At 64.6% G+C, this 54,926-nt stretch carries 52 protein-coding genes and 1 riboswitch (1 of these 53 running past the window's edge); of the genes, 26 read left to right on the top strand and 26 right to left on the bottom strand.

The features are described from left to right. The 4 genes in view from AB5Y94_RS09590 to hemC are tightly spaced (at most 46 nt apart) and all read right to left on the bottom strand, a layout consistent with a single transcriptional unit that may run on beyond the window. Nucleotides 1-896 carry the 5' portion of a heme biosynthesis HemY N-terminal domain-containing protein gene (locus tag AB5Y94_RS09590; RefSeq protein ID WP_208200281.1) on the bottom strand. The gene continues 268 nt to the left of window position 1, outside the view, so 896 of the gene's 1,164 nt are visible here — the first part of the coding sequence; it begins with the start codon at nucleotides 894-896; the stop codon falls past the left edge of the window. Between the two features lie 10 nt (nucleotides 897-906). After that, complete coding sequence (locus AB5Y94_RS09585) at nucleotides 907-1,983, bottom strand: uroporphyrinogen-III C-methyltransferase (protein WP_065018406.1); 1,077 nt, start codon at nucleotides 1,981-1,983, stop codon at nucleotides 907-909. Beyond that, the gene (locus tag AB5Y94_RS09580) at nucleotides 1,980-2,714 is read right to left on the bottom strand and encodes a uroporphyrinogen-III synthase (protein ID WP_368205447.1); all 735 of its coding nucleotides are present in this window, start codon (nucleotides 2,712-2,714) and stop codon (nucleotides 1,980-1,982) included. Before AB5Y94_RS09580 ends, AB5Y94_RS09585 begins: the two co-directional genes overlap by 4 nt. A gap of 46 nt (nucleotides 2,715-2,760) precedes the next feature. Further along, nucleotides 2,761-3,690, bottom strand: coding sequence for a hydroxymethylbilane synthase (gene hemC, locus AB5Y94_RS09575; RefSeq protein WP_155292470.1), 930 nt, complete (start codon nucleotides 3,688-3,690; stop codon nucleotides 2,761-2,763). A gap of 322 nt (nucleotides 3,691-4,012) precedes the next feature. On the opposite strand from hemC, the gene AB5Y94_RS09570 reads away from it, so the two are divergent. Further along, the gene (locus AB5Y94_RS09570) at nucleotides 4,013-6,547 is read left to right on the top strand and encodes a class I adenylate cyclase (RefSeq protein WP_010635310.1); all 2,535 of its coding nucleotides are present in this window, start codon (nucleotides 4,013-4,015) and stop codon (nucleotides 6,545-6,547) included. 123 nt (nucleotides 6,548-6,670) lie between these two features. Here the strand turns inward: AB5Y94_RS09570 and AB5Y94_RS09565 are convergent, their stop codons facing one another. Both AB5Y94_RS09565 and cyaY read right to left on the bottom strand, forming a co-directional pair. Beyond that, a complete protein-coding gene (locus AB5Y94_RS09565; protein ID WP_124250105.1) occupies nucleotides 6,671-7,324 on the bottom strand; it encodes an alpha/beta hydrolase in 654 nt (217 codons plus the stop codon). Next, the gene (gene cyaY / locus AB5Y94_RS09560) at nucleotides 7,321-7,635 is read right to left on the bottom strand and encodes an iron donor protein CyaY (RefSeq protein ID WP_005308252.1); all 315 of its coding nucleotides are present in this window, start codon (nucleotides 7,633-7,635) and stop codon (nucleotides 7,321-7,323) included. Before cyaY ends, AB5Y94_RS09565 begins: the two co-directional genes overlap by 4 nt. A 73-nt stretch (nucleotides 7,636-7,708) precedes the next feature. Between cyaY and AB5Y94_RS09555 the strand changes: the two genes are divergently transcribed. From AB5Y94_RS09555 to AB5Y94_RS09530, 6 genes are all read left to right on the top strand, one after another. Further along, on the top strand, nucleotides 7,709-7,885 hold the full coding sequence (locus AB5Y94_RS09555; protein ID WP_115599465.1) for a lipoprotein: 177 nt from the start codon (nucleotides 7,709-7,711) through the stop codon (nucleotides 7,883-7,885). Between the two features lie 20 nt (nucleotides 7,886-7,905). Further along, a complete protein-coding gene (gene lysA / locus AB5Y94_RS09550) occupies nucleotides 7,906-9,156 on the top strand; it encodes a diaminopimelate decarboxylase (protein ID WP_201989551.1) in 1,251 nt (416 codons plus the stop codon). 65 nt (nucleotides 9,157-9,221) lie between these two features. Continuing rightward, entirely contained in the window at nucleotides 9,222-10,052 is an 831-nt protein-coding gene (dapF, locus tag AB5Y94_RS09545; RefSeq protein WP_005308255.1) for a diaminopimelate epimerase, read from the top strand. 79 nt (nucleotides 10,053-10,131) lie between these two features. After that, nucleotides 10,132-10,812 (top strand): DUF484 family protein, encoded by a 681-nt coding sequence (locus AB5Y94_RS09540; RefSeq protein WP_017779784.1) that lies wholly within the window; start codon nucleotides 10,132-10,134, stop codon nucleotides 10,810-10,812. Further along, nucleotides 10,805-11,782: a tyrosine recombinase XerC gene (xerC, locus tag AB5Y94_RS09535; RefSeq protein WP_017786029.1), complete on the top strand. Its 978-nt coding sequence runs from the start codon at nucleotides 10,805-10,807 to the stop codon at nucleotides 11,780-11,782. Before AB5Y94_RS09540 ends, xerC begins: the two co-directional genes overlap by 8 nt. A gap of 38 nt (nucleotides 11,783-11,820) precedes the next feature. Further along, complete coding sequence (locus AB5Y94_RS09530; RefSeq protein ID WP_368205408.1) at nucleotides 11,821-12,531, top strand: HAD-IA family hydrolase; 711 nt, start codon at nucleotides 11,821-11,823, stop codon at nucleotides 12,529-12,531. 98 nt (nucleotides 12,532-12,629) lie between these two features. Here the strand turns inward: AB5Y94_RS09530 and AB5Y94_RS09525 are convergent, their stop codons facing one another. Then, entirely contained in the window at nucleotides 12,630-13,031 is a 402-nt protein-coding gene (locus AB5Y94_RS09525) for an STY0301 family protein (protein ID WP_017783687.1), read from the bottom strand. A 41-nt stretch (nucleotides 13,032-13,072) separates the two neighbouring features. Next, nucleotides 13,073-14,599: a mechanosensitive ion channel family protein gene (locus AB5Y94_RS09520; RefSeq protein ID WP_043171504.1), complete on the bottom strand. Its 1,527-nt coding sequence runs from the start codon at nucleotides 14,597-14,599 to the stop codon at nucleotides 13,073-13,075. A gap of 115 nt (nucleotides 14,600-14,714) precedes the next feature. Between AB5Y94_RS09520 and AB5Y94_RS09515 the strand changes: the two genes are divergently transcribed. Further along, a complete protein-coding gene (locus AB5Y94_RS09515; protein WP_017783688.1) occupies nucleotides 14,715-15,128 on the top strand; it encodes a hypothetical protein in 414 nt (137 codons plus the stop codon). A gap of 9 nt (nucleotides 15,129-15,137) precedes the next feature. Here AB5Y94_RS09515 and AB5Y94_RS09510 read toward each other — a convergent pair whose 3' ends face one another. From AB5Y94_RS09510 to AB5Y94_RS09500, 3 genes are all read right to left on the bottom strand, one after another. Then, nucleotides 15,138-15,908, bottom strand: a complete 771-nt coding sequence (locus tag AB5Y94_RS09510) for a gamma-glutamyl-gamma-aminobutyrate hydrolase family protein (protein ID WP_043171506.1) — start codon at nucleotides 15,906-15,908, stop codon at nucleotides 15,138-15,140. A 361-nt stretch (nucleotides 15,909-16,269) separates the two neighbouring features. Next, nucleotides 16,270-17,079: a sugar-phosphatase gene (gene yidA, locus AB5Y94_RS09505; RefSeq protein ID WP_005308272.1), complete on the bottom strand. Its 810-nt coding sequence runs from the start codon at nucleotides 17,077-17,079 to the stop codon at nucleotides 16,270-16,272. Between the two features lie 114 nt (nucleotides 17,080-17,193). Then, complete coding sequence (locus tag AB5Y94_RS09500; protein ID WP_368205407.1) at nucleotides 17,194-18,864, bottom strand: DUF342 domain-containing protein; 1,671 nt, start codon at nucleotides 18,862-18,864, stop codon at nucleotides 17,194-17,196. A 249-nt stretch (nucleotides 18,865-19,113) separates the two neighbouring features. On the opposite strand from AB5Y94_RS09500, the gene AB5Y94_RS09495 reads away from it, so the two are divergent. The 3 genes from AB5Y94_RS09495 (at nucleotide 19,114) to AB5Y94_RS09485 (ending at nucleotide 22,282) form a co-directional block, all read left to right on the top strand. Further along, complete coding sequence (locus AB5Y94_RS09495) at nucleotides 19,114-20,088, top strand: HlyD family secretion protein (protein ID WP_368205406.1); 975 nt, start codon at nucleotides 19,114-19,116, stop codon at nucleotides 20,086-20,088. Further along, nucleotides 20,081-21,010: an ABC transporter ATP-binding protein gene (locus AB5Y94_RS09490; RefSeq protein ID WP_017787399.1), complete on the top strand. Its 930-nt coding sequence runs from the start codon at nucleotides 20,081-20,083 to the stop codon at nucleotides 21,008-21,010. The genes AB5Y94_RS09495 and AB5Y94_RS09490 overlap by 8 nt, the downstream gene beginning before the upstream one ends. A gap of 177 nt (nucleotides 21,011-21,187) precedes the next feature. Beyond that, nucleotides 21,188-22,282, top strand: coding sequence for an ABC transporter permease (locus AB5Y94_RS09485; RefSeq protein WP_010635297.1), 1,095 nt, complete (start codon nucleotides 21,188-21,190; stop codon nucleotides 22,280-22,282). Nucleotides 22,283-22,394: 112 nt separating this feature from the next. Here the strand turns inward: AB5Y94_RS09485 and AB5Y94_RS09480 are convergent, their stop codons facing one another. Together AB5Y94_RS09480 and AB5Y94_RS09475 are read right to left on the bottom strand one after the other, a co-directional pair. Then, nucleotides 22,395-23,540 carry a competence/damage-inducible protein A gene (locus AB5Y94_RS09480; RefSeq protein ID WP_368205405.1) on the bottom strand — a complete coding sequence of 382 codons (1,146 nt, stop codon included), beginning with the start codon at nucleotides 23,538-23,540 and terminating at the stop codon, nucleotides 22,395-22,397. Nucleotides 23,541-23,592: 52 nt separating this feature from the next. Continuing rightward, nucleotides 23,593-24,831, bottom strand: a complete 1,239-nt coding sequence (locus AB5Y94_RS09475; RefSeq protein ID WP_005308285.1) for an HD-GYP domain-containing protein — start codon at nucleotides 24,829-24,831, stop codon at nucleotides 23,593-23,595. 144 nt (nucleotides 24,832-24,975) lie between these two features. Here AB5Y94_RS09475 and metA point away from each other — a divergent pair, with 144 nt between their 5' ends. Continuing rightward, a complete protein-coding gene (gene metA, locus AB5Y94_RS09470) occupies nucleotides 24,976-25,923 on the top strand; it encodes a homoserine O-succinyltransferase (protein ID WP_005308287.1) in 948 nt (315 codons plus the stop codon). Here the strand turns inward: metA and AB5Y94_RS09465 are convergent, their stop codons facing one another. Continuing rightward, the gene (locus AB5Y94_RS09465; RefSeq protein WP_216988759.1) at nucleotides 25,924-26,442 is read right to left on the bottom strand and encodes a cyclin-dependent kinase inhibitor 3 family protein; all 519 of its coding nucleotides are present in this window, start codon (nucleotides 26,440-26,442) and stop codon (nucleotides 25,924-25,926) included. A 149-nt stretch (nucleotides 26,443-26,591) separates the two neighbouring features. Here AB5Y94_RS09465 and AB5Y94_RS09460 point away from each other — a divergent pair, with 149 nt between their 5' ends. Beyond that, nucleotides 26,592-27,062 (top strand): Lrp/AsnC family transcriptional regulator, encoded by a 471-nt coding sequence (locus tag AB5Y94_RS09460; RefSeq protein WP_005308292.1) that lies wholly within the window; start codon nucleotides 26,592-26,594, stop codon nucleotides 27,060-27,062. Nucleotides 27,063-27,119: 57 nt separating this feature from the next. On the opposite strand, the gene AB5Y94_RS09455 is transcribed toward AB5Y94_RS09460, so the two are convergent. Continuing rightward, entirely contained in the window at nucleotides 27,120-29,084 is a 1,965-nt protein-coding gene (locus tag AB5Y94_RS09455) for an LTA synthase family protein (RefSeq protein WP_206219343.1), read from the bottom strand. Nucleotides 29,085-29,343: 259 nt separating this feature from the next. On the opposite strand from AB5Y94_RS09455, the gene AB5Y94_RS09450 reads away from it, so the two are divergent. The 3 genes from AB5Y94_RS09450 (at nucleotide 29,344) to AB5Y94_RS09440 (ending at nucleotide 33,556) form a co-directional block, all read left to right on the top strand. Further along, a complete protein-coding gene (locus AB5Y94_RS09450) occupies nucleotides 29,344-29,601 on the top strand; it encodes a DUF2442 domain-containing protein (protein ID WP_010635292.1) in 258 nt (85 codons plus the stop codon). A gap of 245 nt (nucleotides 29,602-29,846) precedes the next feature. After that, the gene (locus tag AB5Y94_RS09445) at nucleotides 29,847-31,814 is read left to right on the top strand and encodes a TonB-dependent copper receptor (protein ID WP_368205404.1); all 1,968 of its coding nucleotides are present in this window, start codon (nucleotides 29,847-29,849) and stop codon (nucleotides 31,812-31,814) included. A gap of 125 nt (nucleotides 31,815-31,939) precedes the next feature. Beyond that, the gene (locus AB5Y94_RS09440; RefSeq protein WP_368205403.1) at nucleotides 31,940-33,556 is read left to right on the top strand and encodes an alpha-amylase family glycosyl hydrolase; all 1,617 of its coding nucleotides are present in this window, start codon (nucleotides 31,940-31,942) and stop codon (nucleotides 33,554-33,556) included. 55 nt (nucleotides 33,557-33,611) lie between these two features. Here the strand turns inward: AB5Y94_RS09440 and AB5Y94_RS09435 are convergent, their stop codons facing one another. Together AB5Y94_RS09435 and AB5Y94_RS09430 are read right to left on the bottom strand one after the other, a co-directional pair. Further along, nucleotides 33,612-34,145 (bottom strand): MgtC/SapB family protein, encoded by a 534-nt coding sequence (locus AB5Y94_RS09435; RefSeq protein ID WP_005308304.1) that lies wholly within the window; start codon nucleotides 34,143-34,145, stop codon nucleotides 33,612-33,614. 24 nt (nucleotides 34,146-34,169) lie between these two features. Beyond that, nucleotides 34,170-35,612, bottom strand: coding sequence for a RimK family alpha-L-glutamate ligase (locus tag AB5Y94_RS09430; protein ID WP_005308306.1), 1,443 nt, complete (start codon nucleotides 35,610-35,612; stop codon nucleotides 34,170-34,172). A gap of 186 nt (nucleotides 35,613-35,798) precedes the next feature. Between AB5Y94_RS09430 and AB5Y94_RS09425 the strand changes: the two genes are divergently transcribed. Genes AB5Y94_RS09425 through AB5Y94_RS09415 form a run of 3 tightly spaced genes read left to right on the top strand, consistent with a single transcriptional unit; the run spans nucleotide 35,799 to nucleotide 37,317 of the window. Next, a complete protein-coding gene (locus tag AB5Y94_RS09425; RefSeq protein WP_017764600.1) occupies nucleotides 35,799-36,278 on the top strand; it encodes a GNAT family N-acetyltransferase in 480 nt (159 codons plus the stop codon). Continuing rightward, nucleotides 36,275-36,520 carry a DUF3624 domain-containing protein gene (locus AB5Y94_RS09420; protein ID WP_368205402.1) on the top strand — a complete coding sequence of 82 codons (246 nt, stop codon included), beginning with the start codon at nucleotides 36,275-36,277 and terminating at the stop codon, nucleotides 36,518-36,520. Before AB5Y94_RS09425 ends, AB5Y94_RS09420 begins: the two co-directional genes overlap by 4 nt. A 50-nt stretch (nucleotides 36,521-36,570) precedes the next feature. Beyond that, nucleotides 36,571-37,317: an SDR family oxidoreductase gene (locus AB5Y94_RS09415; protein ID WP_368205401.1), complete on the top strand. Its 747-nt coding sequence runs from the start codon at nucleotides 36,571-36,573 to the stop codon at nucleotides 37,315-37,317. Nucleotides 37,318-37,377: 60 nt separating this feature from the next. Here AB5Y94_RS09415 and AB5Y94_RS09410 read toward each other — a convergent pair whose 3' ends face one another. Further along, nucleotides 37,378-38,850, bottom strand: a complete 1,473-nt coding sequence (locus tag AB5Y94_RS09410) for a C69 family dipeptidase (protein WP_368205400.1) — start codon at nucleotides 38,848-38,850, stop codon at nucleotides 37,378-37,380. Nucleotides 38,851-39,315: 465 nt separating this feature from the next. On the opposite strand from AB5Y94_RS09410, the gene AB5Y94_RS09405 reads away from it, so the two are divergent. Both AB5Y94_RS09405 and AB5Y94_RS09400 read left to right on the top strand, forming a co-directional pair. After that, nucleotides 39,316-39,768, top strand: a complete 453-nt coding sequence (locus tag AB5Y94_RS09405) for a hypothetical protein (protein ID WP_005308316.1) — start codon at nucleotides 39,316-39,318, stop codon at nucleotides 39,766-39,768. A gap of 167 nt (nucleotides 39,769-39,935) precedes the next feature. Further along, nucleotides 39,936-41,111, top strand: a complete 1,176-nt coding sequence (locus tag AB5Y94_RS09400; protein ID WP_368205399.1) for an iron-containing alcohol dehydrogenase — start codon at nucleotides 39,936-39,938, stop codon at nucleotides 41,109-41,111. Between the two features lie 125 nt (nucleotides 41,112-41,236). Here AB5Y94_RS09400 and AB5Y94_RS09395 read toward each other — a convergent pair whose 3' ends face one another. From AB5Y94_RS09395 to AB5Y94_RS09385, 3 genes are all read right to left on the bottom strand, one after another. Then, nucleotides 41,237-41,866 (bottom strand): glutathione S-transferase family protein, encoded by a 630-nt coding sequence (locus AB5Y94_RS09395; RefSeq protein WP_368205398.1) that lies wholly within the window; start codon nucleotides 41,864-41,866, stop codon nucleotides 41,237-41,239. Between the two features lie 109 nt (nucleotides 41,867-41,975). Then, a complete protein-coding gene (locus AB5Y94_RS09390) occupies nucleotides 41,976-43,244 on the bottom strand; it encodes an O-acetylhomoserine aminocarboxypropyltransferase/cysteine synthase family protein (protein ID WP_368205397.1) in 1,269 nt (422 codons plus the stop codon). Nucleotides 43,245-43,374: 130 nt separating this feature from the next. After that, nucleotides 43,375-43,551: a hypothetical protein gene (locus AB5Y94_RS09385; protein ID WP_017764594.1), complete on the bottom strand. Its 177-nt coding sequence runs from the start codon at nucleotides 43,549-43,551 to the stop codon at nucleotides 43,375-43,377. A 100-nt stretch (nucleotides 43,552-43,651) separates the two neighbouring features. On the opposite strand from AB5Y94_RS09385, the gene sgrR reads away from it, so the two are divergent. Genes sgrR through AB5Y94_RS09370 form a run of 3 tightly spaced genes read left to right on the top strand, consistent with a single transcriptional unit; the run spans nucleotide 43,652 to nucleotide 46,561 of the window. Continuing rightward, on the top strand, nucleotides 43,652-45,385 hold the full coding sequence (gene sgrR / locus AB5Y94_RS09380; RefSeq protein ID WP_368205396.1) for an HTH-type transcriptional regulator SgrR: 1,734 nt from the start codon (nucleotides 43,652-43,654) through the stop codon (nucleotides 45,383-45,385). Between the two features lie 35 nt (nucleotides 45,386-45,420). Beyond that, entirely contained in the window at nucleotides 45,421-45,816 is a 396-nt protein-coding gene (locus AB5Y94_RS09375) for an acyl-CoA thioesterase (RefSeq protein WP_368205395.1), read from the top strand. A 31-nt stretch (nucleotides 45,817-45,847) separates the two neighbouring features. After that, nucleotides 45,848-46,561: a hypothetical protein gene (locus tag AB5Y94_RS09370; protein WP_368205394.1), complete on the top strand. Its 714-nt coding sequence runs from the start codon at nucleotides 45,848-45,850 to the stop codon at nucleotides 46,559-46,561. 65 nt (nucleotides 46,562-46,626) lie between these two features. Here AB5Y94_RS09370 and AB5Y94_RS09365 read toward each other — a convergent pair whose 3' ends face one another. Then, entirely contained in the window at nucleotides 46,627-47,370 is a 744-nt protein-coding gene (locus tag AB5Y94_RS09365; protein WP_368205393.1) for a lipase secretion chaperone, read from the bottom strand. Beyond that, nucleotides 47,367-48,278 carry a triacylglycerol lipase gene (locus AB5Y94_RS09360; RefSeq protein WP_005308335.1) on the bottom strand — a complete coding sequence of 304 codons (912 nt, stop codon included), beginning with the start codon at nucleotides 48,276-48,278 and terminating at the stop codon, nucleotides 47,367-47,369. Before AB5Y94_RS09360 ends, AB5Y94_RS09365 begins: the two co-directional genes overlap by 4 nt. Nucleotides 48,279-48,569: 291 nt before the next feature. Between AB5Y94_RS09360 and AB5Y94_RS09355 the strand changes: the two genes are divergently transcribed. Together AB5Y94_RS09355 and AB5Y94_RS09350 are read left to right on the top strand one after the other, a co-directional pair. After that, complete coding sequence (locus AB5Y94_RS09355; RefSeq protein ID WP_368205446.1) at nucleotides 48,570-48,995, top strand: hypothetical protein; 426 nt, start codon at nucleotides 48,570-48,572, stop codon at nucleotides 48,993-48,995. A 21-nt stretch (nucleotides 48,996-49,016) separates the two neighbouring features. Then, a complete protein-coding gene (locus AB5Y94_RS09350) occupies nucleotides 49,017-49,631 on the top strand; it encodes a superoxide dismutase (RefSeq protein WP_368205392.1) in 615 nt (204 codons plus the stop codon). On the opposite strand, the gene AB5Y94_RS09345 is transcribed toward AB5Y94_RS09350, so the two are convergent. The 3 genes from AB5Y94_RS09345 to AB5Y94_RS09335 form a co-directional block, all read right to left on the bottom strand. After that, the gene (locus AB5Y94_RS09345) at nucleotides 49,534-50,622 is read right to left on the bottom strand and encodes a vancomycin high temperature exclusion protein (RefSeq protein ID WP_368205391.1); all 1,089 of its coding nucleotides are present in this window, start codon (nucleotides 50,620-50,622) and stop codon (nucleotides 49,534-49,536) included. The genes AB5Y94_RS09350 and AB5Y94_RS09345 overlap by 98 nt on opposite strands. Nucleotides 50,623-50,788: 166 nt before the next feature. Next, complete coding sequence (locus tag AB5Y94_RS09340; RefSeq protein ID WP_368205390.1) at nucleotides 50,789-53,536, bottom strand: collagenase; 2,748 nt, start codon at nucleotides 53,534-53,536, stop codon at nucleotides 50,789-50,791. 492 nt (nucleotides 53,537-54,028) lie between these two features. Continuing rightward, nucleotides 54,029-54,352, bottom strand: coding sequence for a hypothetical protein (locus tag AB5Y94_RS09335; RefSeq protein WP_005308345.1), 324 nt, complete (start codon nucleotides 54,350-54,352; stop codon nucleotides 54,029-54,031). Between the two features lie 93 nt (nucleotides 54,353-54,445). Continuing rightward, a riboswitch (cyclic di-GMP riboswitch) is annotated at nucleotides 54,446-54,531 on the bottom strand. Between the last annotated feature and the right edge of the window lie 395 nt (nucleotides 54,532-54,926).

The following is a 54,926-nucleotide window of genomic DNA, read 5'->3' as shown; positions in this document are numbered from 1 at the left end:
CGGGCCAGCAGCTGGGGCGAGACCTGCTTGCGAAGTGCATCCAGCCACAGCTCGGCCGCTTCATTGTCGGCCCCCAGCTGGCGCAGGCGATCGCCATAGGCGGCCAGCAGCTCGGGATCCTGGCGCAGCTTCCGCGGCAGCGCCTGCCACACCGGGCGCAGGGTATCGAGGGCGCCGCTGGCGGCGCTGAGGCGGCCACGCCAGGCCTGTTGCAGCAGATCCTCTTCCTGTTTGGGGGTGAGCTTGCCCACCTTGTGCAGCGCCGGAATGAGGTCGATGAGGGCGGTCCAGTCCTCGCGGGCCAGGTGCACCTGGCGCAGCTGATCCAGCACCATGGGATGGCGCGGGTTGAGGGAGTAGACGGATTCCAGCATGGCCAGCGCGGTGTCGTACTGGCCCTGCTCGATCTGCAACTGGGTCTGGGTCAGGGTCAGCGCCAGCTCGGCCTTGGGATTCTCCTCCTGCGCCTTTTGCAGGTATTGATCCCGGCGCACGTCATCGCCGCGGGCCTGGGCCGCCTTGGCGGCGCTCAGGTAGTTGAGCAGCGGGGTGTCGCTGTTGCTGGCGCCCTTGAGCATCAGCTTCTCGGCCTGGCTGTAGTGCCCCTCGGCCATGGCCAGGGTGGCGGCCACGGTCTGCTGGTTGGCCTTGCGGCGCCGGCGCGAGCCATACCAGCCCAGAGTCTTGCGGCGCAGGCCGAATACCCGGCCCAGCACCCACTCGACAATGAGCAGCAGACCGTAGAACAGCACCGCCAGGATCACCGCGCTGGTGACCGAGGACTCCACCGTGTAGTTGCCCAGCGAGATCAGCACATAGCCCTTGTTGCCGGAGGCCTGCGGGCCGAAGATGAGGCCGGCCACCATCACGGCCACCAGTACAATCAGACGAATCATGGTGCCCTCCTCAGTTGCTGGCCAGAATGCGCTGCAGGCGCTCGGTCAGCACCTCTTCCAGCATGGCCTGGGTCTTGAAGCGATCCGGGTAGTTGAACTGGATCTGCTCCCCCTTGAGCTTGTCCAGCTCGGACTGCATGTAGTGGGTGGCGCTGTTGTCGGTGTCGAAATACTGGGTCAGCCAGCGCTGGGCCTTGTCCAGGCTGTCGTCATAGAGGGCCTGCTGCTCGCGGTAGACGGCGAGCTGGGCCTGCAGCAGCTTGGTCTTGAGGTTCTCGCGCAGGAAGATCTCCTGCTGCGGGGAGAGCAGGGCCTCCACCGCGCCGTCGCGACGACGGATGGTGATGAAGTTTTCGGTGAACTTGACCCAGTTCTTCTTGAGATTGCTCTCCCACTCGTCTGGGTTGGTGCTGACGGCCTGATCCGGCTCTGCCTTGGCTTCCGGCATGCTGACGGTAGAGAGCGGCAGCAGCTCGATCTGATCGGAGAGGGCGGCCAGCTTCAGGGTCAGCCCCTCGCGGTCGATGCGCGGCATCCCCTTGAGCTGGGCGATGTCTTCGGCCAGCGCCTTGCGAATGGGCATCAGGCTGGGATCGTTGAGCGCCTTGATGCGCTCGTCGGCATTGCCGAGCAGAGTAATGGCGGAGACGAGGTCGTGTTCCAGCCAGAGCTTGCGACCGGCCATCCGTACCAGGTATTCGGATTCGGCCAGCATCCAGTCGTTGGGGCGCTTGTCATTGAGATCCAGCACCCGGGTCTGCAGACCCTTGAGCTCGTCCTGCAGCAGTTGCTGCTGCTTGCCGAGGGCGGCCAGCTGTTCGCCATCCTTGCTGTTGCTCTGATCCAGTTTGGCCATGGCGTCAGCCAGCTGCTGCTTGAGGGCGCCAAGTTCGGCCTGCTGGGCCACCGCGTTCTGGTGGCCGTGCAGATAGAGTCCGCCGGTCAGGCCGAGTGCCAGCAGAATGGCGATGCCGCCGAGCACTGCACCCGAGCCGCCCTTCTTGTTGTTGCTGACCTGCTGGCCGGGTTGCTTGTTGTCGGCCACGGAGGCCGCGGCACTCGGCTGGACTTCTTGCTGTTCAGTCATTCCATCTTCCTCAGTTCCAGAGCGGCCGTCAGGGCCTGGTTGGATGCACCCTGGGCAATCGTGATATGGGTAAAGCCCGCCGCCGCGGCCAGCTCGGCCACCCGCGGGCTGGGGACCACCAGCAGGCGGTCGTGCAGCCAGGGCTGCTGTTGGTCTGGGACCAGTTCCAGCAGCCGTTGCAGCAGTTCGCCACTGGTGACGAGCAGGCTGTCGAGCCCGGCCGCCTGCCAGTGGCGGGTCAATGCGTCCCCGTCCAGGGCGGGGTAGTGGCGCTCATAGGCCGCACAATAGTGCACCAGTGCGCCGCGTGAGGCCAGCGTCCGGGCGATGAGATCCCGGCCGCCATTGCCGCGCAGGATCAGCACCCGCTTGCCGTTCACCTGTTGCAGACCGGGCAGGGCCAGCAGCCCCTCGCTGCGCGGATCCTCCGGGCGGGCTGCCGTGATGCCGACGGCCGAAAAGGCGTCCGCGCTGGCCTGGCCGACTGCAAAGTAGTCAATATTTGGCCAGGTCTGACCAGTTTGCAACAGAAAATGATGAGTGAAATTAACTGCATGCATGCTGACGGCGATGACGATGTCGGCCTGGGGTAGCAGTTCGGGCAGGCGCTGCAGCTCGCCGCCCGCCACGGTTTCCAGCAGCGGGCAGCAGAGCGGTGCGTGGCCGTGCTGGCGCAGCAGCGCCACCAGCTCGGCGGCCTGGGCGGCCGGGCGCACCACCAGCGGGACCATCAGGGCTGGCTCCGGCATGGCCGCCATGCTTCGAACCGGCCCGCACTCATGCCCGGTAGACCTCGGCCAGGATGGCATCGGCACCATCGGCCAGCAGGCGCTGGGCCAGGGTGTGACCGAGGGTTTCACCGTCGGCCAGCGGGCCGCGGATCTCGTCGCGGATGACGCGGCTGCCATCCGGGCTGCCCACCAGGCCGCGCAGCCACACTTCCTCTCCCTCTACCAGGGCATAGGCCCCGATGGGGACCTGACAGCCCCCCTGCAGGGCGCGGTTCATGGCGCGCTCGGTCAGCACCCGGATGCGGGTCTCGGGGTGCTCGAGCGGTGCCAGCAGGGCGTGCAGCTCGTGATCGTCGAGGCGGCATTCGATGCCGACCGCGCCCTGGCCGTTGGCGGGCAGGCTCTGTTCCGGCTCGATGAAGGCGGTGATGCGGTGCGCCATCTCCAGCCGTTTCAGGCCGGCGGCGGCGAGGATGATGGCGTCGTATTCACCGGCGTCCAGCTTGGCGAGACGGGTGTTGACGTTGCCGCGCAGGTCGCGAATGACCAGATCCGGGCGTGCTGCTCGCAGCTGGCACTGACGACGCAGGCTGGAGGTGCCGACCACGGCGCCTTGCGGCAGCTCGTCAATGGCGGTGAAGCGGTTGGAGACGAAGGCATCGCGCGGATCTTCGCGCTCGCAGATGGTGTGCAGGCCGAGCCCCTCGGGGAACTCCACCGGCACGTCTTTCATGGAGTGCACGGCGATGTCGGCCCGTCCCTCCAGCATGGCCGTTTCCAGCTCCTTGACGAACAACCCCTTGCCGCCGACCTTGGCGAGCGGGGTATCCAGGATCTTGTCACCCTGAGTGCTCATGGGGACCAGCTCGACCTGCAACTCGGGGTACAGGGCTTCCAGCCGGTCTTTAACGAAGTTGGCCTGCCACATGGCCAGGGGGCTCTTGCGAGTGGCAATTTTCAGGGTTCGGGCTGCCATATCAATCAGTTGTTTCATCTTTAGAAGGAAAACGATCTTACCACCCTTTGCAGGGGCTTTCATGGCACAGCCGGCAAAAGCGGGGCCAAGCTCAAAAACAGCGGCTGAAAATGATTTTCATTAAACTAAAATGCAAGGTTAATTGATTGAAATTTAAAAAAATTATTGCTTTCCAATGATACTGTTTAGTGACTTGTCATAAATAATCCGGCGATTGTGTGCGGGCTTGTTTACCACCGCTGTTTGCATTGTTAACATGATCACACTTTTTTGACGTCTCCCCGTTTTGGTGCGTCATTTATCACCTCGTATAGGCAGGGCATTGCTGGTAAAACTCGACACGCTGGTGGCGCGCTACGACGACATCAATCGTCTCAAGACGCAGCGGGCGTTAGGTCTCATGAGTCGCTACGGGCAGCAGGTCTTCCAGCTGTTACCCGTCATGCTGCACTTCAATCACCCCCTGCTGCCCGGTTATGTGGCGGGGGATGTGCCGCACGGCATCTGGAGTTTTACCGCCAACGACGCCCAGCAGGCCTTCATCGAGGATCTCTGCCAGAACGCCAACTGCCAGAACGGCCTCACCACCCATGACAAGTCGATCCAGGGGCTCTACTCCATGGGCAGCACCTCGTCCATCGGTCAGTGCTGCCATTCGGATCTCGACATCTGGGTCTGCCATGTGGCCGGTCTGTCGCAGGAGCGGCTCGCACTGCTGGATCTCAAGTGTCAGCAGCTCTCCAAGTGGGCCGAGCAGCGGGGGGTCGATCTCAACTTCTTCCTGATCCCCGAGGACAAGTTCCGCCAGCGCAACGACGCCCAGATGCAGGGGGAGAGCTGCGGCAGCGCCCAGCACCTGCTGCTGCTCGACGAGTTCTACCGCAGCGCCATGCACATCGCCGGCAAGCGGTTGCTCTGGTATCTGGTGCCGGCCGAGTATGACGATCACTACGACGACTACGTCAACGGCCTGTTTGCCCACGGCAAGCTGAGCCAGGATGACTGGCTCGATCTGGGGGGCTTCAACCGCATTCCGGCCGAGGAGTACTTCGGCTCCGCCCTCTGGCAGCTCTACAAGGGGATCGACTCCCCCTACAAGGCAGTGCTCAAGTCGGTGCTGATGGAGGCCTACTCCCACGAGTACCCCAACACCCGCCTGCTGTCGGTGACCAGCCGCGACTGGTTCCAGCACAACGAGGGGATGCACTACCGGCTCGACAACTACTGCCTGATGCTGGACAAGGTAACCAACTACCTCAAATCCATCGGCGACATGCAGCGGCTCGATCTGGTGCGCCGCTGTTTCTATCTCAAGGTGTGCGACGGCCTGAGCCATCCGAAGGAGGATCACTCCCCGGCCTGGCGCCGCGAGCTGATGACCCAGCTGGTGGACTACTGGGGCTGGAGCCGGGAGCGGCTGCAGCATCTGGATCACCGCCAGGAGTGGAAGGTGGAGGACGTCAAGGTGGCCTACGCCGAGCTGCTGGAGGCCCTGATGCAGAGCTACCGCAACCTCATCCAGTTTGCCCGGCGCAACAACATCAGCGAGTCCATCAACCCGGAAGACATCGGCATACTGTCGCGCAAGCTCTATGCCGCGTTCGAGAGCCTGCCGGGCAAGGTGCAGCGCATCAACCTCAAGATAGCGCCGGACTTGAGCGAGCCGGATCTCAGCTTCGTGCAGGTGCCGCACGGCCGCCTGAACCGCGCCGGCTGGTATCTCTACAAGCATTCGCTGGAGCCGGTGGACATCATCGGCCGGGCGCCGCTCGAATATAACGGCTACATCAGCAAGCTGGTCTCCTGGGCCTATTTCAACGGTCTGCTGACGCCCCAGTCCCGGGTGCACCTGTTCAACCAGGGCTCGGATCTGCACATCGACAACCTGCACCAGTTCTGTCGCGATCTCTCCGGCACCTTCCCGGTCAAGTATCCCCGTGCCACCAACCTGGCCCTGAGCCGGCCGTGCGAAATTCGCCAGCTCTCCATCTTCCTCAACCTGGAGACGGACCCGACCAGCCACTGGGTGGGTCAGGTGATCGAATTCGACGCCAACGCCGCCGACGTCTTCTCGTTCGGCCGCAACCTGGAGTGTCTGGTGGGGTCGGTGGATCTGGTCTATCGCAACTCCTGGAGCGAGATCCGTACCCTCCACTTCCAGGGGGACGAAGCCGTGGTAGACGCCCTCACCACCATACTCGGCAAGATGCACCAGGATGCCGCCGCTCCCGAGATGATAGAGGTGTTCTGCTACAGCCAGCACTTCCGCTCCCTGGTGCGCAGCCGCTTCCAGCAGTTGGTGGCCGAGTGCATCGAGCTACGTCTGGCCCGCGACAAGCAGCAGCTGGTCAAGACGCTGGCGCTCGGCAAGGAGAAGTACGGCATCTTCTTCGAGCGGCGCGGGGTGTCGGTCAAGAAACTGGAGAATGCGGTCGACTTCTACCGCCACATCTCCCACAACAAGCTGGATCACCTGCCGCTGCGGCTCGACAAGACCCACAGCCAGCACCTGCCCGGCATCGTCGACGCCTACGCCAGCGAGGGGCTGGTGCAGTTCTTCTTCGATACCCGGGACGCGGGCACCAACATCTATATCCTGGACGAGGCGAACCGGGTGGAGATCTACCAGCACTTCGCCGGCAACAAGGATGAGCTGGTGCAGGGGGTGAACCGTTTCTACACCTCCAGCCACGAGCGCTTCAGCGACGCGGGCCAGTTCAGCAACTTCAACCTGCCCCAGTACTACGAGATAGTGCAGATCAATGGCGAGCTGGAGGTGATCCCCTACCGCAGCCAGGGTCAGTTGCGTGACGGTGGCCAAGGGCGCGAGCTCGGTTCCGCCGCAGGCGCGGGGTAGGGCTGGGGCCGGTCCGGCGTGCGCGCAAGCGCCCTGGTCTAGGCCCCCTGCTGCACAGGATCATCGCCCATATCGAATGAAAACGGCCTGCATCTGCAGGCCGTTTGGCTATCCGCGGTTGACTCAGCCCGCGAGGCGGGCCAGCAGCCACTGGCGGATGTCGTCGAGCTGCGGGCGGCAGATCTCGTGGCGCATGGGGTACTCGTGCCACTCGGGGGAGAGCCCGGCCGCTTCCAGCCGGTTCTTGGCGTCCCAGCCCATGGAGAGGCTCACCACGTCGTCATAGATGCCGTGCATGTAGCAGATGGGCAGGTCGCGGGCTGCCTCGCTCATCTCGCCAAGCAGGGCGTCGGGCGCCGCCAGGTAGGTGGACATGCAGAGCAGGCCCGCCAGGCGCTGCGGCAGGCGCAGGGCGGTGAAGGAGGCAATCACGCCCCCCTGGGAGAAGCCGGCCAGCACAATGCGCTCGGGGGCAAAGCCCTCGGTCACCAGTTGCTCGATCAGCGCGGCGATGCGGGCCGCAGACTCCCTGACGTGGGACTCCACGGCGCGATCCGCCGGATCCTCGAAGCTTCTGATGTCGTACCAGCCGCGCATCTTGTAGCCCATGTTGATGGTGATGGGCCGCTCGGGCGCATCGGGCAGCAGGTGACGCACTGGCAGGTCGGCGGGCAGGGCCAGCGCATCCACCAAGGGGGCCAGGCCAGCGCCGGAATCCCCCAGCCCGTGCAGCCAGATCACCGCATGACGGGCATCGGCAGGGTGCAGATCGATCATGGGAACTGGACGGGCTCGCCCGCCTGGGAGCTACAGGCCTGGCTCAGCAGGGTCTTGAGCTCGTGGCCGAAGCGGTTGTCGATCCAGCTCTCCCCTTGCAGCTCGAAGTGGAAGCCGTTCTCGCGGGTAGCGACCCAGATCTGGTGCAGGGGCTCCTGCTTGTTGATGATGACCTTGGTCTTGTTCTCGAAGCTCAGGGTCAAGACCCCGCCAGCGCGTTCGCAGTCGATATCCGGATACCCCTCGTCGATGGTGTCTTCCACATACTGGAAAAAGGCGTCGGTCAGGGCGTGATACTCATGATCCTTCATCGGTTTATCCTGTTGCTTTTAACAATGTGAGTGCGATTATAGAGGGCCAAAAATTTTTTCGCAGCGAACCATTATGATTACCCAGCTTACCAAGTGTCTGCTTGCCACTCTTCTGTCTCTTGGTTTGGCCGCGTGTGGCCTGACGGGACCGCTCTACATGCCACCCCCCGAGCAGCCCCAGACCCAGAGTACACCGCAAGCACAGACGCCTGCGACCGCCGAGGCTGCCCCAGAGGCCGCGCCGCACTAATTTAGGAAGGAACCGCCCCCTTGGATCACTTTAACTACGACGCCGACGGCCAGCTTCAGGCCGAACACACCTCGCTGCAACAACTTGCCGAGCAGTATGGCACCCCGCTGTACGTCTACTCCCGCGCCACCCTGGAACGTCACTGGCACGCCTTCGACAAGGCGGCGGGCGATATCCCCCATCTGATCTGCTACGCGGTCAAGGCCAACTCCAACCTGGCGCTGCTCAACCTGCTGGCCCGCCTGGGCTCGGGTTTTGACATCGTCTCCGGCGGCGAGCTGTCGCGGGTGCTGGCGGCGGGCGGCGATCCGGCCAAGGTGGTCTTCTCCGGCGTCGCCAAGAGCGAGGCCGAGATGCGCCTCGCGTTGGATAAAGAGATCCTCTGCTTCAACCTGGAGTCGGAAGCCGAACTGGAGCGTCTGAACCGGGTGGCGGGCAGCATGGGCAAGAAGGCCCGGGTGTCGGTGCGGGTCAACCCCGACATCGACGCCGGTACTCATCCCTATATCTCCACCGGCCTCAAGCAGAACAAGTTCGGCATTCCCATCGAGCTGGCGCCCGCCATCTATCGCAAGGCGGCGGCCATGGCCAACATCGAGATCGTCGGGGTGGATTGCCATATCGGCTCGCAGCTCACCGAACTCAACCCCTTCATGGAGGCGGCCGACAAGCTGCTGCGGCTGATCGACGGCCTGGCGGCGGAAGGCATCCACATTCACCACCTGGACGTGGGCGGGGGGCTGGGGGTCAACTATGGCGCCGAACAGCCACCCCATCCCAGCGAATATGCCGAGGCGCTCAAGCAGAAGCTGGCGGGCCGGGATCTGACCCTGCTGTTCGAGCCGGGCCGTGCCATCGTCGCCAACGCCGGCGTGCTGCTGACCCGGGTCGAGTACCTCAAACCGGGCGAGAGCCGCAACTTCGCCCTGATCGATGCCGGCATGAACGATCTGCTGCGCCCCTCGCTCTACGGCGCCTGGATGAACATCATCGAGGTGGACAGCCGCGCGAGCCACAAGCAGGCGGTTTACGACGTGGTCGGCCCGGTCTGCGAGACCGGTGACTTCCTCGGCAAGGAGCGCACTCTGGCGATCGCCGAGGGCTCCTTGCTGGCGGTGCGTTCCGCCGGTGCCTACGGCTTTACCATGTCCTCCAACTACAACACCCGTCCGCGCGCCGCCGAAGTGCTGGTGGACGGGGCGCAGTCGTTCCTCATCAGAGAGCGCGAGCAGTTGGCGGATCTCTGGCGCGGTGAGCATTTGCTGCCCTGATGGTTGATGGATTTCTCTAAGCGTTCCTCCGGGTGAGAGCGTGAACAAGGGTACAGGAACGCACGATGTTGATAGATTTTTCCAAGATGCACGGCCTCGGGAACGACTTCATGGTGGTGGATGGCGTCACCCAGAAGGTGTTTTTCAGCAATGACGTCATCAAGAAGCTGGCGGATCGCCACTTCGGCATCGGCTTCGACCAGCTGCTGCTGGTGGAGCCGCCCTATGATCCCGAGCTCGACTTTCACTACCGCATCTTCAATGCCGATGGCAGCGAGGTGGAGCAGTGCGGCAACGGTGCCCGCTGTTTCGCCCGCTTCGTCCGCCTCAAGGGGCTGATCAACCGGGATCGCATCGCGGTGAGCACGGCGCGCGGCCGCATCGTGCTGCAGCTGGAGGGGGAGAACCAGGTCACGGTCAACATGGGAGTGCCCCAGTTCGAGCCGGGCAAGATCCCGTTCCGGGCCCAGAAGGCGGAAAAAACCTACCTGCTGCGGGCCCAGGAGCATACTGTGATGTGCGGGGCCGTCTCCATGGGCAATCCCCACTGCGTTATCGAGGTGCCCTCGGTGGCCGATGCGCCGGTGGAGACCCTGGGTCCCATCATGGAGCGCCATGAACGCTTTCCCGAGCGGGTCAACGTCGGCTTCATGGAGACGGTCAACGCCAGCGAGATCAAGCTGCGGGTGTTCGAACGCGGGGTGGGCGAGACGCTCGCCTGCGGCACCGGCGCCTGTGCCGCCGTGGTGATCGGCATCAGCCAGGGCAAGCTCAAGGAGCGGGTCACCGTCACCCTGCCGGGTGGCAAGCTGACCATCGCCTGGAAGGGGCCGGGTCAGCCGGTCTACATGACCGGGCCGGCCGAGCACGTGTTTGACGGCCAGATAGAGTTATAGGTACGGGCGGGGAGCCCCCGCACTGCCAAGCACTAATGTCGGGGCCCTTGGCCCCTTTTTCGGATGGACCAACCAAGTTATGAGCGAACTCAAACGGCAGGAACCACTGGTGGATGAAGCCACAGTGCTGGAGTACCTGGCCCGTTATCCCGAGTTTTTCCAGCGCCACGCGGCCATGCTGGACCGGATCCGCATTCCCCATGAACAAAAGGGCGCCATCTCCCTGGTGGAGCGCCAGCTTGACCGCCAGCGCGAACGCATCGAGCAGCTGGAGCAGGAGATCACCGAGCTGATGGGGATTGCCAGCGAGAACGAGCGGATCTTCCGGGTCTATGCCGATCTCTACGGCGAGTTGTACGGCTGTCAGAGCCTGTTCGAGGTGAGCGCCGTGATGGGCAAGGCGTTCGTGCAGCGGCTGCGACTGACCGGCCTGCGGCTCTGGCTCAGCCCGAAAAAATTCCAGCTGAGCGGCCCCGAGCAGAAGTTCATGGCGGAGGGCAAACAGCTCGAACAGCTGCTGGGTCAGCGCCTGCCTGGGCAGGATTATTACTTCGGCCGGCTCAACCAGAGCGAGAAGCAGGCATTGTTCGGTCACGACGTGCTGGTCAACTCGGTGGCCCTGATGCGGCTTGGCGATCTCGGCGTGCTGGCCTTCGCCAGCTCGGATCCGAGTCACTTCACTCCCCACAACGACACCCTGCTGCTTGGTCAGCTCGGCCGCCTGCTGCAGCTGCGCCTGCCCGAGCTGGCCCGTGGCTAAGGCGCCGGCCAGCCCCTCCACCAAGGCGGCGCCTGCCGCCGAGCCCCTTCCGGCCGCGCTGGCGGGGGAGCTCGCGGCCTTCATCGAATACCTGCGGGTCGAGCGCCAGCTCAGCCCCCACACCCGCAGCAACTACCAGGCCCATCTGGAAGCCATGACCGCCGAGCTGGTGAAGCTCGGGGTCGATGACTGGGCCCGGCTCGAGGCGAGCCAGGTGCGCAGCCTGGTGACCCGGATGCACAAGGCCGGGCTGGCGCCCCGCTCGCTCGCCACCAAGGTCTCCGCCCTGCGCAGCTTCTGCGACTGGCAGGTGCGCCAGGGGCGGCTGGTCGCCAATCCGGCCCGCGGCATCGTCACCCCTAAGCAGGGGCGGCCGCTGCCAAAGAACCTGGACGTGGACGAGATGTACCAGCTGCTCAACATCACCGACGAGCAGGATCCGCTGGCGGTACGGGATCGCGCCATCATGGAGCTGATGTACTCCTCCGGCCTGCGCCTCGCCGAGCTGGTGGGGCTCAATCTGGCGGACGTGAAGCTCGACGAGCGCCAGCTCAGGGTGACCGGCAAGGGCTCGCGGGAGCGGGTGCTGCCGGTGGGGCGGATGGCGGTGGAGTGGCTGCAAAAATGGCTCAAGCTGCGCCCGCTGCTGGCCGGCGACGAGCAGGAGGCTCTGTTCGTCTCCAAACGCCGGCAGCGCCTGTCGGCCCGCTCGGTGCAGGAGCGGCTCGACGGCTGGGGCAACAAACAGGCGCTCAACGCCCATGTCCATCCCCACAAGCTGCGCCACAGCTTCGCCACCCACATGCTGGAGTCCTCCGGCGATCTGCGGGCGGTGCAGGAGCTGCTGGGGCACGCCGATCTCTCTACCACCCAGATCTACACCCACCTCGACTTCCAGCACCTGGCCAAGGTGTATGACAGCGCCCACCCACGGGCGAAGCGGGATCCCGCTACCCCGGACGACGAATGACGGGGGCCGGGTAGCCGGCCCCGACAAGAGGAGAGACCATGCAGTTCTATCGCCGCTGGCAGCCGGTGGCCGCCATCTCGTTTGACCTCGACGACACCCTCTATGACAACGGCCCGGCCATCGAGCGAGCCGAGCAGTGGATGCTGACCCATCTGCGCAGCGAATACCTGGCCACCGCCATGCTGGACAGGCCGCGCTGGCTGGAGCTCAAGCGCAACCTGCTGCTGGAACAACCGGCGCTGCGCGACGACGTCAGCCTGGCGCGCCGGCATGGCATCCAGGCCGCGCTGATGGCGGGGGGCATGACACAAGCGTTGGCAGAGCGTGAGGCGGCGTCGGTGTTTGCCGGCTTTCTGGCCGAGCGCTCGAAGATAGAGGTGAGCGACCAGACCCATGCCCTGCTGGCCCGGCTGGCGGCACGCTACCCGCTGGCAGTGATCACCAACGGCAACCTGGATCTGGCCCAGGCTGGCCTCGCGGATTACTTCACCCTGGTCTGCAAGGCTGGTCTTGGCAGCAGGATGAAGCCGGCGCCGGACATGTTCGTGCAGGTGCAAAAGGCTCTGGGGCTCGCCCCCGACCGCATTTTGCACGTGGGGGACCACCCGCAGACCGACGTGCTGGGGGCCCGGCTGCACGGCTTCAAGGCCGCCTGGCTCAATGAGCATCAGCAACCCAGAGAGCAGCTGCAACTGTTGCCGGACGTGGAGCTGGCCGCGCTGGGCGAGCTGGCCGACCTGCTGCTCTAGTCAGACCTCAACAGCCGCCAGTTCACAGCCGACATGCATTCCTTGTCGGCCGCTCATTCACTGTTGGTCGAAACCGTCACACGGTCATGCCGGAGCGGTCACTCACTGCGGCAAATCAGACCACGGAGATCGTAAGGGGCGGGCTGGTTGACCCGGCAGTAGCCTAACCCGGCGGGCAGCGCCTGTTGCAGGGTGATGGCCGTTTCCTGGTAGTGGCAGACCAGATAGAAGGGGCGCGGATTGTGGCGATCCAGGCTCCAGTAGTGGATGGCGTGGCTGTCGCCGTTGTCCGGCTTGAGCTGGGCGCGCTCGTCGGGGTCGCCGTCGAACAGGGCCAGGTTCTCCAGCCGGTGGCGAAGAGGCTGGTGCTGCTCCCCTAGCTCGTTGCGGGTGACGGCCTGCCACCCCTGGGTCGTGCCCAGCAGTTGCTGGCGGGTCTCGATGGTGGCGGGGCAGTCAAATTGCAGGGTGGCGCTCAGGGCCAGCGCGGTCAGCAGCATGAAACACGTCTCGAATGGAAAGTATGGGCTCCCATGCTACGTCATCGCCCGCCAAACAGCGCCATCAGTTTGTCCAGCAGATCCCGTGGCGGGGCGATCTGCTTCATGGCTTCTGCCTCCCGCGCCAGCAGCTCCTGCTGCTCCTGCTGACGGGCACTCAACACCTTGTAGAGCGGCTCGAGCAGGGAGCCACGCTGGGCCACCAGCTCCTGGAACATGGCCTGATTGATACGATAGGTTTCGACGGTCCCCTGGGCCCGCACCGTAAACGGGCTGGGCTCGCCGGTGAGCAGGCTCAGTTCGCCGAAGAAGTCGCCGGCATTGAGGGTGCCGAGCGGCAGCTCGCGCCCCTCCACCTCCACCAGCATCTGGGCATCCCCCTTCACCAGCACGAACAGCCAGCCGGAGACCTCCCCCTGGCTCAGCATCCGATCACCGTTGACGAAGGGGGCGAACTTGACCTGATCCGCCAGCCGCAGCAGCTCCTCCTCCTGCAGCATGGCGAACAGCGGCAGGCGGCGCAGGGTGTCGGTCCGCTCGGCGGTATGGCGCTTGTGGCGCTGATCCTTGTGATCCTGATCCGAGGTCATGAAGACGTTGAAGATGGGCGGGGTGAGGCGCCGGTCGTTGCGGCGCAGGGCGGCATCGATCAGGGTGCGCACCGCCGAGTCGGTGGGGTCGTCCACCGCCAGATCGGTGAGCCAGTAGCGCACCGCGTAGCGGGCGATACCGTTCTCCACGTTCATCAGCAGGCAGTCCGGTTGCGGGCTGGCGGAGACGTTGCGGATGCGGGTCTCCCGCAGTGAGTGTTCCACCAGGGCGATGATCTGGGTGGGCAGGGTGTCCAGGGTGATGTCGAACCAGACCCAGCGGCGCCACTGCAGGGGGGCGTCGCGGCGCCGCCCGAGCACGGTGAAACGCTGCTTGAGCAGGTGGCTGTTGGGGATCACCACCGTCTCCCAGTTGCGGGTCTCTATGGTGGTGGCGCGCCAGTTGATCTCCACCACCCGGCCCTGGGTGGTCTCTACTTGCAGCCAGTCGCCGATGGCGATGGAGTTGTCGAGCTGGATCGAGACCCCGGCCAGCAGGTTGCCCAGAGTGTCCTGCATGGAGAAGGCGATGACGGCGGTGATGACGGCGGAGGTGGTGACGATCTCGCCGAGGGCCATGCCGGAGGCGTAGAGACGGAACAGGCACCAGCCGATGTAGCCGACCGTGATGACGATGTCGGCGATGATGCGCGGGATGCGGATCTGGCACAGGGGCAGCAGAAACTGGAACAGCAGGATCCCCCAGATCTTCACCAGCACCAGCCCGGCCAGCAGGCTGGAGATCTCCACCAGCCAGTGGCGGGGCAGGGGCAGGCGAAACCAGCCGCCTTCGAGCTGGATCAGCAGGATCACCACCAGGCTTATCATCACGAAGCCGAGCTCGCTCACCAGCTCACGGCGGCGACCCGGGCTGCGCAGGAAATGGGTGAAGAGCAGGAACAGGGTCAGCAGGGTCCAGAACGGGTGGTCGCCAATCCACAGCAGGGTAGGTAGCGCAACGAGGTTATCGCCAAACATAGCAGCCCCTTATCATTGGTTATTTCCAGCATAGTTGGTTTCAATCCGCTAAATGGATGCGGGGTCGAGGCAATTTCTTTATGCTGGGCACCTGTCTGACAAGGGAGTGGAGCGCGTGCGCAAGTGGAGCAAGGTGGCCTGGATTGCCGGGGCCTGGCTGCTGGTGGGTTGTGATCAGCTGGCCGACAAGTATCGGGTCGAGTTTCGTGATGGATCCTGGCGCGAGATCGCCATCACCCCCTTTTCAGACGAGGCGCGCTGGCGCGAGGGGTGTGCCACCGGCGAGGTGCTGAGCGACATGACGCTGCCGCTCAAGCGCGGCAAGACGGTCAACGGCCGCGAACAGCTGCTGATCGGCGGCGAGCTGTTCGAGCTGGACGACAACGCCCTCTATCGCAGCAACGGCATGGTGTTTGGCCACACGCCGGATCACATCCAGCGCGGGCTCAAGGGAATGGATGTGTGCCGTACCCTGCGCCCGTCTCGCGGTGCGCTGCCCAAGCTCAAGGCGCGCGGGTTCGGCGACTAGCCGGCGTCGTCAGACGCCGCTCAGGCGGGCCCGGCAGGCGTCGCCAAAAGCCTCGAAGATCTTGATGGAGTGAGGGTTCTGGCTCGCCTTCCACTCCGGATGCCACTGCACCGCCAGCAGGAAGGGGGAGAGGGCGGGGGCGTGGATAGCCTCGATCAGCCCGTCTTCGGCATGGGCCAGCGGCACCAGTCCCTTGGCCAGCGTTTTGATCCCCTGGCCGTGCAGCGAGTTGACCGGGATCGATGGCTGTCCCATCAGCTCCGCCAGCCAGCTGCCCGGCACCAGTGTCACCTGATGGCTCTCACCATACTGGTCGTCCACCGGATCGTCCGCATCCTCCCGATGATCGTCATAACCCGGCTCGCTGTAGACCTTCTGGTGGATGTCTCCCCCCAGCGCCACGTTGATCTCCTGCATGCCGCGGCAGATGCCGAGGATCGGCAGGCCGCGGTCGAGGGCGGCGCGAACCAGCGCCATGTCGAACAGATCCCTGTCTCTGTCTTGCTGCTTCTCCGGGGTGAGGTTCTCCTGGCCGTAGAGGGTTGGATCTATGTTGGATCCGGCGCCGCTCAGATAGACCCCATCCGCCAGATCCAGATATTGCGCCAGATCCTCGGTGCCGCAGCAGGTGGGCACCAGCAGGGGGACGCAGCCGCTGATCTCTACCAGCGGCTGAATGTATTTGTGGGTCATCACCTGATAGGCGTGCCCATTGCGGGGCTGGGCGCCCATGGTCATCAGTACGACGGGTTTACGCGGGGTGTGGCTGCTGCGAGTCATGATTCACCTTGGCTGTCCTTAGCGGTCCTGCGCCTTGGGCAGACCCTTGCCGGCGCAAGGGCATGCCTCAAGGCATGGTCGTGGGATCGGGGTCGTGCCGCAGTACCAGAATCGTCGGTCAGCCTGGGCAACGACAGCCTGGATCCTGATCCCAGTCTGCCAAGGCCGTTCAATATGTCAAACGAAATGATGCTAAAATGTTAAATATATTCTGCGCTCGGCTGGCTTGAGTCCCATTGAAAGGGGGCTGTAGCGAAGGGGAAGCGAGGGAAGGGTATTGTCGTGGTGGATATATTAAACATGTGGCCCCGTAGCCAGACAGACCCGGACAGCAAAAGGGGCCCGCAGGCCCCTTGTCGACTCAGGCGTTCAGGATGAAATGTTCGATCACCTGGGCGACCCCGTCTTCATCGTTGCGCCCCGTGGTGTGCTGGGCCAGCGCCTTGATGTCGTCGGTGGCGTTGCCCATGGCCACCCCCAGCCCGGCGTACTCGATCATGTGGTGATCGTTGCCCGCATCCCCCACCGCGATGACCTGGGAGGCATCCAGCCCCAGGTGCTCGGCCAGGGCGGCGACGCCGGTCCCCTTGTTGCTCCGCTTGTTCATGAACTCGAGGAAGTAGGGGGCGCTGCGCACCACGGTATAGCGCTGGTAGAGCTCGGCCGGCAGTTTGGCGATGGCGGGGGAGAGCAGCGGCTCGGGATCGATCATCATCACCTTGAGGATCTGCTCGTCGGCGGGCAGGGTGGCGAAGTCCAGCAGCTTGATGGGCATGTCGATGAGGCGGGATTCGTGCTCGGTGTAGGGGCTGACCCTGGGGCTGATGAGCCCTTGGCTGACAGAGAAGCCGTGCACGTTGACGCCCAGCTCGTCGGCCAGGGCGGCGATGGCGCTGGCGTCGCTGCCGGTGAGCAGCTGGCTGCGGATGATGCGCTGATCGGCCACCTGCTGCACCAGGGCACCGTTGTAGCAGATGACGTAGTCATCCTGGCCGGTGAGGCCGAGCTCGGCCAGATAGCGGCTCATCCCCTCCAGCGGGCGGCCGGAGGCCAGCACGACCGTGACTCCCCTGGCGCGGGCGGCGGCGATGGCCGCATGGGTGCGGGGGGAAATCTGGCCCTGGGAGTTCAACAGGGTGCCATCCATATCCAATGCGATCAGCTTGTACATCTCTCACTATCCTGCAGTCTGGCTGGCCCGCACTATGGGGCCAATGGGAGAGGGAGTGTAGCGAAATTCACCGTCCGGATCACGGCCGGAGGTGTACGACGGGGGCGGCGCCGCTCACTTGTGGGGTTCGTAAGGGGTCAGCTGCAGCTGATCCTCGCGGATGGCGAAGTGGATGGGGCCGTGCTCTATGTCGACCCGGTAGTGGTGGTGGGCCATCTCCACCTCGACCCCGGGGAAGGCGTGCTGGGTGGCGATGATGTCCATCTCCGCCATCAGTTTCTGCAGCTCCTCCTGCGCCGCCTCCAGCTGCTCGTCGAGCTGCTTGCTCTCCTCGAGGCGCTGGACCCGGATCAGTTTGATCTTCTGCAGGGTCTGGGGATTGCGCCTGTCGCTCGGCAGCTGCAAGAGCTTGAGCAGCAGATCCTGCAGCTTGTCCAGCTGCTCCCGGCACTCCTGCTTGCGCTGGCGCAGCGCCTGCTCCTGCTCCTTGTGGGTGAAGTAGCCACCGAGGATCTGCAACCGGGTCTGGTTGTGGGCCGAGGCCCCCAGGATCGGCGCCATGATGAGGCGGTTGGCGATGCTGATGCCCCCCAGCAGGTGGCCCTTGCGCATGGCGCTGTCGCCCACCTTGAGGTCCTGGCCGCTGCGGCTGTAGCTGTGGCTGAGCTGGGTCAGGACGTGGATGTCGCCGCCGGCCTCCAGCTTGGCGTACTGGGCATAGCTGGCGTGGATCTCCCCCTGGGCGTTGAGGTGGCAGAGGTACTCGTTGCTCTGCTCCAGCTTGCGGCCGATGACGCCGTTGCGCACCGTGATGGTGCCACCCGATTCGATGTAGCCCCCCTCCACGAAGCCGCCGATCACCACGTCACCGCTGGTCTTGACCTTCATGCCGGGGGTGACGTCTCCCGCCACGATCAGCGCCCCCTCGAAGATGATGTGGCCGTGGCGGATATCCACCTGCTTGACGCTCAGTACGTCGTCCACCTTCATGCCGCTCTTCTCCTGGCGGGGCAGGCCCGGGCGGCTGGCCAGCAGCAGATTGGGATCGTCCGGCGAGATGAAGGTGCCTTCGCCGGCCACCATGGGGCTCTCCTTGCCATGCTTGGCGGGCAGCTCCTGGCCGGTGACGGTGAAGCCTGGTACGCCGGTGGTGGCCGGGTGGCGGCGCATCAGCTGGGCGCCGGCCTTGACGGTGAGCATGGTGCCGAGGTCGCGCATGTCGACCCGGCCGTGATCCAGCTCCTGGGGCTTGAGAATACGCTCGGCCGGGGTCTCCACCAGCCGCTCGAAGCGGGTGTCCTGACCGTTGACGGCGGCCTTGCCCTGCGCCACCGGCAACCTGAGCAGGGTGCCTGGCGTCGCCTCCTTGGCCGCCAGCACGGCGGCGGCGATGAGCTGGGGTTGCACCCCCTGCTTGATCTCGCTGGCCTGGATCGCCTGCTCCAGCTGTTCGCTGGTGAGGTATTTGCCTCCCCAGTCGGCGGTGATCTGGGCGGTGGCGCTCATCCGGTCCTTCTCCACCAGCAGCAGGACGCTGGCATCGTGGCGCTGGGCGATGGGCACCGGATTGCCGGGCAGGGGGGCGGCAGGATCATTGAACAGGGTGTTGAGCAGGCTGATGGCCTGCTTGATCCCCTCCGCCAGCGGCTGATAGCGGCGGCAGTTGGAGGCCAGCAGCAGGGCCTGGATATCGTTTTCCGAGATGGGTTTGGTCAGCCCCGGCGCGATGCGCAGGCAGGCGTATTCCATATCGGCTGACAACAGTAACCACTCTGTGCTTAACACCGGATCCCTTCCCTCGCTGGCATCCCTGTCGGGACGGCTGCCTGTTTCCAGTTAATCGGCATCTTGTTAAAAATGCTGATGATCAACATAGTGCTGGTCTGCAGTATCCAGACATTTCTCCTTTTTGGTCAATGAGCTAAGCACAAATGGGTGAACTGGAGCGAGGAAATGAAAAGTAACAGCGAGTATGCTGACGGCACCGGGAGTCCGTCTGCAGGCCACCACTGGCCGTCGCCCACCGCGAAAGGAGTGTCAACCTTGCGTCATTGTCTGCTGCCTCTGGCCCTGACGGGCCTGCTCAGTGCCTGCCAGCCGCAGGCCCCCGCTACCGCCCTCGGCACCCTGGAGCGGGATCGGGTGCTGCTCACCGCCACCGCCGGCGAGATCATTCGTGCCCTGCCGGTGGCAGAGGGCAGCCGGGTGGAGGAGGGCACCCTGCTGGCCCGCCTCGATGACAGGCGCCAGCAGGCGGTGCTGGCCCAGGCGCGGGCGCGGGAGGCCCAGGCACGGGCCGCCCTCGCCCGGTTGACCAATGGCGAGCGGCCGGAAGACATCGCTGCCGCCCGGGCCAGCCTCGACAAGGCGCAGGCCGCCGTCAGGGAGAGCGAGCGCAACTTCGAGCGCGTCGACCGGCTGGTGCGCCAGAAGCTGGTGAGCCCGGCGGATCTCGACAAGGCCCGTGCCCAGCGCGACAGCGCCCTGGCCGAGCAGGATGGCGCACACCAGCAGCTCGACAAGCTGACGCGGGGCGTGCGACGCGAAGATATCGACGAGGCGCAGGCCGCCCTGCAGGCCGCCGGTGCCGAAGTGGCGCTGGCCGAGCGGGAACTGGCGGATCTCTCCATCGTCGCCACCCGCAGCGGCCGGCTCGACAGCCTGCCCTATCACCTCGGCGAGCGGGTGGCGGTCGGTGCCGTGCTGGCCGCGATCCAGGCGGACCAGGCCCCCTATGCCAGGGTCTATGTGCCCGAGCCCTCCCTCGCCGGCTATGGCGTCGGCCAGCCGGTGCGGGTGCAGGTGGACGGGGTGGCCGAGCCCTTCACCGGCCGGCTGCGCTGGATCTCGAAAGAGCCAGCCTTTACCCCCTATTACGCCCTCAACGAGCGGGATCGGGCCCGGCTGGTCTACCTGGCGGAGATCGATCTGCCAGCGACGGCGCAGGATCTGCCGAGCGGTCTGCCGCTGCAGGCCGAACCCGCCGCGCAGGGAGAGGGTCATGAGTGAGCTGGCGATCCGGGCGCTGGGGGTGAGCCGCCGCTTCGGTAATTTTCTGGCGGTGGACGGGCTGGATCTCTGCGTGCCCAAGGGGCAGATCCACGGCTTTCTCGGCCCCAACGGCTGCGGCAAGTCCACCACCCTGCGCATGCTGACCGGCCTGCTTACCCCCTCGGCGGGGGAGGTGGAGGTGCTGGGGCTGAGCATCCCCCGCGAGGCCGAGACCCTGCGCCGGCGGATCGGTTACATGACCCAGAAGTTTTCCCTCTATGACGAGCTGACCGCCTGGGAGAACCTGGAGTTCATGGGGCGGATCCACGGCATGGGCGGCGCCGGGCTGGCCGCCCGCCTGCACGAGCTGCTCGCCACCTATGAGCTGGCACCGCTGGCACGGCAGCGGGCCGGTGCCATGAGCGGCGGCCAGAAGCAGCGGCTGGCGCTGGCGGCGGCGGTGATCCACCAGCCAGCGCTGCTGCTGCTCGATGAGCCCACCTCGGCGGTGGACCCGCAGAACCGGCGCGATTTCTGGGAGAAGCTGTTCGACTTGAGCGAAGGGGGCACCACCATTCTGGTCACCACCCACTACATGGACGAGGCGGAACGCTGCCACCAGCTGGCTATCATGGAGGCGGGCCGGGTGCGGGCCCAGGGGGCGCCACAGGCGCTGATGGATGCCATGAGCACCCGGGTGGTGGAGGTGCAGGCTGCCGATCTGCGGCTGCTCAAGCAGCAACTGGTGCAGCTGGCGCCGGTGCGCTCCGCTGCCCAGCTTGGCCAGCGCCTGCGGGTGCTGGTGGACAAGGAGCTGGCGGAGCCGGTGGCCTGGCTGCAGCAGGCCTGTCCGGCGCTGGCTGGCGCCACCTTGGCGCTGGTCAGGCCGAGTCTCGAGGATGTATTCGTCAGCTGCACCGGTCAGGAGCCAAGGGCATGAACGGCTGGCAAGGGCTCTGGGCCATGACCCGGCAAGTACTTCGCCAGCCTGCAGGAGCGAATCGATGAACAGTCTGCGACGGCTCTGGGCTATCACTCAGAAAGCACTCAGGCAATTGGCACGGAACCGACTGACCTTCGGTGCGGCGGCGGTGATGAGCCCGACGGGGGGGAATCGATGAACAGTCTGCGACGGCTCTGGGCTATCACTCAGAAAGAACTCAGGCAGTTGGCACGGGACCGGCTGACCTTTGGCATGGTGGTGATGATCCCGTTGATCCAGCTGCTGCTGTTCGGCTACGCCATCAACACCGACGTGCGCCAGATCCCGGTGGGACTGGTAGATATGAGCCAGAGTGTGCCGGGCCGGCTGCTGGTGGAGGCGGTGAAGGCGAGCCAGGTGGTGCACATCAAGCAGCAATATGTCGGGGTGCAGCAGGCCGAGGCGGCGCTGACCCGGGGCGAGGTGCGCGCCGTGCTGGTGCTGCCCGCCGATCTGAGTCGTCGGCTCAGCGCCGGTGAGACGGCGGGCCAGTGGCTGGTGGATGGCTCGGATACCATGATCGCCGGCGCCCTGCTCGGCCTTCGCAACATGCCGCTCTCGGATCTGAGGCCCGACCTCAAGCCGGTACCGCCCACCTTCGAGACCGTGCTCTACTTCAACCCGGCGCGCCGCTCGGCGGTCAACATAGTGCCCGGCCTGCTCGGGGTGATCCTCACCATGACCATGATCATGTTCACCTCGGCGGCCATAGTGCGGGAGCGGGAGCGCGGCAATCTGGAGCTGCTCATCACCACCCCGGTCAGCTCGATGGAGCTGATGCTGGGCAAGATCCTGCCCTATATCGGAGTGGGGCTGATCCAGGTGGCCATCATCCTTGGCCTCGGCCACTTCATCTTCGCGGTGCCCATCAACGGCGCCCTGAGCCAGGTGCTGCTGGCGACCCTGCTGTTCATCGCCGCCAGCCTGACCCTGGGGCTGCTCATCTCCACCCTGGCGCAGACCCAGTTGCAGGCGATGCAGATGACGGTGTTCATCCTGCTGCCCTCAATCCTGTTGTCGGGTTTCATGTTCCCCTACGAGGGGATGCCGCTGCCGGCCCAGTGGATTGCCGAGGTGCTGCCGGCTACCCACTTCATGCGGTTGATCCGGGGCATAGTGCTGCGCGGCGGCGAGCTTTCCGAGCTGCTGCCGGACGTGCTCTGGCTGGCGGGTTTCACCCTGCTGGTGCTGACCCTGGCCGCCCATCGCTTCAAGAAGAGTCTGGATTGATGCTCCGCGAGGAGTGAGAGCCTGGCTGCTGGCTGCTGGCTGCTGGCTGCTGGCTGCTGGCTGCTGGCTGCTGGCTGCTGGCTGCTGGCTGCTGGCTGCTGGCTGCTGGCTGTTAACGGCTGGCGGTGCGGGTCAGGGTGCGGTAGTCGCCGAGCACCGGCAGCCCCAGCAGGTGGCGGCGCAGCATGTCGAGGGCGGCGAAGGCGAGGATTCGGCGGCCGCTGTCGGGATCCGGGTGGCTGACCTTGAGGGTCTGGCCTTGCAGTTGCCCGTCGACGCAGAGCAGCAGCGGAACGCCGTCCGGACCAGAGCTGCCTATGGTCAGGCTGAGGGGGGCCGCGGGCGCCGCCAGTTGCATCAGGTCATCGCTCAGGGTGTGGCTGAAGCCGGCCGCCAGGGCTGGGTGCTCGTGACACATGGCCAGCAGGGCGCCCCGGCTCTCCCCCTCCAGCAGCGTCAGCGCTCTCTCTCCCAACAGATCCAGGATCTGCCGCGCCGGTTCCTCGTCTCCCCGTCCCACCAGCCAGGGCTCGATGGCCGTGAGCAGCCGAGCCTCGGCGGCGTCCATGTCCGCCGCCGAGGCTCCGTGGCCGATGAGCTTGAGCTCGATGAGCGGCATCGAAGAGCGGTAGCCCAGCTCGATCCCGCTGGGCCAGGGGGCCGCATCCAGCATGTCGCTGAGGGCCGACTCCGAGACGCCAAACGTGTAGAAGCGGCGCAACTCGGTGTCACTCTCTGCACCGGCCAGCGCCTTGAGGCGCGGCAAGATCTGTTCGCGCACCATCTGCTTGAACTCGAACGGCACGCCCGGGGTGAAGAAGAGCCGGCTTGGGCCCGCCTGCACCAGGAAGCCGCAGGCGGTGCCCACCGGGTTGTCGAGGATCTCGCACCCCTGCGGCAGCCAGGCCTGCTTGGCGTTGCTGGCGGGCATGGGTCGGCCACGGCTGGCGTAGCGCGCTTCGATGGTGGCGAGCCAGTCCGGGAAGAGGGTGAGCGGCTGGTCAAAGGCCTCGGCGGAGGCCTGGGCGGTGAGGTCGTCGGCGGTGGGGCCGAGCCCGCCGCACACCAGCACCACCTCGGCGCGGGCGGCACTCTCTTGCAGCACGGCTTTCAAATCGCTGAGGTTGTCCCCCACGGTGACGCGGCGGCGCACCTGCCAGCCCTGCTCCAGCAGGAGGGCGCTGAGCCAGGCGGCGTTGGTGTCCACCACCAGGCCCGTCACTATTTCGTCGCCGGTGCTGATGATTTCGATGCGCATGAAGGGCTCCTCGGGGCTGGCGGTGGGGCGGCCACCTGGGTGGCCGGCTCAATCAGGGCTTGTTGTGTTCGAAGTAGTAGCTGATGCGGGTGCGCGGGTTGAGGTACTCAAACACCGCCGGCGGCAGCCGCTTGGGATGGATCACCTTGGCGATGGAGAGCTCGGCCTGCTGCAGGTCGATGATGGCCGCCTCCTGGCGCGGAATGCGCGGATCGTACACCAGCACCGAGGGGTAGAGCAGGCGGGAGGTGTTGACCGACATCACCAGCCCCACCTGCCCGTTGGAGAGCTGCACCACGCTGCCCGGCGGGTAGATCCCCATCAGCCGGATCAGCATGCCGAGGTAGTCCGGGTTGAACTGGGCCTTGCGCTGCTTGTAGAGGCCGCTCAGGGCCGAGTAGGGCACCTTGGCCTGCATGTGGCAGAGGTTATCGTACTCGTTGATCAGCGACACAATCTGGGTCAGCGGGTCGAGCTGCCCCTTCTTGAGCCCCTCCGGCCCGCTGCCGTCCAGGTATTCGTGGTGGTGCAGCACGATCCCCTTCGCCTCGGCCGGGAAGTCCTTGGCCAGGTTGAGCAGATCCAGCCCGTAGCGCGGGTGCTGGGCCATCAGGTTGCGCTCGGGCTTGGTCAGCGGCTCGGTCTTGCGCAGGATCTGGCTCGGGATCTTCAGCTTGCCGATGTCGTGGAACAGGGCCCCCATGCCGACCCGGCGGATTTCGTCGGCCGACATGTTGCACTCCTTGGCCAGCAGCATGCTGAGCACGCTGACGTTGAGGGAGTGGAAGTAGAGGTTGTTGCCATCCTCGCTGTCGGAGACCAGGTGCAGCACCATCTCGTCCACCGACAGCAGCTGCTCGGTCATGGCATTGATCAGCTCCTGCGCCTCGCCGATGGCGTTGAGGGGGCGGGACTGGATCTTGCCCATCACGTTGCGCACCTGGGCCAGCGACTGCTGGAACTGCTTCTCGCACTGCTGCAGGTCGCGGCGATACTGCTGCAACTGCTCGATGCGGCGCTCCTTCTCCTGCTGCATCTCGGCCTGACGCTGGGCCGTGTCTGGCGCCTCCTGCGGCTGGGCCTGAACCTGGTTCAGCGGCTTGGGCGGGGCGTCGCTCTTGTCCGGGATGATGGTGACGAGCTTGAGACCGAGCCGGCGAATGAGCTCGATCTCCTCTTCGTTCTTGAGTTTGAAGCTGGAAAACAGGAAGGGGTGTTCGCGCCAGCCAAGTGGCAGAGAGACGTAATTGCCGACTTGCAGCCGGTCTACTGAAATCTTGATACCTGTCATTGTCTTGGATGCGAGAGACACATTGAGCCGTATGCTAGTCAAAGGTGGGGGTGAATACAAAAGGTATCTGATGACAGGGTAGTCGCTTTATTATAGGCTTCTGGATGTCCAGACATATTTACCGATGCAGTACAGGGAGTAAGCATGCCGATCAAGATCCCGGATCAGTTACCCGCCGCCGAAGTGCTGGGGCAGGAGAACATCTTCGTGATGACGGAGTCCCGGGCCGTCACCCAGAACATTCGCCCGCTGCGGGTGCTCATCCTCAACCTGATGCCCAAGAAGATAGAGACCGAGATCCAGCTGATGCGGATGCTCTCCAACTCGCCGTTGCAGGTGGACGTGGATCTGCTGCGCATCGACGATCGGGAGTCGAAGAACACCCCTCAGGCGCACCTGGAAAACTTCTATCACGACTTCGAACAGGTGCGGGGCAACAACTACGACGGCATGATCATCACGGGGGCGCCGCTCGGGCTGGTGGAGTTCGAGGAGGTGGTCTACTGGCCGCGTGTCGTCGAGATCATCGAGTGGTCCCATCAGCACGTCACCTCCACCCTGTTCCTCTGCTGGGCGGTGCAGGCGGCGCTGAAGGCTCTGTACGGCATGGAGAAGCAGACCCACGGCGAGAAGCTCTCCGGGGTCTATCGTCACCACAGGCTCGATGAACACGAGCCGCTGCTGCGCGGTTTTGACGATGAGTTCGTGGCGCCTCACTCCCGTTATGCGGCGTTTGACGGAGATCTTATCCGCGCCAACACGGATCTGCAGATTTTTGCCGAATCGGCAGAGGCGGGTGTCTATCTGGCGGCCACCAAGGATTGTCGCCAGGTGTTTGTCACCGGCCATCCCGAATACGATGCGCTGACCCTGGATGGCGAGTATCAGCGGGATCTGGCCGCCGGGCTTGAGCCCGTCATCCCGGTCAACTACTACCCGAACAACGACCCGAGCCAGACCCCGCGCGCCAGCTGGCGCAGCCACGGTCACCTGCTGTTTGCCAACTGGCTCAACTACTACGTCTACCAGCTCACCAGCTATCGGGTGGAGGATATCGGCAAGGTCTTCACCTACGACCAGGGTGGCAAGTAATCAGGCGCACTGATCCAGCCGCTCGGCCAGCTGGTCGAGCCATTGGCGGTGGCAGGCCAGGCTGAACGCCTTGGGTCTGTGAGCCTTGATGGCGGCCATCGCCTCCTGTCGGGGCTGGCCCAGGCTCATCAGCAGAGCCGCCGCCACCAGCCCGGTGCGGCCGCTGCCGCCCTTGCAGTGGATGGCCAGGTGCTGCCCCTCGCGCAGCAGGGCCAGCAGCTGCGGCAGCGTCTGTTGCCAGGCAAGCTCAAAGGTGGCGTCGGGAGCCTGGTCATCCTCGATGGGCAGGTGAAACCAGTGCAAGCCCTCGCGCTCGACCGTCTCGCCCAAGTGGGCCAGCTCGAGGCGGGCCAGTTCGGCGTCAGTCATCAGCGTGATGACAGCGCGGGCGCCGGCCAGCCTGAGCTGATCGAGGGCCAGCGGCAACGCGACCTGCTGGGTGCCGGGGCAGGGGGTCAGCAGCAGCTGGCCGTCGAGGCGCGGCACTTCCTGGCTCCAGAAGGGGTGGGAGGGGTGCATAAAGCTCCTTATGAAGCCAGTGGCGGCGGGCGTGAGCCGGTTTTTGAGTGCGCCAAAGCATAGGGGGCGCGGCCCCGATGTCAATCTGCGTTGTGTTCAGCCCGGTTTACGGGCAGAGTCTAAAAAATTGAGCGGTTCAAGGAGTAAAGATGAGAAACCTGGATCAACTGGATTTGGATATCCTGGCCCATCTGTTTCGCGATGCGGGCATGACCAACAAGGATCTGGCCGCGCTGGTCGGGGTGGCACCGTCCACCTGTCTGGAGCGGGTGCGCAAGCTGCAGCAGGATGGGGTGCTCAAGGGCGCCCACTGCGAGGTGGATTACCAGGCCCTCGGCGGTCACATCCAGGCCATGGTGTCGCTGCAGCTGGCCCGCCACAGCCGCCAGATCATCGATGCGTTTCGCGATGCCATCCTGGCGCTGCCCGAGGTGATCAGCCTGTTCCACATGGGGGGCAAGGATGACTTCCTGGTGCATCTGTGCGTCTCTGACACCGAACACCTGCGCAACTTCGTGTTCGATCACTTCACCTCCCGCGAGGAGGTGGTGCACCTCGAGACCTCGCTGGTGTTCGAGCACAAGTTCAGCCGCTCGCTGCCCTGCTTCCTCAACACCTGATTCCCCGTTTGACCCCAACAAAAAACCCGCCAATCGGCGGGTTTTGTTTTATGGCGCTCAGTTCAGCACGGTGCGGGTGTCCGGCGCCGTCCGGTAGAGCCCCTGCTGATAGGCGAGGCTGCCCCAGAGCGCGAGGCCGAGGGCCGCATCCTTCATGGTGGCCGGCTGCGGCGCCGGGGTGAGTGTCTCTGTCGCATCCTCATAGATGAAGCCTTCCGGCGCTCGTTCCGGCTGCAGGATCACTACGTCCTTGCCGCGCATCAGGGCGAAGTTCTTGTCGTACTGCATGATGGCGCGGCCCGGCCAGTCGGCGGGCATGCGGGTCAGATCCTTGCCGAGCATGGGGTAGTCGGCGCTGATCCCCATCAGGGAGAGCAGGGTCGGTGCCATGTCGATCTGGCTGACAATGCGGGGATCCTGTCTCGGCGCTATGCCGTCACCCACGATGACGCCCGGAATGTGGAAGCGGGGGATGGGCACCAGGCTGGCGCCGCTGACCCGGCTGTCGTGATCGGCGATGACCAGGAACAGGGTGTCCTGCCAGTAATCCGACCGCTTCGCCTTCTTGAAGAACTCGCCGATGGCGTAGTCCGCATACTTGGCTGCATTGTTGCGGGTCTGCTTGGGCTGCTCATAGAGGGCGATGCGATCGTCGGGAAACTCGAACGGATCGTGGTTGCTCGAGCTGAACACCAGGCTGAAGAAGGGTTTGCCCTGTTTGTGCAGGGCCTGGAAGGTCTGGTCTGCCTTGGCCATCAGATCTTCGTCAGAGGCGCCCCAGGAGCCCTCGAACACCGGGTTCTTGAAGTCTTTCTGCTCGACTATGGTGGTGAAGCCGTTGCCGAGGAAGAAGCTGCGCATGTTGTCGAAGTGGCTCTCGCCGCCGTAGATGAAGCTGGTGTCGTAGCCCCGCTGCTTGAGCAGATCGGCGATGGTGAAGAAGTTGGTCTGGCTCTTGCCAAGCTTGACCACGGCCTGGGCCGGGGTCGGCGTGAAGCCGGTCAGCACCGCCTCGATGCCGCGCACCGAACGGGTGCCGGTGGCGTAGAGCTGCTCGAACGCCCACCCCTCTTTCGATAAGGCATCGATGTTCGGAGTGAGCGGCAGGCCGCCGAGGGAGCCAACGAACTGGGCGCCCAGGCTCTCCTGCAGCAGGATCACCAGGTTCTTCGGCTTGCCGCCGTAGCTGGCCTCGTTGAAGGTCTGGCTGGGCAGGGTGTCGGAGCTGAACTCATGGGATTCGCGGCCGCTCTCCTGGCGTACCAGGTCCAGGATGCGCTGGCGGGGCAGCTCGCCGTAGAACTGGCCGGCATCCTCCTCGGCCCGCATCTGCTTGATGGCGAAGAAGAGGGAGTAGGAGGAGTTGACGGTGAGCGCATTGACCAGGGGATCGCTGGCAAACGCCACCATGGCCGGGTTGAGGGCGCGGTGGCCCAGGCTGGAGCGGGCACCGAGAAAACCGATGGCCAGGATCAGCAGGGCAAACGCCGGACGCAGATACCAGCGCGGAAAGCTGATGCCGCGCAGCAAGCGGCCGCTCAGCCACCAGCCGCCCGCCAGCACGGCGCAGCTGAACACCAGCGCCAGCAGCAGCTCGCCCTTGCGGCCGGCCCACAGCATGGCGAACACCTCTTTGGGATAGATGAGGTACTCCACGTAGAGGCGGTTGGGCCGCACCCCGTACTCGGTTACGAAGGAGGGGGTGGAGATCTCCAGGAAGAGCAGCAGCCAGAGTCCCAGGGTCAGCCAGACCCGGATGAACTGCAGCCAGGCACGGCCCACGGCATGGGGGCCGGCCAGCAGCAGGGTGAACACGGCGGGCACGCCCCATAGCCAGCAGAGGGTGGCGAAGTCGACCCGCACTCCCTGCAGCAGCATCTCCTGCCAGCCGGCGACGGCGTCGACCCGCTCCAGCTGCCAGAGGCCGAGGGCGAGCCGGCTGATGGAGAGAGAGACGAGCGCGATCAATGAAAAAACGGCGATGGGCCAAAACGGTCCCAGCCATCGTCTGATAGTGGTCATTGTTGTTCCTACAAGCCTGTTTACACCCGTCCACGGGCGCATTGTTTTTATATTGCAGGGTTATGACAGTGGTGGCGGGCAAAGGTTGCGTCGGGAGTGTGCGAAAGCGCAACTTTTGGCACGTTTTATGATTTTTCTGTGATGGCGGACAAGGGTTGCAGACAGCAGAAACGACTGGAAAAACTGTGATCCTGCCTGCAAAGCGAGGGCGGGGGCTTATCTATAATGGCGCCGATTTTTCTCAATCGGAGCCGAAGGGATGCCGGTCTTTATCGATGTGGAATATTTGCAGGGGTGGAGCCTGTTCGTGGTGCTCTCGGACGGTACCACGGGGGCGCTGGATCTCGCCCCCTGGCGCACCCAGCCGCTGTTTGCGGCGCTGGATTCGGAGCGGCGCTTCGCCCGGGTCTTCATCAATCGTCACCATCAGCTGGAGTGGCCCGCCGGCTGTACTCTGTCGGCTCACGAGGTCTATCACCTGATCAAGCCCATCGACGAGCGGGAGGCCTTCAGCTAACTCCCTGTTTTTGTGAGCCATCACAAGATTCCTGTAACGGGAATGTTTGAGCGTTTGCCTTCCTCACCCAATTTGGGTAAAACCTGCGCAACATTATGCCAACCCTGGCCTGGTTTCGCTTCTCAGGGCTTGCCGCCACCGTGCCGCAGGCCTTTTTTGCAGCCTGATGGCAAACCTTCCAGCAGCTGAATGGTTTGGCAATTTGAATTAAAACAACAACATAAACAGAGAGATAAGGAAAGAGTATGGCTTGTCATATGCGCACCCCGCTGGCCCTGCTGGTGGGTGGCCTCGCCTGTCACGGCGCCGCCGGTCAGGAGGCCGTCCAGCAACTGGAACCCATGGTGGTGGTCGCCAGTCGCCCCGCCAGCACCCTGGAGGTGACCCTGGATCCCAAGAAACCGGGCTCCCCCATGCCGGCGGCCGACGGCGCCGGTTACCTCAAGAACGTCACCGGCATGAGCATGGTGCGCAAGGGGGGCCTGGGCGGCGATCCCGTGCTGCGGGGGATGGGCATGTCCCGCCTCAACGTGCAGATGGATGGCGGCATGCTGGCCGGCGGCTGCGGCGGCCGGATGGACCCGCCCACAGCCTACGTTTTTCCTCAATCTTTTGACCGGATCCGGGTGCTGAAGGGGCCACAATCCCTCGAGCAGGGAGCGACCCTGGCGGGGACCGTGCTGTTCGAGCGGGACAGACCCGAATTCACCGCCCCCGGCGTCAAGGCCGAGGCGTCGGCGCTCTATGGCAGCTTCGGGCGCGACGACCAGATGCTGGATGCCACCGTGGGGGCACCGCAGGGCTATCTGCGCGGCCAGTTCACCCACTCCGACAGCGATGACTACCGTGACGGCCACGGCGACAAGGTGCGCTCCTTCTACCGGCGCGAGAACGGCACCGCCCAGCTTGGCTGGACGCCCAGCGAGCACACCTGGTTCGAACTCACCGCCGAGCGCAGCAACGCCCGCGCCGCCTATGCGGATCGCACCATGGACGGCCCCATGTTCGATCGGGAGTCTTTCGGCCTCAAGCTCAGGCAGGAGCAGATCACCACCCACTGGCAGCGCAGCGAGCTGACCCTGTGGGACAACGACATCGACCACATCATGGACAACTTCAGCCTGCGGCCGAACAGCGGCATGAAGATGCTCTCCAACCCGGATCGGCGCAACACCGGCGGGCGCTGGGCCAACGACATAGCGCTGCCGGCCGACTGGCTGCTGACCGCCGGCATCGATGCCAACCGGGATCAGCACAGGGCCCGCAGCGGGGTGGATTACGCCAGCCAGCCGCGCCAGCGCACCCTGCGTTTCGAACAGCAGGGGGGCTTTGCCGAGCTGGGCCGTCAGCAGGGGGCCCACAGCTACAAAGGGGGCTACCGGCAGGACAGGGTCGAGACCACCCGTTACGGCGCGGGGGATCAGACCCTCTACAGCGATACCCTGACTCTGGACAGCGGCTTTGGCCGCTACGAATACCAGTGGTCGCCGGCCTGGTCGAGCTACCTGGCCTGGGGTCAGGCCAAGCGTGCGCCGGACTACTGGGAGCGCAGCAAAGACAGCGTGCCCTTCACCCTCAACCCGGAGCGCAGCCGCCAGTGGGATGCGGGGCTGGCCCTGCGCAGCCGCGATCTGGATCTGGCCCTCTCCCTGTTCAGCGCCGACATTCAGGACTACCTGCTCTACAACAACAAGTCGAACAAGGTGCGCAACATCGATGCCCAGACCCGTGGCGGCGAGCTGGAGGGGCGCTGGCAGTTTGCCGAACAGTGGCGCCTCGATGGCGGGCTGGCGGTGGTCTACGGTGAAAACCGCAGCGACAACCAGCCGCTGGCCCAGATGCCACCGCTCGATGGCAAGCTGGCGCTGGGCTGGCAGCCGGCCGAGGCGTGGAACCTGACCCTGCTGGGCCGCGCCGTGGCCGCCCAGGAGCGGGTGGATGTGGGTTCCGGCACCGTAGCCGGCCAGGATCAGGGGGAGACCCCGGGCTTCTTCACCATGAACCTGAGCGCCGCCTGGCAGTTCCACCCGGGCTGGCAGCTGTCGGCCGGGGTGGACAACCTGTTCGACACCTTCTACTACGAGCACCTCTCCAAGTCGGTGCACGCCAGTCAGGCCGGGCTGGGCTACGAGCAGGTAGGGCGCATCCCGGAGCCGGGTCGTGCCTACTGGCTCTCCCTCAGCTATCGCTTCGCCTCGGCCGGCGTGCTCTGAGCGGGGATTAGGTAACCGGCTGAATCGGGTAACGTTTTCAGTCACAGACCCGTGCGGGCTGGGCCGCTATCATGGCCCCAGTGCGGCGCTTTGGGCGTCGATACCACCACAGCGGGAACATAACAATGAAACAAGGAACGTTGCGTCGTGGCGGCCTCATCGGGGCCGCCCTGTTACTGACGGCTTGCGGCAGCGGAGGCGGGAGCAGTTCCAGCGAGCCCCAGCCCCCGGTCACCAACCCGCCGCCGGCCACCGCCAGCCGCGCCTGCTACGGCAATGACCAGCCGGCCTGCAACCTGCGAACCTACCAGGTGATGGTGGAGTCCTTCGTCGATGGCGACGGCAGCGCCAACTACGGCGTCGGCTACGGCCCCTCCCAGCACAACGGCGATCTGCAGGGGATCATCGACAGCCTCGACCACATCAAGAGCCTCAACGTCAACGCCATCTGGCTGACCCCGGTGTTCGACTCCTGTGCGGGGCAGGGCGGAGACGACAGGCTGGATGCCACCGGTTACTTCGCCTGCGACTTCTTCAACGTGGACCCCAACTTCGGCAGCAACGCCCAGCTCAAGAAACTGGTGGACGGGGCGCATCAGCGCGGTCTCTACGTCTTCCTCGATGGGGTGTTTGGCCACGTGGGCAAGGTGGGGGTGAGCAAGCCCTCCCCCGAGGGACGGCTGCCCGCTCTCAAGAGCGGCGGTGCCGGTTATCCCGGCCAGCTGGTGGATTACAGCCAGCCAGAGAGCCTGGCCTACTTCAAGGAGGTGGCCCGCTACTGGGTCGAGCAGTACGGCATCGACGGCTGGCGCCTCGATCAGGCCTATCAGCTCGATCTTGACGACTGGCGCGCCATTCGCAGCGAGGTGGAGCGGGCCAGTGCGGCGCGCAAGGCCGCCGGCCAGCAGTGGGGCACCCTCGGCTATATGGTCGGGGAAGTGTGGAAAGGGGCCGACGAGATCCGCGCCCAGGCGTACGGGCCGAGCGACAACCCGGCGCTCTCCTCGGCGTTCGATTTCCCGCTGCGCTACGGCCTGGTGCAGGCGCTGGCGGTGGAGGAGTCCGGCAAGGGCGGGCAGGGGGCCAGCGTGCTCGACGCCAGCTGGAACAAGGTGGAGAACTACCCGGACCACGCCATGCCCAACCTGATGCTGGGCAACCACGATCTGGTGCGCTTCGGCGATCTGCTGGAGCGCGGCAACTTCAATCCGACGGATTACTGGCAGCGCCACAAGGCGGCCTTCAGCTTCCTGGCGGCCCGCTCCGGCCCCATCACCCTCTATTACGGCGAGGAGTTTGGCGACGAGGTGCCCGGCTTTGCCAAGCAGGTGGGCGGCGACTGCGCGGCTCAGGGGCTCTGTGACGATCACGTGGCCCGCAGCGATGGCAAGGTGCCAGGTGTCACCGGTTTCGTGCCGAGCAGCGAGCAGAGCGAGCTGAAACAGTGGCTCAGCCAGCTGCTGGCCCTGCGCGCCGCCCATCCCGCCCTCTATCAGGGGGAGCGGGTCAAGCTGGTGGCCGAGGGCAGCGTCTATGGTGACATCAAGCAGACGGCGGTGGAGCAAGTAGTCTACCTGCTCAACGTCTCCACCACGCCCCAGAGCTATGCGGTGCCGGCCAGCAAGCTGCGCAGTGGCAGCGCCCTGGTGGATCTGCAGAGCGGCGAGCGCCTGGCCATCGGTGGCAGCAGCGTGACGGTGGATTTGCCGCCGCTGAGCGGCCGCTTCCTGCTGGTGCGCTAAGCGAGGTTGGCAACAAAAAGGGCTCCGTGATGGAGCCCTTTTTTCATGGGGGACGTTACTTCTCGATGCCGCTGCCGAGCTCGTCCTGATGGGGATCGGCCCGGCCGTTGCCATTGCCGTGCCGCCAGCTCTCCAGCCGGTTGTGTACCCCGCGGCGCAGGCCTTTGAAGCTGGTCTCCAGGTAGTCCACCCCCACCAGGATGGAGAGGGTGACGCCGGTGAGCAGCAGCGCCTGGTGCAGCATCTGCATGCCGATGAGGGCGCCGAGAGCCGCCAGCATCCAGACGGTGGCGGCGGAGGTGACCCCCAGTACCTGACCATCCCGGGTCATCATCACTCCGGCGCCGAGAAAGCCGATGCCGGTGATGAGCTGGCCCAGTACCCGCGCCTGGTCGGCGCTCTGGGGGCTGACGGCGGCACCGATGGCAAGAAAACAGTAGGTGCCGAGGATGATGAGCGAGGAGGTGCGGATGCCGACCGGCTTGCCGCGCAGCTGCCGTTCCAGCCCCACCAGGGTGCCGCACACCAGACAGACTAGGATGTTCTCCCAGCCAAGGGGCGCTATGTCCCACCAATCAGTCGTCATAATATCCACCTCTGCTCTCGATGCTTGTTATCCGGCCGCGCTCTGCCCCCGGTTTTCCAGCCGCTGGCGGAAGGCCCGGGCGAGGCGCTCGTAGAGATCCTTTGCCTCTCTGTCCTCAATATCGCCACGTATCCAGGGATTGTCGATGATTTCCAGCAGCACGCAGTCACGCCCCTGCTGGCGCAGATCGACCCCGAACAGGCCGTTGCCGAGCTGATGCACGGCGCGGCGGGCGGTCTGCAACACCCGCTCCGGCACCTCGTTGAGCGGCAACGCCTCGATGCGGCTCATGTCGAGGGGGTGTTTGCGGCGGCGGATGCGATTGCCGGGCTCGGGCCGGAAGCGGCGGCAGGCAAACAGCGGCGAGCCGTCGAGAAAGCCAATGCGCCAGTCAAACTCGGCGGGGATCCGGCTCTGCACCAGCAGCAAGGCGGAGCGCCCCAGCCCTTCGTCCAGCAGGCGAGCCAGCTGCTGCTCGTCGCTGGCCATGGCGAGATCGCGCCCCTGCGCCCCGTCGGGTACCTTCACCATCAGCGGCAGGCCGAGCCGCTGCACCAGCTCGTCCACGTGGTGGCGGCCGCGGCGGGTCACCACCATGGTGGGCGGCATGGGCACGCCGCTGCGCACCATCAGCTCGTAGAGGTAGAGCTTGTTGCTGCAGGCGAGGATGGCGCGGGAGCTGTCGATCACCGGCATCTTGAGCTGCTCGGCGCGGCGGGCAAACTCGAAGGTGTAGTGGCCCACTGCAGTCTCGGAGCGCAGCCAGAGGGTGTCGAACTCCGGCAGCCGTTCGATGGCAGACGGCGCCAGGATCTCGGCCCGGATCCCCTGGGCCGCGGCCGCCTGGATGAAGCGCTCCAGCGCCAGCGCATCGCTGCTGGCACGACCGTCGTTGGGGTCGACCAGGATGGCGAGCTGGTAGAGCGGCGCCGCCTGCTCCTCGTCACCTGTACCTACCAGCGCCTGGGCGTGGTGCAGCATCAGCGTCTGCTCGCTTGGGCTCAGCTCCAGCGGCGACAGACTCTGCTGCTGGCGCACCGACCAGCCGTGGCGGCCGCGCTTGAGGGTCAGCTCCTGCAGCGGCAGCTGGCTCAGGCCGTAGTAGTAGCGGGCCAGCCCCGCCAGCTCGCTCTGCTCGCACTGGCCGAAGATGGCGCGCACCCGGATCCGGTCCTCGCTCTGCTGGGCCAGCCAGCCCTGCAGCTTGCGCCACAGCTTGGCCGGCGGCTGCTGGGGTTGCAGCTGGCTGATGGCCTGCAGGCCCGGCAGGCAGTGATGACCGCGGGCCTGGGCCAGCAGCGAGCAGTAGTAGCCGGCGCCGAGGTGCTCCAGATTGCGGCAAAGGTTGATGATGCGGGGGCGACCGCCGGTGGTGGGCACCCCGTGTTGCAGGTAGGTGCGGGCGGTCAGCAGATAATCGGCATGGCAAGGCCAGTCGCCCAGCTCTTCGACGATGACGTAGGTACTCATTTTTTCGGCTCCACAGATGAAACTGCCTTAAGCGGCAGGATCCCCAGTGGGCTTCGATGCACCGACAAGCACGACAATGGCGCGAGGGGAAACAAGAGGTTACAGTGCCTAATATGCCGCCTTGGTAACTTGTGATACAAGTCGCATTTTTGGTGATGAAGATAAATAACCGAACAAGGATTCCCCGTGTTGACCGTGCGCGCGGCCCGGACCGATGATCTGGGCGCCATCGTTAAGCTGGAACGCTACTGTTTTCCCCCCGAAGTCGCCTTTGGCCGCAGCCGCTGGCACTATCTGCTGACCCAGGCCAAGGGGCGCACCTTGCTGGTGCTGGACCAGCAGGAGCAGCTGATGGGCTACCTCTGTTTGCTGGAGCACAGGGGCTGGGATCGGCTGATCATCCAGACCCTCGCCATCCGCTGGACTATCCGCCGCCAGGGCTGGGCCCGCCGCCTGCTGGAGCAGGTGATCCGGGAGGGCAAAGAGGCCGGCTGGGGGGCGATCCGGCTGGAGGTGGGCGATGCCAATGAAGAGGCGCAGGCCCTCTATCGCGGGCTGGGTTTTCGGCCAAGGCAGAAGCTGCTGGATTATTATGGTCACGGTCAGCATGCCCACCGGCTGGTGCTGAAGCTGGCCGGAGAGAGGAGAGAAGAGGAGAGGGGATGAGCTGCGACAACTGCCTCGCTACCGCCATCAAGGCCAAGCTGGGTCGCTGCCCGGTCTGCGCCGGCCAGACCTTCGTCATCGGCCTGATCGGCTGGCTGGTCTGGTGGTGGTGTGGCGCCGACACCTCGGTCAATGCCCTCACCGGCCTGCTGTTCGCGTTGGGGGGCTCGGGCCTGTTCCTGCTCCACCTGCTGGTGTTCATCTGGCGCAAGGCGAGCGGGCGTGAATTGAGCGACGAATAGATCAGATTGATTTCAAACAGATAAATAGCGCTGTAGAAATGGAGGTTCAGATGATTGCAATGGTAACGGGCGCTTCGTCCGGTTTTGGTGAATCCATCAGCCGTCAGCTGGTGCAGGCGGGCTACCGGGTGATCGGCACCGGTCGCCGCGGCGAACGGCTGGCTGCGCTGGCCGACGAGCTGGGCGCCCAGTTCCTGCCGCTGGTGTTCGACGTGCAGGACAAGGCGGCCACCCGCGCCGCCATCGACGGGCTGCCGGCCGAGTGGCGCGAGGTGGATCTGCTGGTCAACAACGCCGGGCTGGCGCTGGGGCTGGAGCCGGCCCACAAGGCAGACCTCGAGGACTGGGAGCAGATGATTGCCACCAACATCAGCGGTCTGACCCTGCTCACCCGATTGCTGCTGCCGGGCATGGTGGCGCGCAATCGCGGCCACGTCATCAACATCGGCTCCATCGCCGGCACCTATCCCTATCCGGGCGGCAACGTCTACGGTGCCACCAAGGCGTTCGTGAAGCAGTTCAGCCTCAACCTGCGCGCCGATCTGGCGGGCACCGCCATCCGTGTCACCAACGTGGAGCCGGGTCTGTGCGGCGGCACCGAGTTCTCCAACGTGCGCTTCCACGGTGACGACGCCAAGGCGGCCACCGTCTATCAGGGGGTGCAGGCGATCCAGCCGGAAGACATCGCCAATACCGTGCTCTGGATCAGCCAGCAGCCGGCCCACGTCAACATCAACAGCATCGAGATCATGCCGGTGGCGCAGACCTTCGGCCCGCTCCATATCAGCCGTCGCTGATGGCTGCTGCGGATGAAACAAGAGAGGCTCCCCCGGGAGCCTCTCTGTTTTGGGGCCTGTTTACAGGCTCATGATCTTCTTGAACTCCTCCGGCGAATACTTCTGCTCGGTGCGCTTGGTGAGATCTGTCATCAGCTTGTAGCGCAACTCTTTGGCCATCTGATAGCTCTTCTCCAGCTGACCATAGGAGTAGTCGGATGCCAGCCCGATGGCGGTGGCCTTGTCGCCGGTATAGGCCTGCTTCAGGCTCTGGTCGAGCAGCGCCACCTCCTTGTAGAGCTTGCTGCTCTCCTTGCTCCAGACACCGCGCAGCAGCGGCAGGTATTTGTCCGGATCGGCGCTGGCCAGCGCGGTCAGGCTGCGGAACTGCCAGTAGGCGGAGTCATCGGAGTAGCTGTCGCTGCCGGTGCGATAGGGCAGGGGGTAGGATTCCAGGGTGTTGTAGAGCGGCACCATCACGGATTCGGCCAGCACGCCGTAGCTCTGCCAGATCAAGCCCTGCAGCTCTTTGGGCATCGCCTTGCGCAGCTGGATGACATGGGATTCCAGCTGCCTGTCGATGCGGATCGGCCGCTCCGCCTTGCCGGCCAGCGGCGTGCCATCATAGGTGGCGCTCAGCAGCCTGGCCACGTCCGGCACGGCGATGGGGGCATCCGGCTTCATAAAGAGCGGATATTGCGCCTGCCGGGTCGGCTGCGGATGGCTGGCGGTCAGTATCTTCTGGCCGAGCCACTCCCGATCCACGTTGTAGGGGTCGGCGATGACCCCGAATGCCTTGGCGAAGTTGAAGTCTTTCGGGTCGGCGTTATCCAGCAGTTTGTGTTCGCGCACGAACTCCAGCAGCTTGGACGAGTGCAGCACATCGGCGCTGTCGAGATTGACACCGTGGATGCGCAGGCCGTTGGCCACCATGGCGTAGCTGTCGTCCGGCACCCGCACCGCGATCCAGTGGTGGCCGGAGCCGATCTCCATCAGCCAGGCCTCGTTCACATCCGCCAGATAGAGGCTGTTGCCTTCCCCGGCGCCATATTGCTCCACATAACGGCCGAGCAGTGCGACCCCCTCTTTGGCTGTTTTGGCCTGCGGCAGGATCAGGGTCGGGATGATGGCTTCAATCACTCCCTTCTCGATCAGCGGATCGGCTTTCTGGGCCTTGTCGTTGACCTCGGCGCTGGTGGTGGCCGAGATGGCGACGTTGGCCTCGTTGATGCCGCGCTCCTCGTAATACTTGCCGGCCGGGTCGCTGGCTGTGGCATCCCAGTCACGGATGGCGGAGTAGGCGAAGAAGGTCTTGGGCATCGGCACTTCCAGCCCGTTGCCCAGTTTCCAGACTTTGCCCTCGTTTTGCTGGGCGGGCCGGAAGGCCAGGTACTTGTTCCAGTTGTTGACGCCAAAATCCTCGTTTCTGGCGATCATCACGCTGCCATCGGCACTGGCGCCCTTGCCGACGATGAGGCCGGTACAGGCGTCGGCACTGGTGCCAAGCAGGGTGAGCAGGGTGGCGGAGAGAAGACTCAAGGTGTGTTTTTTCATAGTTATGCCCGAAAGGTTGCGGTGGATGCGCGTCAGGGGGCGGGAGAAGCGGCCGGGAGTAACCGGACTGGGTCGGGGATCCGACGGTAGACAGGTCTGCATCTGGTTGAATTCGCAAACATATCATCCATAACGCTGCTTGCTTGCCCGATGGTGCGCCAAAATTGTATGCCTCACTGGTTGTTTGTTTTGTGATCGGCAAGGCGTTCCTGCGGTTTATGTGGCGAGGAGTTTTATAGGTAGTTGTATGTGTCGGAAATCGGGATGAAAGCAGCGGATGAGTCATGATTCTGACGCCACATCTGGGCCGTGACCGGCGGCAGGCTTGCCACGGTGGGGATCTTGCCCAGCCTGACAAGTTGGCCTGCAACTTGCTGGTTTTATTGCCAATGATGGGGCCTGGTGCCTCATACCATCGAATCAGCGACCTCGTCATGCCGGTTTGGCATGCAGACTGGAGCCCCCATGGATATCAAACCCTACAGCCAGCAGCTTGCCCAGAGCGCCTCCAACAATCGCGCCCTCGCCACCCTCAGCAGCGCCGACAGCGGTCAGGGTGGCGGCGGCTGGGAAGATCTGGTCAACCTCTCCTCCCAGCGGATAACCGGCCAGGCCCAGCAGGCGCTGACCTATGAACACCTGGCCAAGAACAGCAAGCTGCCGCCGGCGCTCGACATGAGTTCCGACAAGGGGGGCGTGCTGCAGCAGCTGGTGGACAAGGCGCTCGGCTTTGATCGCAAGCAGTTCAACGAGATAGAAGAGAAGCTCAAGGCGATTGCCGACAACAAGCAGCTGAGCGCCGAGGAGCGGGCGGAGCAGAGCAAGCCGTTGAACGAGCAGCGGGACGCCATGCTGCAAGACGCCATGGACCGCCTCACCGGCAAGAAGAGCAGCAAGGAAGAGAGCAAGAGCGCCTGAGCAGCGGAATGACTCGAACGGCAATCCATGGTCAGCGGGGGCAAGCCCTTGCCCCCGCTGACCACAGTGGATGAGCGGCCCTGCCGGCAACCCGCATCCGCGGTGCAATGTGAGGGCGTGCCCGCGTTCTTTGACCTGTGGGGGCCACAGGCGCACAATCCCTCTGCATGCATTCAACCGAGGGCTCTGCCGTGTACAACTTCCAATATGCCAATCCCACCCGCGTCTGTTTCGGTGAAGGCCAGATCGCCAAACTGCCCGAACTGATCCCGGCCGGCAGCCGCCTGCTGGTGCTCTACGGCGGCGGCAGCATCAAGCAGAACGGGGTCTATGACCAGTTGACCCAGGCGCTGGCAGGCCGGGAGTGGCTGGAGTTCCCCGGCATCGGCGCCAATCCCCAGTACGACCAGCTGATGGAGGCGGTGGATCTGGTCAAGCGCGAGCGCATCGACTTCCTGCTGGCGGTGGGTGGCGGCTCAGTGGTGGACGGCAGCAAGTTCGTGGCCGCCGCGGCCCGCTTCGAGGGGGACGATCCCTGGGAGATCCTGTTGCACAAGGCCCCCGTCAAGGCGGCGCTGCCGCTCGGCTGCGTGCTGACCCTGCCGGCCACCGGCTCGGAGAGCAACCCGGCCGCCGTGGTGAGCCGGGGGGAGGCCAAGCTCTCCTTCATGAACCCGCTGGTGCAGCCGGTGTTTGCGGTGCTGGATCCCTCCACTACCTACAGCCTGCCGCCGCGCCAGGTGGGCAACGGGGTGGTGGATGCCTTCGTCCACATCCTCGAGCAGTACCTCACCTTCCCGGTGGGGGGCGAGGTGCAGGATCGGCTGGCGGAAGGCCTGCTGCAGGTGCTGGTGGACAACGGCCCGCGGGCGCTGGCGGAGCCGACCAACTACCAGGTGCGCGCCAACCTGATGTGGGCGGCCAGCCTGGCCCTCAACGGCCTCATCGGGCGTGGCGTGCCGCAGGACTGGTCCACCCACGCCATCGGTCACCAGCTCACCGCCCTGCACGGGCTGGATCATGCCCAGAGTCTGGCGGTGGTGTTGCCCTCCCTGCTGCGGGAGCAAGCGGCCCAGAAGCAGGAGAAGCTGGCCCAGTTCGCCGAGCGGGTGTGGCACTCCAGCCGCGAGGACAAGGCGTTGCGCATCGAGGAGGCGATCATCCGCACCGAGCAGTTCTTCCAGCAGATGGGGGTGGGCACCCGTCTCGCCGACTATGCCCTGGATGCGCGCTGCATCCCGGGGATCTGCTCCAACCTCAAGCTGTTCGGTCTGACCGCCCTCGGGGAGCAGCAGGACATAGATCCGGACAAGGTCGCCAGGATCCTCTCCCACGCGCTGTAAGTCATCCTGGCAACCATAGTGGCGCGGATCCTCTCCCACGCCCTCTGCTTACCGGCTGACCAACGGAAAAGAAAACGCCCCGATCATAGGGGCGTTTTGCATGGTGGCGCCGGGCGCTTGGCCACTTATCCGGCGCTGCGGTCCAGCTCGCGCTCCAGCGCCGCCGCCTTCTGGCGGGCCGGATGAGTGTTGAGCCGCTGCCAGTAAGCCTGCAGGTGCGGGAACTGGGCCAGTTGGCCGCTCTGGGCCAGCAGATCCACCAGGAAGGAGTTCAGGATGTCGGCACCGGTGAGGCGATCGGCCACCAGATAGCGGCGGCTTGCCAGCACCTCATCGAGATAACCCAGCACCTTGGCGCACTCGGCTTTGGCGTAGTCCGGCAGGAAGCGCATCGGGCTGCCGTCCTTGCGCACGAACATGTCGAGCAGCAGCGGCAGAATGCCGGAGCTCTCGGCGAAGTGGAGCCACTGCAGGTACTCGGCATAGTCCGGGCTGTCGGCGGCCGGTGCCAGCCGATCCGGGGCGTGACGGGCGATCAGGTATTCGGTGATGGCGCCGGATTCCGCCAGCACCCGGCCGTCGAACTCGATGACCGGCGACTTGCCGAGGGGGTGGACGGCCTTGAGCTCGGGCGGCGCCAGAAAGGTGGCGGCATCGCGCTGGTAGGCCTTGATCTCATAGGGCAGGCCCAGCTCTTCGAGCAGCCAGATGATGCGCTGGGAGCGGGATTTGTTCAGGTGGTGCAGGACTATCATGAATACCTCGACGCAGTGACAAGAAGCGGTAGTACGCAGCGGCGCGGCGACGGGTTCACCGCTGCAGCTAAAAAAGAGCGGGCAGATGCCCACTCCCGCACCGTTTGCGTCAGGCCTCCAGCGCCTGATCCAGATCCGCCAGTATGTCCTCGATGGCCTCTATCCCCACCGACAGCCGGATCATCTCCGGTTTCACCCCGGCCTTGGCCTGCTCCTCTTCGCTGAGCTGGCGGTGGGTGGTGGAGGCGGGGTGGCAGGCCAGCGACTTGGCGTCGCCGATGTTGACCAGCCGCTTGAAGATCTTGAGCGCATCGTAGAAGCGCACCCCTGCCTCGTAGCCCTCTTTCAGGCCGAACGAGAGGATGGCGGAGGGGCGGCCGGCCATGTACTTCTCCGCCAGCAGGTAGTGGGGGTGACCCGGCAGCCCGGCGTAGCTGACCCAGGCTACCTTGGGATGGTGCTTGAGGTGGTGGGCGACCTGCAGGGCGTTGTCCACGTGGCGCTCCATGCGCAGGCTCAGAGTCTCCAGCCCCTGCAGCAGCAGGAAGGCGTTCATGGGGGCCAGCGCCGCGCCGGTATTGCGCAGCGGCACGGTGCGCACCCGCCCGATGAAGGCGGCCGGCCCGAACGCCTCGGTGTAGACCACCCCGTGGTAGGAGGGCTCGGGTTGGGTCAATTGGGGGAAGCGCTCGGCATGATCCGCCCAGGGGAACTTGCCCGAGTCGACCACCACGCCCCCCAGCGAGTTGCCGTGGCCGCCGACATATTTGGTCAGGCTGTGCACCACGATATCGGCGCCGTGCTCGATGGGTTTGCACAGCACCGGGGTGGCGACCGTGTTGTCGACGATGAGCGGCACGCCGCGGGCGTGGGCCACCTTGGCCAGGGCGGCTATGTCCACTATGTTGCCGGCCGGGTTGCCGATGCTCTCGCAGTAGACCGCCTTGGTCTTGTCGTCGATGAGGGCAGCGATGGCCTCGGCGCTGTCATCTTTGGCGAAGCGCACCTTGACCCCGAAGCTTGGCAGCATGTGGGCGAACAGGGTGTAGGTGCCGCCATAGAGCTGGGGGGTGGAGACGATGTTGTCGCCGGCGGCGGTCAGCGCCTGGATGGCGTAGGTGATGGCGGCGGAACCTGCCGAGACCACCAACGCGGCGATCCCCCCTTCCAGCGCGGCCATTCGCTGCTCCAGCACATCGTTGGTGGGGTTCATGATGCGGGTGTAGATGTTGCCAGGCACCGCCAGGTTGAACAGATCCGCCCCGTGCTGGGCGCTCTCGAACTCGTAGGCCACCGTCTGGTAGATGGGTACGGCGACGGCCTTGGTGGTGGGGTCGTTGGCAAAGCCGTGGTGCAGGGCCAGGGTCGCATCTTTCATCACACACTCCTTGTTGGATGTTGCTGGATAGCAATCATAGATGGATAGACGTCCAATCTATCAGGCCCTTGGCCGATGTAAACCATCAGATCCGGCAAAGCAATCTCGTCGGGGCGTGGGGGAGGCCGTCTCAGAGGCGGCGGCGATACTCCTTGTCGTCGATCTGGTGCATGTCCCACTGCATCAGACGGTTGAGCTGACTCATGGGATCCTCGATGAGCGGCAGCGGGCGGGGCAGGATCCGCTTGAAGTAACGGCGCAGGATCTGCTGGATCCGGTTCGGTTTGATGGGGTTGGCGTGGCTCATGATGGTGCTCCTGTGCTGTGGTTCTCACGTTCGCCAGCAGTATTGAGCTAAAATGCGGAAGTAAAAACTGATGACTTTCAGAGCAAGGATTTCCTCTTTTATGCCCACCAGCCGCCTCTACCAGCAATTCCAACGGCTCGCCCAGCAGCTCGGCTGCGACGAGCGGGAAATCAGCCTCGCCGAGGTAGCGGATCTGCTCTGCTGCACCCCGCGCAACGCCCGCCTGCTGCTGCGCCGCATGCAGGAGCAGGGCTGGCTCGGCTGGTCCGCCGAGGCCGGGCGGGGGCGGCGCTCCCGCCTCACCCTGCTGGACAACCAGGAGAGCCTGACCCGGCGCCGACTGCGGGAGCTGCTGAGCCAGGGCCAGCTGGCTCAGGCGGTGCGGCTGGCGGAAGATCGCCTCGATCTGCTCACCCCGCTGCTTATCGAACAGCTCGGCCAGGCCACCCGGGCAGGGCGCCAGATCCTGCGGGTGCCCTACTATCGGCCACTGCCCCAACTGCTGCCCACCGGCCCGCTGCGCCGCTCCGAAATCCACCTGAGCCGCCAGATCTTCAACGGCCTGACCCGGCGAAATGAGGAAAATGGGGAAATCGAGGGGGATCTCGCCCACCACTGGGAGTGCCTCGGCCCCTGTCACTGGCGCTTCTACCTGAGGCCGGCGGTGCGCTTTCACCACGGCCGCGAGCTGGTGGTGGAGGACGTGACGGAGAGCCTGCAGAGCCTGCGGGATCGTCCGCTGTTCGCCCATCTGGCACGGCTGGAGAGCCCCTGGCCGCGCACCCTGGATCTGCACCTCGACAGCCCGGATCCCCTGCTGCCTCACCTGCTGGCCGAGCCGGTGGCCGTCATCCTGCCGCGCGAGCTCAAGGGGGAGGCGGGCTTTGCCCTGCAGCCGGTGGGCACCGGCCCCTATCGGGTGACCGCCAACGATCCCATGCACCTGTGCCTGGAGGCATTCGACGACTACTTCGGTCTGCGCGCCCTGCTCGACGAGATCGACATCTGGATGCTGCCGGAGCTGGCGGAGCGGCTGGAGAGCCACCTGCAACTGGGGCGCGACAGCCCGGAGCTCGGCACCATGCGTGGCGAGTCCGAGCTCGAATCGGGCTGTTACTTCCTGCTGCAGGATGAGCGCTCCGGTGCCCTGCAGGATCCCGCCCTGCGCCAGTGGCTGGCCGGCCTGCTCAACCCCATCGCCCTGATGGCGCGGGTCGCCCCCGAGCTGCAGCGGGGCTGGACCAGCGCGCTGGGTCTCTTGCCCCACTGGCGCGAGGCGCAGCCGGTCCCGTTGCCGGCGCCGGCCGGGCGGCCGCGTCAGCTGGTGCTGGCCTGCTTCAACCAGCACCTGGAGTTCAACGAGTGTGCCAACGCCATGAGCAGCCTGCTGGCCGAGCAGGGCATCGATCTCGAGGTACGCACCCTGGATTACGGCCGCTGGGTGAGCGGGGCGGACGAGGACGTGGATCTCTGGCTCGGCACCCTCAACCTGGAGCACGAACACGCCTTCGCCCCCTACGCCTGGTTGCAGGGGACCCCGCTGCTGCGCAAGGTGTGGGGCGGCCAGCATGGCCTGTGGCAGGGGCTGACGCAGTGGCGTGCCAGCGGCGAGGAGCCGGGGCCGCGGGCGCTGCTGGCAAATGTGCAGCGGCGGGGCTGGTTTGTGCCGCTGTTTCACCACTGGCTGGAGCTGGAGAGCCGGGTCGGCGTGCACGGGGTACGGATGACGGCGCTCGGCTGGTTCGATTTTCGCAGCGCCTGGCTGCGCCCGGAGCTGGCCGTCGGCTCCGGCGATACGACGGGGGAGCTTGAGTCCAGAGGCGGGCCGCGTTAGCCTGAGCGCGGTCCAACGACAAGGAGTCGATATCCATGCTGGAAATGCAGATCCAACCCCGTTTTCAAGAGACAGATGCCCTCGGCCACATCAACAACACGGTGCCGGCGGTCTGGTTTGAATCGGCCCGCGACCCGCTGTTTCGCATCTTCTCCCCCGAGCTGGATGTGCACAACTGGCATCTGATCATCGCGGGCTACACGGTGCAGTTCAAACGGGAGCTGTTCTACGGCCAGCAGGTATTGATCAAAACCGGGGTCCGCCGCATCGGTTCCAGCTCCTTCACGCTCTGGCAGGAAGCCTGGCAGGAGGGCGAACTGGCGGTGACCGCCGAAACCACCCTGATCCATTTTGACTACCAGTCCCGCCAGTCCATCCCCCTGAGCGATCGCCACCGGGAGGAGCTGCGGGTCTGGCTGATAGAAAGCTAACCTTGGCCCTTAGGCCAATCACAGGACACTTATGCGCAATACCGTGATCGCCCTGAGCCTCGGCCTGGGACTGGGGCTCTGCTCCCTGCCTTCGATGGCGGCCTCCCTCGCCGAGCAGTTCTCCCTGATGGAAAAGGGGGCCGAGAGTGCCCTCGATACCCGTCTGTTCAGCCACGACGGCATAGACATCAAGGCCTGGGTGGATGGCGCTCCCGTCATCATCGCCGTGCCCATCATGAACGAGCAGGGCAAGCAGGAAGGGGAGAGCCGTTACTACTTCAAGGGCGGCAAGTTGTTCGGGGTGAAGGAGCCCGCCGCCCAGTTTGCCTTTGACGACGGCGGCAAGCTGACCCGGTGGCTGGACGAGAAGGGCCAGCCCGCCGAGTTCGTCAGCAAGATGAGCATGCAGCAGCGGGAAGCCTGGCTCACCAAACGGGCGGCCGAGCTGGGCCAGCTGTTTGCGCCGAGCGCTGCCGAGCAGAAGGCGGCCAAGGGGGGCGTCAAGCTCAAGGGGGCGGAGCTTGCCCACTGGCTCTGCAACGGCAAGCTGATGGCGCTGGCCGGGGGGGACAAGGTGACCTTCGAGCCGGCCAAGCTCAAGAGCAGCGCCGAGGGCATCAAGGGAGAAGTCTCCCTGCGCCGTGACAAGGGGTGGCAGGATCTGAGCCTCAAGTGCGAGGTACAGGGTACCCAGGTGACCCGCCTTACCTGGCAGCCGCTGCCGGGCGCCAACAAGCCGCAGTAAGTACGGTTGCAGCAAAGCAAGGGGCCCAGATGTGGGCCCCTTGTTTATTTTGGTTATTTTGGCGGTTACTCACCCAGCCTGAGCCGGGTGAGGGCTTCCACCCGTCGCCACTGGCCTGGCTCGAACCAGCGCGCCAGGATCTCCGGCTGCTGTTCGGCCCGCCGCTCGGCGGGCAGGGGCTTGAGTTCGGCCAGATAGCCGGCCAGCTGCTGCTCGAATCCCTGCTGACTCTCCGCCAGCTGGTGCAGCCGGTCCGCCGCCTCCGGCCCCAACTGCTCACGCAGCACTGTGTCGCGCTCGGCCGCGGGCAGTCGCTCCAGACTCTGCAGGTCGCCGAGCAGGCGGCTGTTGGCCTCCGCCTCCCGAAACCACTGGGGCTGCTCCGCCAGCCAGAGCTCGAGCTCGCTCGCCAGCAGCGGCTTGTCGGCATCGCTGGCCTCCGCCAGCGCCTTGCGGCGCAGGGTCCACTGCTCCATCAGCCGATCCTCGGCAAACAGCTTCTCCTGCTCGGCCGGGGTGAAGCTCTGCTGGCGCAACTGCTCGCGCTCGTCGAACAGCACCTGCAGGCTGGCCAGGCCCGGGTCGGTCGGCACCGTCAGGCTGCTTTCGGCGGCAAGAAAGGCCTCATAGCGAGCCTGCAGCGAGTGATCATCTGACGAGGAAGCGGCCTGCCGGGCCAGGGGGGAGGCCGGCCCGGCCTCTTGCACCGGTGTGGCGGCCGAGGTGGGGCTCGGGGTGGGCCACAGTTGCCAACCCCCCAGCAGCAGGGCCGCTCCCAGCAGAGCGGCCATCAGCCAGGCCTTGTTCATAGCCCCAGTCTCTGCAGGCGGTTGGCGTGCTGGCGATAGAGGCCGACCGGGTCGGTCTCGAACAGGTGGCGAATGCCGAACGACTGGTTCACCTCGTCCAGATGGTTCATCCGGTAGTCGGTGCCGATCACCTTGCCGAGGTGGCTGCTGCACACTCCGACCAGGCCGTCGTTGGGCTCCTTGAAGAAGCTGCCGGTCAGCGCCAGCGCCGGATCCACCGGATCCAGGATGTTGGTCATGGTGCCGCGCCCGCTCCAGGAGAAGTAGTAGACCCCGTTGGCGGCCTGCATGGGGCCTTCGCCGCAATACTGGCTGGGCAGCCCTTCCGGATAGCGCTGGTTGAAGCGCTGGGCACCGGCGCTGGTGAGGGCGTCGAGGGCGGCGAGGGGATCCTGCGGCAGCTGGCTGCCCCCGGAGAGCAGCGAGATGACCCCGGACAGGGCCGAGGCGGCGGCCACCGCCAGCTTCTCGGCCACCGAGCCCGGTGCCACGTTGGCGCGCACCAGATCGGCGATCTCCGAGCCGTAGTTGACCCCGCCCACGCTGGTGGCGGAGGCGACCAGCTCGGGGGCGACCGAGGCAACATAGCGAATGGTGGGGCCGCCGTGGGAGTGGCCGATGAGGTTCACCTTCTCCGCCCCGGTGATGGCGAGCACCTGCTGTACCTGCTTGAGCAGCTGCTCACCGCGCAGTTCCGAGCTCTGGGTGGCGGAGACCTGGGCCACGTAGACCCTGGCGCCATCCCGTGTCAGCGCCTGGGGGATGCCGTAGAAGTAGTCGACCCCGAGCAGCTTGTCGAAGCCGAACAGGCCGTGCACCAGCACTATGGGGTAGCGGGTCTGGGTATAACCTGCCGCCTGGCCCAGCATGGGCAGGGCGCACAACAGCACCAATAGCCATTTTTTCATCTTGTCCATCCTTGTGAAGAGAGACTGCCGCAGCGGCAGCCACCGGCATCATGCCGATACCGACCAGCATGGCGGAACGGGACGTTTGCATCTGTGCAAATGATCACCAAACAGACAGATTCAAAAAAGCCCTACCCATATGGGCAGGGCTGTTGACTGTGCCGGCACAACTATCCCTTGTGTTCGCCCCTTACATAAGTTAAATAATAATTATTATCATTTGTGGTGTTGGAGCCTATGTCGGCAAGCTGGGTAAGAGGTTGGGTAGGGACGGGGGAGAGCGACAGCAGCATGGTGCACTGGAAGGTGCAGACCATGAGCGGTAACCGCCATTTCGATGCCGGTGAGCACGCCAAGGCGCTCTCCTGCTATCAGCAGGCGCTGTGGCTGGCCCGTCAGCAGTTTGCCGACTGGCACGATGTGGACGAGGCGGTGGCCGCGCTGGTGGTGGCCCACCACAACCTGGCGGATCTGCTGGTGGCGATGGCGCTGCCGGAGCGGGCCGCCGACCTGCTGTGTCACATCCACGACTGCCTGCTCGCCACCAGCCAGTCCCCCGCCAGCTCCAGCGCCCTGCGGGATGCCGCCCTGCGCCACACCCGCAGCACCCATACCGAATTGCTCGCCTTCGTGCGCAAGCACGGCAGCCACGACGGCATCCGCCGCTGCCTCGGCCAGTGTCTGTGCCAGACCGAGCCAGCCCCGCAACTGCATTAATCACAATAAACAGAGGTGACCATGAGCCATACCCTGCCTGCCCTTGCCTATGCCTACGACGCACTGGAACCCCACATCGACGCGCTGACCATGGAGATCCACCACAGTCGCCATCACCAGACCTACATCAACAACCTCAATGCGGCGCTGGCCGATCACCCCGAACTGGCGGCGTTGCCGGTGGAGGAGCTGCTTGCCCGCTTCGACAGCCTGCCTGTCCAGGTACAGGGGGCTGTGCGCAATCACGGCGGCGGTCACGCCAACCACAGCCTGTTCTGGCGGGTGATGAGTCCCCAGGGCGGTGGCGAGCCGGCCGGCGAGCTGGCTGCGGCGATCCAGCGGGATCTGGGCGGGTTTGAGGCCTTCAAACAGGCCTTTACCCAGGCCGCCCTGAGCCGTTTTGGCAGCGGCTGGGCCTGGCTGGTGGTCGATGGCAGCGGCAAGCTGCAGGTAGTGAGCAGCGCCAACCAGGACAGCCCCCTGCAGGATGGGCTGGTGCCCATCTTGGGGCTGGATGTGTGGGAGCACGCCTACTACCTCAAGTACCAGAACAAGCGCCCCGACTACATAGCCGCGTTTTACAAGGTGATCGACTGGAACGAGGTGGCACGGCGCTACGTGGCGGCGCTGGCCTGATCGCTGGAAATACCAAGCCCAATGAAAGAGACCCGCCTGATGGCGGGTCTCTGCTATTGAGGGGTAGTGTGCTGCCGGTTGGCGTTGCCGCACTGGCGGCAGCCGGAGTTTCTAAGGGAGTGGCTTCGCTCGGCACGGCGGCGCTGGTGGCCAAGGCACTGCTGGTTGAAGTCGCAGCGCTGGCGGCAGTTGCTGCACTCACCACCGCTGCCGGCTTGGCCTTCGGCTGATGAGAGGGCGGCTTGATGGGCAGGCAGGGCTGACTTGCCCCTATGGTGCTCAACGCCTGGCAGGGAACCGGGCCGCCGATGACGATGGGCTCGCCGAGGAACTTGGGCCCCTTGTCCAGCACGTAGAGGTCGAGCAGCCCCATCAGGCGGGCGAACACCTCGCGCACCCGGGTCTTGATGCCCTGATAGGCGCTGGGATCCACGGCGTTGAAGCCGACCGCCTCGATGCCGAAATGGCGGGCGATGAAGATGGCGCGCTCGTTGTGAAAGGCCTGCGAGACCACGGTGAAGTGGGCCTGGCCGAACACCTCCTTGGCCCGCACGATGGAGTCCAGAGTCCGAAAGCCGGCGTAGTCGCTATAGATGGCGCTGGCCGGAATGCCGGCCTGGATCAGGGCCCGCCGCATCTGGCGCGGTTCATTGTACTGCACGGTGGCGTTGTCGCCGGAGACCAGGATGTAGTCCACCTTGCCGTTGTTGTAGAGCTCGGCGGCGGCCTTGATCCGGTATTTGAAGTAGTGGTTCGGGCTGCCGCCAATCAGGTATTTGGAGGTGCCGAGCACCAGGGCGACCCGGTTGTAGGGCACCGCGTTGACGTCGTCATAGGTGTAGTGACGGGCGTCCGAGACGGTCCACTCGCTGTAGCCAAGCAGGGCGGCGGCAGAGGCCAGCAACAGGCAGAGGCAGGCGAGCAGGATCTTGGCAAACTTCTTCATGCGCGGTGCGGTTCGGGTCTGAAGTAAGAGATGACAGGGGGTCATTCTATTACAAGTTGCCGCCGCGCGTCAGGCTTGATGACCGCAGATGGCGTCACTCGGGCAGAGGTTGTCGCATGGCGGGAGTGGCTAACTGATTGATCCTGTGCCGCTTATCATCCTCCAATAAAAAGGGCGGCCATGGCCGCCCTTGGGTATTGATGCCAGCGTCTCAGTGGGAAGAGTCGTTGGCCTTGCACTCGTCGGAGTCCTTGTTGGCCTCCCACCAGGGCAGCAGTTCGCGGCCGAGCCACTGCTGGTAGGCCTCGCTGTCATTGGCAATCAGCTGGTCCAGCTCGGCTTCGAAGGCACTCATCGCCTGCTGCTGATCCGGGTTGCGCAGGGCCTGGGCCATGGCCAGCCAGCTGGCGCCGCGACCGGTCTCGTTCAGGAAGCGATGCACAGTGTAGGACCAGGAGTAGACCATCTCGCCGCCCTTGTCGTAATCCAGGTGCAGGATGTCGGCCAGGGCTGGACGATCCCCTGCCGGGCGGCCGGCGACGTTGTCCAGACCACGGGCGAAGCACTGGCCGTGGGCGATGAATTCCGCCAGCCCTTCCGACCACCAGGTGGTGCGGTTGAGCGGGTAGTGGCCGAAGCTGCCGTACTGGTTGAAGCGGCCGTCCAGGTAGTGCACGTACTCGTGGCGCAGGTTCCACACCTGGAACGCAGGGCGCTTCCACTCCGCCTCGTAGGCGAAGAAGCGGGCCTGGTTGCCGGGGCGAGCCGGATCCCCTTCGAGGTAGATGCCGCCGTTGTCGGTGGAAACGCCACCAAACAGGGCGCTGCCGTAGCGTTTCCAGTCGGCGGAGGAGTCGAAGATCACCAACTCCAGAGCCTCGTTGTGATCGTCCGCCACCGGCTGCCAGCCAGTTTCCATCTGCTGATGGAACTGCTGCTCTTCGGCGCCCAGTTCACGGCAGATCCCCTCGGCCTGATCCATGGTCAGATCCTGGGCCCGCAGGCGCAGGGTCGGCGAGCAGGTGTGCTCGAACGGCAGCACATCCTCCACCCGGATCGGGGTGCAGAGCCCGGCGAAGTCACCGCTGATGCAGGCTTCGCTGGTGCGGTCCGTGTAGGTCAGGTAGTAGGTGGAGAGGGTCAGCGACATGTCTTCCAGCAGATCCTGGCTCTGCTGACCACCGGGGATCAGGCCGTGGTGGCGAACGAGGGCGATGACGGAGTCATCCAGCAGCTTGCGGTAGCCGTCGAGCTCGTCCGGGCGGGTATAGCGGGCGACCCGGTAGAGGCGGGTGTAGGCATCCAGCACGTTGTTGAGCAAGAACAGATCGGCGCCATCCCGCCCTTTCCACAACGCGAGTTCGCTCATGCCGAGGGCGTGCAGCTGCTTGCGCAGCTCGCCATCCTGCGCTCGGAAGTCGCTGGCGAAGGGATCGCTGTAGTCGCTGGCGAAGTCGAGGAAGTTGAGCAGATCGAACAGGCCGGTCGCCCAGGCGTGCTGGCCGTTGATCTCGCTGGCATGGCGGGTGCTGTAGGCCAGCATCTGGTTGAACTCGCCGAGCAGGGTACCAAAGCGGCTCTGCACTGCCGGGCTCTTGAACTGGCCGTGCAGGGCGATGCTCCAGGCACCGATCACGGAGCCCACCTCATCGGTGGGTTGCTCCGGGAAGAGCAGCGGATGGGCACCCAGCGCGGTCAGCGCCTCGGCCAGCGCCTCGGCGGCGGCCGGACCGTCTTCCTTGTGCTTGCCGTAGTTGTGGTAGTTGTGGGCACGCACGTATTCCAGCAGCAGCTTCATGGCCGGATGGGCCGGCTGATTGGCCGCCAGCAGGCTCTGGATGCCGCGGGACACGGCCAGCAGTTTGGCATCGTCGTGACCATAGTTCTCCTGCCAGACAGGGGCGGGCTGGCCACTGGCATCCTGCACTATCCTGGCCGCTTCGGCGTCCAGCAGATCGGTATCGGGCAGGTCCGGCTCGGAGCAGGCGCGGCCGTCGGCACGGCGGCAGTCGAGCTGCTCCTCCTTGCTAGCCAGCATGATGGGGCGATTGAGCACCCGGCTCTCCTGCCATTCGGTTGTTTCCGGCAGGGTCTGCCATTCGCTGCCCCCCACCGGGTATTGATAGCCGGTGTCCTTCAACACCACCTGCACCTCGCTGCCGGCGGGCAGGGTCTGACGGCACACCCGGTAGCTGATGGTCTTGTCCCCTTCCTGACGAGTCTGGGGTTCATCACACTCCTGCTGGGTCTTGGCCTGTTCCAGCAACCAGGTGTACTGGCGCCAGACGTGCAGCTCGCTCACCTGGCGGGCTGCCTGGCTGCCCGCAACCGGCTGCAGGCGGAAGAAGATCTGCTCGAGGCGGCCATCACGCTCATTGGGGGTCTCTTCCAGTACCTTCAACTGCTGCCAGTTTTGCGGCTGGTACTGCCATGCCTGCTCGGCGCAGCGCCCCTCGGCGTTGAGCTCGCAGCGATCCAGCTCCTGCTCGCTGTGACCCAGGATGACCCGCTCCGCCAGCGGCAGACGATCCTGACGCGGCGCGGTCGGGGTACCTGCCAGGGGCTCCCAGCGGCCCTGCTTCATGCCGTAGCCAAAGTCATAGCTGCTGGCCGGGACAGCCTTGCCGGCCGGTACCACCTCTTCACAGCTGAGGTAGCGGATCTGCCAGCCCTGCTCGATCTTGAGCTGGGGTTCGCCGCACTGCTGTTCTGCCAGTGCGGCCAGGTTGGCTTCGCTCCAGTCGAAGCGACGATACACCCTCAGCTGTTGATAGGGGGCATCGGTGCTGCGGGCGCTCAGCTCGTAGGTCACTTCGGTGAGCTGATCCCCCAGCTGACGGCTGGATTCACCTTTGAGTTGATACTGTTGCCAGTCGGAGGGGGAGTAGTTGGCCAGCGCCGAAGTGGCAAGCAGGCCCGGTGCTGCCAGCAGCAGCAACCTGGTACCCAGATTGTTCATTTTTATCCCTTTGCTTGATTGTCTGCGTGATTGACGCGTGCAATCTATTCAGCTCCAAAAGGATATCAACCCACCAATCAGGCCATATAAATCATTTATTTAGATTGAATCAAAACAAAGTGAGCCCCATTGGGGGCCTGGTTGATAGCAAGGACTCATCTGCCATCTGGGGGGTATCTCAGTCTGAGGCTGGCAACTGTGATCAAAGTCTCGTTTGAGATGTGCTGGTCATGTGGCGTCGCGACAATTCGAAGCCGGCTAACACGCAGAAAAAGTGCTGACTTGCCTGGGCAGAACGTTGGGGAATGTAGTGAAGAGAGACCTGGTGGTGCTCGGTATGAATGCAGGGAAATAGGAGGGGAAGTGAAGAGAGTGGCGAGCGGGCGTTATAAGCCGCTGCCTGAGCATGGCAGTGGGTGCTCACCCTTCACGGAGAGAGCAGATCCGCCCGAAGCAATGAACAACTTCGGGCAGGTGACGGAAGTGACGGGATCAGAGGTAGCTGACGGTCACTATGGCCATGTTGCTGCTGCCGGCAGACAGCTTGTACTGCATGGTGCTGCTGATGGTATTGAGGCTGCCGGCTTGCTGCAGGCTGGCCAGATCCATGGTCTGACGCTGGGTGCCCGAGTAGCAGGTCACGCTGTTGTCGGCGAAGTCACAGGGGGCTTCGTAGATGGTACCGGTGAAGGTGACGCTGCCATCGTAGGCGGAGGCAGTAGCTGGCAACAAAGCGGCACCCAGCAGCATGGCTGCGGCGGCAGAAGAGGCAAAACGGATGGCGCTGTTGCGAACGGAAGCGGTGGAAGTGTTCATTTTTATGTCCTTTTCGTCACATGTCGTTGTACGAAAAGGGCAACGCAATCAAAGAGAATGACACAGATACAGCTGATGACATCGCTCTTCTCAGATGGCAGCTCCGCTGTCTTAGGTTATGAACCCTTAGACCGGTGGCTTTGCGTCCCGACCTTTCGATCGGTTTGCCCTTTACTCTATGTCTAGATGATAACATCGCACTTTGAGAAATCAATCACCATAAAAAAGTGTGAGGTATCGGTCACAAATAGTTTTTTATTCTCCGCGGCTCAGGATAAACGGCTGGTTTTCCTTAATGTTTTTTTGAATTAATATCCTGAAAAATTCATTCTTATCTCCCTTGCCATTATGAATAACGGGCGAACTCAGTATTTTTATGTCGATCACAAACATGGTTCAGCATGACCTTGGGAGTGAACAAGGGGATAATAAAAGGAAGCTTGTTGGTGTTTCCCTTCACAAGTGGAACCTGGTTAGAATGATTACCTGATTACCTGATTACCTGATTACCTGATTACCTGATTACCTGATTACCTGATTACCTGATTACCTGATTACCTGATTACCTGATTAC

It is taken from the genome of Aeromonas sp. s5 (assembly GCF_040907865.1).
GTDB classification, from domain to species: Bacteria; Pseudomonadota; Gammaproteobacteria; order Enterobacterales; family Aeromonadaceae; genus Aeromonas; species Aeromonas dhakensis.
This window is presented reverse-complemented; position numbering and strand designations above follow the sequence as displayed.

Bases quoted from the DNA above. Each gene is read 5' to 3' on its own strand.
- AB5Y94_RS09360 (WP_005308335.1), bottom strand. From the start codon at position 48,278: ATGAAAAAATGGCTATTGGTGCTGTTGTGCGCCCTGCCCATGCTGGGC.
- AB5Y94_RS09415 (WP_368205401.1), top strand. From the start codon at position 36,571: ATGATTGCAATGGTAACGGGCGCTTCGTCCGGTTTTGGTGAATCCATC.
- AB5Y94_RS09485 (WP_010635297.1), top strand. From the start codon at position 21,188: ATGAACAGTCTGCGACGGCTCTGGGCTATCACTCAGAAAGAACTCAGG.
- AB5Y94_RS09450 (WP_010635292.1), top strand. From the start codon at position 29,344: ATGCCGGTCTTTATCGATGTGGAATATTTGCAGGGGTGGAGCCTGTTC.
- AB5Y94_RS09365 (WP_368205393.1), bottom strand. From the start codon at position 47,370: ATGAACAAGGCCTGGCTGATGGCCGCTCTGCTGGGAGCGGCCCTGCTG.
- AB5Y94_RS09555 (WP_115599465.1), top strand. From the start codon at position 7,709: ATGATTACCCAGCTTACCAAGTGTCTGCTTGCCACTCTTCTGTCTCTT.
- sgrR (WP_368205396.1), top strand. From the start codon at position 43,652: ATGCCCACCAGCCGCCTCTACCAGCAATTCCAACGGCTCGCCCAGCAG.
- AB5Y94_RS09355 (WP_368205446.1), top strand. From the start codon at position 48,570: ATGGTGCACTGGAAGGTGCAGACCATGAGCGGTAACCGCCATTTCGAT.
- AB5Y94_RS09335 (WP_005308345.1), bottom strand. From the start codon at position 54,352: ATGAACACTTCCACCGCTTCCGTTCGCAACAGCGCCATCCGTTTTGCC.
- yidA (WP_005308272.1), bottom strand. From the start codon at position 17,079: ATGTACAAGCTGATCGCATTGGATATGGATGGCACCCTGTTGAACTCC.
- AB5Y94_RS09410 (WP_368205400.1), bottom strand. From the start codon at position 38,850: ATGAAAAAACACACCTTGAGTCTTCTCTCCGCCACCCTGCTCACCCTG.
- AB5Y94_RS09460 (WP_005308292.1), top strand. From the start codon at position 26,592: ATGAGAAACCTGGATCAACTGGATTTGGATATCCTGGCCCATCTGTTT.
- AB5Y94_RS09400 (WP_368205399.1), top strand. From the start codon at position 39,936: ATGCATTCAACCGAGGGCTCTGCCGTGTACAACTTCCAATATGCCAAT.
- AB5Y94_RS09350 (WP_368205392.1), top strand. From the start codon at position 49,017: ATGAGCCATACCCTGCCTGCCCTTGCCTATGCCTACGACGCACTGGAA.
- AB5Y94_RS09440 (WP_368205403.1), top strand. From the start codon at position 31,940: ATGAAACAAGGAACGTTGCGTCGTGGCGGCCTCATCGGGGCCGCCCTG.
- AB5Y94_RS09455 (WP_206219343.1), bottom strand. From the start codon at position 29,084: ATGACCACTATCAGACGATGGCTGGGACCGTTTTGGCCCATCGCCGTT.
- AB5Y94_RS09375 (WP_368205395.1), top strand. From the start codon at position 45,421: ATGCTGGAAATGCAGATCCAACCCCGTTTTCAAGAGACAGATGCCCTC.
- AB5Y94_RS09370 (WP_368205394.1), top strand. From the start codon at position 45,848: ATGCGCAATACCGTGATCGCCCTGAGCCTCGGCCTGGGACTGGGGCTC.
- AB5Y94_RS09525 (WP_017783687.1), bottom strand. From the start codon at position 13,031: ATGCTGCTGACCGCGCTGGCCCTGAGCGCCACCCTGCAATTTGACTGC.
- AB5Y94_RS09465 (WP_216988759.1), bottom strand. From the start codon at position 26,442: ATGCACCCCTCCCACCCCTTCTGGAGCCAGGAAGTGCCGCGCCTCGAC.
- AB5Y94_RS09565 (WP_124250105.1), bottom strand. From the start codon at position 7,324: ATGATCGATCTGCACCCTGCCGATGCCCGTCATGCGGTGATCTGGCTG.
- AB5Y94_RS09385 (WP_017764594.1), bottom strand. From the start codon at position 43,551: ATGAGCCACGCCAACCCCATCAAACCGAACCGGATCCAGCAGATCCTG.
- AB5Y94_RS09530 (WP_368205408.1), top strand. From the start codon at position 11,821: ATGCAGTTCTATCGCCGCTGGCAGCCGGTGGCCGCCATCTCGTTTGAC.
- AB5Y94_RS09520 (WP_043171504.1), bottom strand. From the start codon at position 14,599: ATGTTTGGCGATAACCTCGTTGCGCTACCTACCCTGCTGTGGATTGGC.
- AB5Y94_RS09405 (WP_005308316.1), top strand. From the start codon at position 39,316: ATGGATATCAAACCCTACAGCCAGCAGCTTGCCCAGAGCGCCTCCAAC.
- AB5Y94_RS09475 (WP_005308285.1), bottom strand. From the start codon at position 24,831: ATGACAGGTATCAAGATTTCAGTAGACCGGCTGCAAGTCGGCAATTAC.
- AB5Y94_RS09395 (WP_368205398.1), bottom strand. From the start codon at position 41,866: ATGATAGTCCTGCACCACCTGAACAAATCCCGCTCCCAGCGCATCATC.
- AB5Y94_RS09580 (WP_368205447.1), bottom strand. From the start codon at position 2,714: ATGGTCCCGCTGGTGGTGCGCCCGGCCGCCCAGGCCGCCGAGCTGGTG.
- cyaY (WP_005308252.1), bottom strand. From the start codon at position 7,635: ATGAAGGATCATGAGTATCACGCCCTGACCGACGCCTTTTTCCAGTAT.
- AB5Y94_RS09540 (WP_017779784.1), top strand. From the start codon at position 10,132: ATGAGCGAACTCAAACGGCAGGAACCACTGGTGGATGAAGCCACAGTG.
- AB5Y94_RS09445 (WP_368205404.1), top strand. From the start codon at position 29,847: ATGGCTTGTCATATGCGCACCCCGCTGGCCCTGCTGGTGGGTGGCCTC.
- AB5Y94_RS09480 (WP_368205405.1), bottom strand. From the start codon at position 23,540: ATGCGCATCGAAATCATCAGCACCGGCGACGAAATAGTGACGGGCCTG.
- AB5Y94_RS09585 (WP_065018406.1), bottom strand. From the start codon at position 1,983: ATGACTGAACAGCAAGAAGTCCAGCCGAGTGCCGCGGCCTCCGTGGCC.
- AB5Y94_RS09340 (WP_368205390.1), bottom strand. From the start codon at position 53,536: ATGAACAATCTGGGTACCAGGTTGCTGCTGCTGGCAGCACCGGGCCTG.
- AB5Y94_RS09490 (WP_017787399.1), top strand. From the start codon at position 20,081: ATGAGTGAGCTGGCGATCCGGGCGCTGGGGGTGAGCCGCCGCTTCGGT.
- AB5Y94_RS09420 (WP_368205402.1), top strand. From the start codon at position 36,275: ATGAGCTGCGACAACTGCCTCGCTACCGCCATCAAGGCCAAGCTGGGT.
- AB5Y94_RS09345 (WP_368205391.1), bottom strand. From the start codon at position 50,622: ATGACCCCCTGTCATCTCTTACTTCAGACCCGAACCGCACCGCGCATG.
- metA (WP_005308287.1), top strand. From the start codon at position 24,976: ATGCCGATCAAGATCCCGGATCAGTTACCCGCCGCCGAAGTGCTGGGG.
- hemC (WP_155292470.1), bottom strand. From the start codon at position 3,690: ATGGCAGCCCGAACCCTGAAAATTGCCACTCGCAAGAGCCCCCTGGCC.
- AB5Y94_RS09430 (WP_005308306.1), bottom strand. From the start codon at position 35,612: ATGAGTACCTACGTCATCGTCGAAGAGCTGGGCGACTGGCCTTGCCAT.
- AB5Y94_RS09390 (WP_368205397.1), bottom strand. From the start codon at position 43,244: ATGAAAGATGCGACCCTGGCCCTGCACCACGGCTTTGCCAACGACCCC.
- dapF (WP_005308255.1), top strand. From the start codon at position 9,222: ATGTTGATAGATTTTTCCAAGATGCACGGCCTCGGGAACGACTTCATG.
- AB5Y94_RS09510 (WP_043171506.1), bottom strand. From the start codon at position 15,908: ATGACTCGCAGCAGCCACACCCCGCGTAAACCCGTCGTACTGATGACC.